Origin of the sequence: Phenylobacterium sp. (assembly GCF_030697925.1) — a bacterium.
Classification (GTDB): Bacteria; Pseudomonadota; Alphaproteobacteria; order Caulobacterales; family Caulobacteraceae; genus Phenylobacterium.
Map to the genome: position 1 here is coordinate 1 of NZ_JAUYOJ010000006.1, position 55,663 is coordinate 55,663.

The 55,663-nt window shown below is 68.3% G+C and carries 53 protein-coding genes and 1 pseudogene (1 of these 54 cut by a window edge); 25 read left to right on the forward strand and 29 right to left on the reverse strand.

Translation table 11 applies throughout. From position 1 onward, the window contains the following. Positions 1-774: 774 nt before the first annotated feature. The 3 genes from Q8Q88_RS24650 to Q8Q88_RS00680 all read right to left on the reverse strand — a co-directional run bounded on the left by Q8Q88_RS24650 (position 775) and on the right by Q8Q88_RS00680 (position 3,967). Positions 775-999: a DUF1330 domain-containing protein gene (locus Q8Q88_RS24650; protein ID WP_371129792.1), complete on the reverse strand. Its 225-nt coding sequence runs from the start codon at positions 997-999 to the stop codon at positions 775-777. Positions 1,000-1,288: 289 nt separating this feature from the next. Then, entirely contained in the window at positions 1,289-3,493 is a 2,205-nt protein-coding gene (gene katG / locus Q8Q88_RS00675; protein ID WP_305673273.1) for a catalase/peroxidase HPI, read from the reverse strand. A gap of 57 nt (positions 3,494-3,550) precedes the next feature. Next, positions 3,551-3,967, reverse strand: coding sequence for a rubrerythrin family protein (locus Q8Q88_RS00680; protein ID WP_305673274.1), 417 nt, complete (start codon positions 3,965-3,967; stop codon positions 3,551-3,553). 665 nt (positions 3,968-4,632) lie between these two features. Between Q8Q88_RS00680 and Q8Q88_RS00685 the strand changes: the two genes are divergently transcribed. Further along, a complete protein-coding gene (locus tag Q8Q88_RS00685; RefSeq protein WP_305673275.1) occupies positions 4,633-5,343 on the forward strand; it encodes a PEPxxWA-CTERM sorting domain-containing protein in 711 nt (236 codons plus the stop codon). Positions 5,344-5,830: 487 nt separating this feature from the next. Further along, positions 5,831-5,938 (forward strand): annotated as a pseudogene (locus Q8Q88_RS24655) (PEPxxWA-CTERM sorting domain-containing protein); the annotation flags it as partial. A 46-nt stretch (positions 5,939-5,984) separates the two neighbouring features. Here Q8Q88_RS24655 and Q8Q88_RS00695 read toward each other — a convergent pair. Continuing rightward, a complete protein-coding gene (locus Q8Q88_RS00695; protein ID WP_305673277.1) occupies positions 5,985-6,842 on the reverse strand; it encodes an FkbM family methyltransferase in 858 nt (285 codons plus the stop codon). A gap of 258 nt (positions 6,843-7,100) precedes the next feature. After that, entirely contained in the window at positions 7,101-7,493 is a 393-nt protein-coding gene (locus Q8Q88_RS00700) for a hypothetical protein (protein ID WP_305673278.1), read from the reverse strand. Positions 7,494-7,878: 385 nt separating this feature from the next. Between Q8Q88_RS00700 and Q8Q88_RS00705 the strand changes: the two genes are divergently transcribed. Together Q8Q88_RS00705 and Q8Q88_RS00710 are read left to right on the forward strand one after the other, a co-directional pair. Next, complete coding sequence (locus Q8Q88_RS00705; RefSeq protein WP_305673279.1) at positions 7,879-8,193, forward strand: helix-turn-helix domain-containing protein; 315 nt, start codon at positions 7,879-7,881, stop codon at positions 8,191-8,193. 159 nt (positions 8,194-8,352) lie between these two features. Then, positions 8,353-8,781, forward strand: a complete 429-nt coding sequence (locus Q8Q88_RS00710) for a helix-turn-helix domain-containing protein (protein WP_305673280.1) — start codon at positions 8,353-8,355, stop codon at positions 8,779-8,781. Positions 8,782-8,884: 103 nt separating this feature from the next. On the opposite strand, the gene Q8Q88_RS00715 is transcribed toward Q8Q88_RS00710, so the two are convergent. The 3 genes from Q8Q88_RS00715 to Q8Q88_RS00725 form a co-directional block, all read right to left on the reverse strand. After that, positions 8,885-10,762: a PAS domain-containing hybrid sensor histidine kinase/response regulator gene (locus tag Q8Q88_RS00715; protein ID WP_305673281.1), complete on the reverse strand. Its 1,878-nt coding sequence runs from the start codon at positions 10,760-10,762 to the stop codon at positions 8,885-8,887. 204 nt (positions 10,763-10,966) lie between these two features. Continuing rightward, on the reverse strand, positions 10,967-11,170 hold the full coding sequence (locus Q8Q88_RS00720; protein ID WP_254836037.1) for a cold-shock protein: 204 nt from the start codon (positions 11,168-11,170) through the stop codon (positions 10,967-10,969). Positions 11,171-11,372: 202 nt separating this feature from the next. Next, entirely contained in the window at positions 11,373-11,999 is a 627-nt protein-coding gene (locus tag Q8Q88_RS00725; RefSeq protein WP_305673282.1) for a TlpA disulfide reductase family protein, read from the reverse strand. On the opposite strand from Q8Q88_RS00725, the gene argH reads away from it, so the two are divergent. The 4 genes from argH to Q8Q88_RS00745 all read left to right on the forward strand — a co-directional run bounded on the left by argH (position 12,000) and on the right by Q8Q88_RS00745 (position 16,307). Beyond that, complete coding sequence (gene argH / locus Q8Q88_RS00730) at positions 12,000-13,418, forward strand: argininosuccinate lyase (RefSeq protein WP_305673283.1); 1,419 nt, start codon at positions 12,000-12,002, stop codon at positions 13,416-13,418. Continuing rightward, the gene (locus Q8Q88_RS00735; RefSeq protein WP_305673284.1) at positions 13,415-13,693 is read left to right on the forward strand and encodes a hypothetical protein; all 279 of its coding nucleotides are present in this window, start codon (positions 13,415-13,417) and stop codon (positions 13,691-13,693) included. Before argH ends, Q8Q88_RS00735 begins: the two co-directional genes overlap by 4 nt. Next, the gene (lysA, locus tag Q8Q88_RS00740; protein WP_305673285.1) at positions 13,690-14,973 is read left to right on the forward strand and encodes a diaminopimelate decarboxylase; all 1,284 of its coding nucleotides are present in this window, start codon (positions 13,690-13,692) and stop codon (positions 14,971-14,973) included. Before Q8Q88_RS00735 ends, lysA begins: the two co-directional genes overlap by 4 nt. Before the next feature lie 92 nt (positions 14,974-15,065). Continuing rightward, a complete protein-coding gene (locus tag Q8Q88_RS00745) occupies positions 15,066-16,307 on the forward strand; it encodes an LLM class flavin-dependent oxidoreductase (RefSeq protein WP_305673286.1) in 1,242 nt (413 codons plus the stop codon). Here the strand turns inward: Q8Q88_RS00745 and Q8Q88_RS00750 are convergent. Further along, positions 16,304-16,936: a TetR/AcrR family transcriptional regulator gene (locus Q8Q88_RS00750; protein WP_305673287.1), complete on the reverse strand. Its 633-nt coding sequence runs from the start codon at positions 16,934-16,936 to the stop codon at positions 16,304-16,306. The genes Q8Q88_RS00745 and Q8Q88_RS00750 overlap by 4 nt on opposite strands. Before the next feature lie 88 nt (positions 16,937-17,024). Between Q8Q88_RS00750 and Q8Q88_RS00755 the strand changes: the two genes are divergently transcribed. From Q8Q88_RS00755 to Q8Q88_RS00765, 3 genes are all read left to right on the forward strand, one after another. Next, positions 17,025-17,867 (forward strand): NAD(P)H-binding protein, encoded by an 843-nt coding sequence (locus Q8Q88_RS00755; protein ID WP_305673288.1) that lies wholly within the window; start codon positions 17,025-17,027, stop codon positions 17,865-17,867. Beyond that, positions 17,860-18,339, forward strand: a complete 480-nt coding sequence (locus tag Q8Q88_RS00760; protein WP_305673289.1) for a DUF1772 domain-containing protein — start codon at positions 17,860-17,862, stop codon at positions 18,337-18,339. The genes Q8Q88_RS00755 and Q8Q88_RS00760 overlap by 8 nt, the downstream gene beginning before the upstream one ends. Positions 18,340-18,419: 80 nt before the next feature. Further along, positions 18,420-20,129: an ATP-binding protein gene (locus tag Q8Q88_RS00765; RefSeq protein ID WP_305673290.1), complete on the forward strand. Its 1,710-nt coding sequence runs from the start codon at positions 18,420-18,422 to the stop codon at positions 20,127-20,129. 10 nt (positions 20,130-20,139) lie between these two features. Here Q8Q88_RS00765 and Q8Q88_RS00770 read toward each other — a convergent pair whose 3' ends face one another. After that, positions 20,140-20,673, reverse strand: coding sequence for a phosphoribosyltransferase (locus Q8Q88_RS00770; RefSeq protein ID WP_305673291.1), 534 nt, complete (start codon positions 20,671-20,673; stop codon positions 20,140-20,142). Next, the gene (locus Q8Q88_RS00775) at positions 20,666-21,559 is read right to left on the reverse strand and encodes a DUF3426 domain-containing protein (protein WP_305673292.1); all 894 of its coding nucleotides are present in this window, start codon (positions 21,557-21,559) and stop codon (positions 20,666-20,668) included. Before Q8Q88_RS00775 ends, Q8Q88_RS00770 begins: the two co-directional genes overlap by 8 nt. A gap of 56 nt (positions 21,560-21,615) precedes the next feature. Between Q8Q88_RS00775 and ftsE the strand changes: the two genes are divergently transcribed. From ftsE to Q8Q88_RS00795, 4 genes are read left to right on the forward strand one after another with little or no spacing between them, the layout of a single operon-like run. Next, positions 21,616-22,338 carry a cell division ATP-binding protein FtsE gene (ftsE, locus tag Q8Q88_RS00780; protein ID WP_305673293.1) on the forward strand — a complete coding sequence of 241 codons (723 nt, stop codon included), beginning with the start codon at positions 21,616-21,618 and terminating at the stop codon, positions 22,336-22,338. Then, positions 22,335-23,225 carry an ABC transporter permease gene (locus Q8Q88_RS00785; RefSeq protein ID WP_305673294.1) on the forward strand — a complete coding sequence of 297 codons (891 nt, stop codon included), beginning with the start codon at positions 22,335-22,337 and terminating at the stop codon, positions 23,223-23,225. The genes ftsE and Q8Q88_RS00785 overlap by 4 nt, the downstream gene beginning before the upstream one ends. Next, entirely contained in the window at positions 23,222-23,836 is a 615-nt protein-coding gene (locus Q8Q88_RS00790) for a YdcF family protein (protein ID WP_305673295.1), read from the forward strand. The genes Q8Q88_RS00785 and Q8Q88_RS00790 overlap by 4 nt, the downstream gene beginning before the upstream one ends. Positions 23,837-23,841: 5 nt before the next feature. Then, positions 23,842-24,549 carry a 1-acyl-sn-glycerol-3-phosphate acyltransferase gene (locus Q8Q88_RS00795; protein ID WP_305673296.1) on the forward strand — a complete coding sequence of 236 codons (708 nt, stop codon included), beginning with the start codon at positions 23,842-23,844 and terminating at the stop codon, positions 24,547-24,549. Here the strand turns inward: Q8Q88_RS00795 and Q8Q88_RS00800 are convergent. Next, entirely contained in the window at positions 24,546-25,082 is a 537-nt protein-coding gene (locus tag Q8Q88_RS00800; RefSeq protein ID WP_305673297.1) for a gamma-glutamylcyclotransferase, read from the reverse strand. The two genes, Q8Q88_RS00795 and Q8Q88_RS00800, sit on opposite strands and share 4 nt — an antisense overlap. 73 nt (positions 25,083-25,155) lie before the next feature. Here Q8Q88_RS00800 and Q8Q88_RS00805 point away from each other — a divergent pair, with 73 nt between their 5' ends. Further along, positions 25,156-26,148, forward strand: coding sequence for a DUF2125 domain-containing protein (locus tag Q8Q88_RS00805; protein ID WP_305673298.1), 993 nt, complete (start codon positions 25,156-25,158; stop codon positions 26,146-26,148). Positions 26,149-26,153: 5 nt separating this feature from the next. Here the strand turns inward: Q8Q88_RS00805 and Q8Q88_RS00810 are convergent, their stop codons facing one another. Next, the gene (locus Q8Q88_RS00810) at positions 26,154-27,395 is read right to left on the reverse strand and encodes a Xaa-Pro peptidase family protein (protein ID WP_305673299.1); all 1,242 of its coding nucleotides are present in this window, start codon (positions 27,393-27,395) and stop codon (positions 26,154-26,156) included. A 192-nt stretch (positions 27,396-27,587) separates the two neighbouring features. On the opposite strand from Q8Q88_RS00810, the gene Q8Q88_RS00815 reads away from it, so the two are divergent. From Q8Q88_RS00815 to Q8Q88_RS00830, 4 genes are all read left to right on the forward strand, one after another. Then, on the forward strand, positions 27,588-28,394 hold the full coding sequence (locus tag Q8Q88_RS00815; protein ID WP_305673300.1) for a chorismate mutase: 807 nt from the start codon (positions 27,588-27,590) through the stop codon (positions 28,392-28,394). A gap of 36 nt (positions 28,395-28,430) precedes the next feature. Continuing rightward, positions 28,431-29,552, forward strand: coding sequence for a histidinol-phosphate transaminase (gene hisC / locus Q8Q88_RS00820; RefSeq protein ID WP_305673301.1), 1,122 nt, complete (start codon positions 28,431-28,433; stop codon positions 29,550-29,552). 5 nt (positions 29,553-29,557) lie between these two features. Further along, on the forward strand, positions 29,558-30,490 hold the full coding sequence (locus Q8Q88_RS00825; RefSeq protein WP_371129791.1) for a prephenate/arogenate dehydrogenase family protein: 933 nt from the start codon (positions 29,558-29,560) through the stop codon (positions 30,488-30,490). Between the two features lie 199 nt (positions 30,491-30,689). Next, positions 30,690-31,817, forward strand: a complete 1,128-nt coding sequence (locus tag Q8Q88_RS00830; RefSeq protein ID WP_305673302.1) for a serine hydrolase — start codon at positions 30,690-30,692, stop codon at positions 31,815-31,817. Here the strand turns inward: Q8Q88_RS00830 and Q8Q88_RS00835 are convergent. The 5 genes from Q8Q88_RS00835 to Q8Q88_RS00855 form a co-directional block, all read right to left on the reverse strand. Further along, positions 31,814-33,838, reverse strand: coding sequence for an elongation factor G (locus Q8Q88_RS00835; protein ID WP_305673303.1), 2,025 nt, complete (start codon positions 33,836-33,838; stop codon positions 31,814-31,816). The two genes, Q8Q88_RS00830 and Q8Q88_RS00835, sit on opposite strands and share 4 nt — an antisense overlap. A gap of 159 nt (positions 33,839-33,997) precedes the next feature. After that, entirely contained in the window at positions 33,998-34,471 is a 474-nt protein-coding gene (locus Q8Q88_RS00840) for a VOC family protein (protein WP_305673304.1), read from the reverse strand. Between the two features lie 84 nt (positions 34,472-34,555). Then, complete coding sequence (locus Q8Q88_RS00845) at positions 34,556-35,374, reverse strand: DUF4886 domain-containing protein (RefSeq protein WP_305673305.1); 819 nt, start codon at positions 35,372-35,374, stop codon at positions 34,556-34,558. 123 nt (positions 35,375-35,497) lie between these two features. Continuing rightward, positions 35,498-36,061, reverse strand: a complete 564-nt coding sequence (locus Q8Q88_RS00850) for a protocatechuate 3,4-dioxygenase (protein ID WP_305673306.1) — start codon at positions 36,059-36,061, stop codon at positions 35,498-35,500. A gap of 308 nt (positions 36,062-36,369) precedes the next feature. Further along, a complete protein-coding gene (locus Q8Q88_RS00855) occupies positions 36,370-38,511 on the reverse strand; it encodes a TonB-dependent siderophore receptor (protein ID WP_305673307.1) in 2,142 nt (713 codons plus the stop codon). 147 nt (positions 38,512-38,658) lie between these two features. Between Q8Q88_RS00855 and Q8Q88_RS00860 the strand changes: the two genes are divergently transcribed. Beyond that, a complete protein-coding gene (locus Q8Q88_RS00860) occupies positions 38,659-39,945 on the forward strand; it encodes a PepSY domain-containing protein (protein ID WP_305673308.1) in 1,287 nt (428 codons plus the stop codon). A gap of 28 nt (positions 39,946-39,973) precedes the next feature. Here the strand turns inward: Q8Q88_RS00860 and Q8Q88_RS00865 are convergent, their stop codons facing one another. Next, a complete protein-coding gene (locus tag Q8Q88_RS00865) occupies positions 39,974-41,572 on the reverse strand; it encodes a pectate lyase (protein WP_305673309.1) in 1,599 nt (532 codons plus the stop codon). A 126-nt stretch (positions 41,573-41,698) separates the two neighbouring features. On the opposite strand from Q8Q88_RS00865, the gene Q8Q88_RS00870 reads away from it, so the two are divergent. Continuing rightward, a complete protein-coding gene (locus tag Q8Q88_RS00870; RefSeq protein ID WP_305673310.1) occupies positions 41,699-42,655 on the forward strand; it encodes a Coq4 family protein in 957 nt (318 codons plus the stop codon). Between the two features lie 72 nt (positions 42,656-42,727). On the opposite strand, the gene Q8Q88_RS00875 is transcribed toward Q8Q88_RS00870, so the two are convergent. The 4 genes from Q8Q88_RS00875 to Q8Q88_RS00890 all read right to left on the reverse strand — a co-directional run bounded on the left by Q8Q88_RS00875 (position 42,728) and on the right by Q8Q88_RS00890 (position 47,998). Next, on the reverse strand, positions 42,728-45,436 hold the full coding sequence (locus Q8Q88_RS00875; protein ID WP_371129793.1) for an ATP-dependent DNA helicase: 2,709 nt from the start codon (positions 45,434-45,436) through the stop codon (positions 42,728-42,730). A 102-nt stretch (positions 45,437-45,538) separates the two neighbouring features. Then, positions 45,539-46,612 (reverse strand): Cj0069 family protein, encoded by a 1,074-nt coding sequence (locus Q8Q88_RS00880; protein ID WP_305673312.1) that lies wholly within the window; start codon positions 46,610-46,612, stop codon positions 45,539-45,541. A gap of 120 nt (positions 46,613-46,732) precedes the next feature. Beyond that, the gene (locus tag Q8Q88_RS00885; protein ID WP_305673313.1) at positions 46,733-47,476 is read right to left on the reverse strand and encodes a DoxX family membrane protein; all 744 of its coding nucleotides are present in this window, start codon (positions 47,474-47,476) and stop codon (positions 46,733-46,735) included. Between the two features lie 93 nt (positions 47,477-47,569). After that, the gene (locus tag Q8Q88_RS00890; RefSeq protein WP_305673314.1) at positions 47,570-47,998 is read right to left on the reverse strand and encodes a CBS domain-containing protein; all 429 of its coding nucleotides are present in this window, start codon (positions 47,996-47,998) and stop codon (positions 47,570-47,572) included. 258 nt (positions 47,999-48,256) lie between these two features. Between Q8Q88_RS00890 and Q8Q88_RS00895 the strand changes: the two genes are divergently transcribed. After that, a complete protein-coding gene (locus Q8Q88_RS00895; RefSeq protein WP_305673315.1) occupies positions 48,257-48,559 on the forward strand; it encodes a DUF1971 domain-containing protein in 303 nt (100 codons plus the stop codon). Here the strand turns inward: Q8Q88_RS00895 and Q8Q88_RS00900 are convergent. Further along, complete coding sequence (locus tag Q8Q88_RS00900) at positions 48,556-48,999, reverse strand: hypothetical protein (RefSeq protein WP_305673316.1); 444 nt, start codon at positions 48,997-48,999, stop codon at positions 48,556-48,558. The two genes, Q8Q88_RS00895 and Q8Q88_RS00900, sit on opposite strands and share 4 nt — an antisense overlap. Before the next feature lie 28 nt (positions 49,000-49,027). Next, positions 49,028-49,450, reverse strand: a complete 423-nt coding sequence (locus Q8Q88_RS00905) for a GFA family protein (RefSeq protein ID WP_305673317.1) — start codon at positions 49,448-49,450, stop codon at positions 49,028-49,030. Between the two features lie 103 nt (positions 49,451-49,553). Here Q8Q88_RS00905 and Q8Q88_RS00910 point away from each other — a divergent pair, with 103 nt between their 5' ends. Further along, positions 49,554-52,160 (forward strand): ligase-associated DNA damage response DEXH box helicase, encoded by a 2,607-nt coding sequence (locus Q8Q88_RS00910; protein WP_305673318.1) that lies wholly within the window; start codon positions 49,554-49,556, stop codon positions 52,158-52,160. Next, positions 52,157-52,888: a ligase-associated DNA damage response endonuclease PdeM gene (gene pdeM / locus Q8Q88_RS00915; protein ID WP_305673319.1), complete on the forward strand. Its 732-nt coding sequence runs from the start codon at positions 52,157-52,159 to the stop codon at positions 52,886-52,888. The genes Q8Q88_RS00910 and pdeM overlap by 4 nt, the downstream gene beginning before the upstream one ends. Here pdeM and Q8Q88_RS00920 read toward each other — a convergent pair. The 4 genes in view from Q8Q88_RS00920 to Q8Q88_RS00935 are tightly spaced (at most 56 nt apart) and all read right to left on the reverse strand, a layout consistent with a single transcriptional unit that may run on beyond the window. Further along, complete coding sequence (locus Q8Q88_RS00920; RefSeq protein ID WP_305673320.1) at positions 52,885-53,355, reverse strand: DUF3429 domain-containing protein; 471 nt, start codon at positions 53,353-53,355, stop codon at positions 52,885-52,887. The two genes, pdeM and Q8Q88_RS00920, sit on opposite strands and share 4 nt — an antisense overlap. 4 nt (positions 53,356-53,359) lie before the next feature. Next, entirely contained in the window at positions 53,360-54,136 is a 777-nt protein-coding gene (locus Q8Q88_RS00925; protein ID WP_305673321.1) for a TIGR02186 family protein, read from the reverse strand. After that, positions 54,136-55,056, reverse strand: a complete 921-nt coding sequence (locus Q8Q88_RS00930; RefSeq protein WP_305673322.1) for a sulfite exporter TauE/SafE family protein — start codon at positions 55,054-55,056, stop codon at positions 54,136-54,138. The genes Q8Q88_RS00925 and Q8Q88_RS00930 overlap by 1 nt, the downstream gene beginning before the upstream one ends. A gap of 56 nt (positions 55,057-55,112) precedes the next feature. Further along, positions 55,113-55,663, reverse strand: partial view of a peptidoglycan-binding protein gene (locus Q8Q88_RS00935; protein WP_305673323.1) — the 3' portion only. The gene runs 2,590 nt beyond the window's last position; only the last 551 of its 3,141 coding nucleotides appear in the window; the start codon falls outside the window, past its right edge; the stop codon is at positions 55,113-55,115.

Below are 55,663 nucleotides of genomic sequence, written 5' to 3' on the forward strand. Positions count from 1 at the left end.
CGAAGTGCACTTGCCCACTGGGGCGAGCATCTTCCCGAAGGAGCTTAGCAGACCCCCGCGACACTGGGCGGAGCGCATCTTCAACAACATCGTCTATTGGAACCAACCTGAGAGAGGCGGGCACTTCGCGGCATTTGAGCAGCCTGTACTCTTCGTGAACGAGCTAAGGAAGTGCTTCCGCCTAATGCGATGACTCCGCTCGTTTGGCGGACGAGTAAGAACCGGGGCGAGGCTCGCCGTCACGATGATTTCGTCGACTTCCGTTGCTGCCGCGCGCGGCACTTCCGGACCTGTCGGAATGGGCTGTGCAGTCGCGTCCTGAGAGGTGGCCAGGATCAAACCCGCCGCACCCCACAACCATGAGGTTGTATTCATCCATGCTGTTGTATTCATCGCCCCCCTAATCTACAGCGTTCTCGTTGTTGTAGCGTCGTCACGAGTCGTTCTTCAGGTTGATTGTGTACCCGACACCAGTGGTTACCGTAGGTGATCGGCACCACGGTGTGTTTCCCGCTTCTCAGGTGCGAGGCGACGCCCTAGCCGACCGAACAAGATATTGGCACATTTAGAATCGATTTCGAAAAATGGCAATCCCGCCGGCGCGGCCGTACCGATCGACTACATGCTCCGGCGTCGGGGCCGCGGGGCGTTCCTCCCATTCGAGCCGGGCCCCTGCCTCGCGCAAGACCATTGCCCGGTTCACGGCGCTCTGTTCAGCCATCGTTCGCCTCCTGGGACAGGTTTCTTCGGCGCAGGCGTCAGCACGTCGCGCACCTAAGGAGAGTCCGGTGTTTCAGTCAGGATGACGCGGTAATCCGCGCCTCGAAAGCGGTGCTCCCGCGCCGCTTGATACTCCGGGCTGTTGTACCAGCGCCGCGCGTCGTCGGCGGTGGGGAACGTCGTGATCAAGACGGTTTCGGCAGGCGGACCCTCGAGGACCTCCGTCGGCCCGTAGCGCCTCGCCCGGTCCTTCTGACGCTTGAGGCGGTCCGCATCGATTCATTCCGCCGCCAACGCGGCGTGATTTTCTAGCGAGAACCGCTTCCCCGTCATAAAGTCCGTCCTTCAAAGAGGTCGAACCTACCTCAGCCGCCTGTCCGATTTTCCGGCGCCACCTCAGTCCGGCGCGGCACAGTTCCTCGCGACAATCGCTCTCCTCCGCAAGTGGCATGCGAGCGTCCTCACCGGCGTCCCGGGTGACCGCAGATGTGCATGGCTGCGATCTGCCCGGGACTTGAAGCCCGAACGCAGCTGGAAGTTAGCTACTTTCGACGTCTCTCAGCTGAAATCAGGCAAGGTCGAAGCGGTCGGCGTTCATCACCTTGGTCCAGGCCGCTGCGAAGGCCTTCACGAACTTCTCTTGCGCGTCGGCGGAGCCATAGACTTCGGCAAGAGAGCGCAGCTCAGAGTTCGAACTGAAGATGAGATCAACGCGCGTGCCGGTCCATTTCGGTTGGCCGCTCTTGCGGTCGCGCCCCTCGAACACGTTTTCGTCCGAGGTCGGTTTCCACTCGGTGCCCATGTCCAAGAGGTTCACGAAGAAGTCGTTGGTGAGCGTCTCCGGACGCTTCGTGAAGACACCGTGCTGGGACTTGCCGTAGTTCGCATCCAAGACGCGCAGGCCGCCAACGAGAACCGTCATCTCGGGCGCCGTCAGCGTCAGGAGTTGCGCCTTGTCTACGAGAAGCTCTTCTCCCGATACGCTGAACTTAGCCTTGAGGTAGTTGCGGAATCCGTCCGCGAATGGCTCGAGATAGGCGAAGGTCTCCACATCGGTCTGCTCTTGCGAGGCGTCGGTGCGGCCCGGCGCGAAGGCGACCGTCACATCGTGCCCGGCCTTTCTCGCGGCCTGCTCCACGGCGGTTGAGCCTCCGAGAACGATCAGATCGGCGAGCGACACTTTCTTGCTGCCACTTGCCGCGCCGTTGAACGATTTCTGAATGCCTTCGAGGGTTGCGAGCACCTTCGCCAACCGGGCAGGCTGGTTGACTTCCCAGTCCTTCTGCGGCGCGAGACGGATGCGCGCGCCGTTCGCCCCGCCGCGCTTGTCGGAGCCGCGGAACGTCGCCGCCGAGGCCCAAGCGGCCCCGACCAGCTCGGAGACGGAAAGTCCCGAGGCCAGGATCTTGGCCTTGAGATTCGCGATGTCATTGGCGTCGATCAGTATGTGATCGAGGGCGGGAACGGGGTCCTGCCAGATCAGCTCCTCCGCCGGGACATCCGGGCCGAGATAGCGCGCGCGCGGACCCATGTCCCGGTGGGTGAGCTTGAACCATGCGCGGGCAAACGCGTCCGCGAACTCATCTGGATGCGCTAGGAAGCGCCGGGAAATCTTCTCGTAGGCCGGATCCATCCGCAGCGAAAGATCCGTGACCAGCATGGTTGGCGCGTGCATCTTCGAAGCGTCGAAGGCGTCCGGAATCGTCGCGACGTCGCCTTTCGCCTTGAACTGGTTCGCGCCGGCCGGGCTCTTGGTCAGCTCCCATTCGTATTTGAACAGGTTCTCAAAAAAGCTGTTGCCCCACTTTGTCGGCGTCGTGCTCCAGGTGACCTCCGGGCCGCCGGTGATCGCGTCCTTGCCTTTGCCCGTGCCGAACTTGCTGTTCCAGCCGAAGCCCATCTCCTCGATGGGCGCGGCTTCAGGGTCTGAACCGACAAGCGCCGCATCGCCGGCGCCGTGGGCCTTGCCGAAGCTATGTCCGCCGGCGATCAGCGCAACGGTCTCCTCATCGTTCATGGCCATGCGCTTGAAGGTCTCGCGGATGTCGATGGCGGCGGCAAGCGGATCCGGATTGCCGTTCGGCCCATTCGGATTCACGTAGATGAGTCCCATCTGCACGGCGGCGAACGGATTCTCGAGCTGGCGGTCGCCGGTATAGCGCTCATCGCTAAGAGGATCAGGGAACCAAACCTTCTCCTTGCCCCAGTAGACGGCTTCGTCAGGCTCCCACACATCGGGGCGCCCGCCGCCGAAGCCGAAGGTTTTGAAGCCCATCGACTCGAGCGCGACGTTGCCGGTGAGGATCATGAGGTCGGCCCAGGAGATTGCCCGGCCATATTTCTGCTTGATCGGCCACAACAGCCGCCGCGCCTTGTCGAGGTTCGCATTGTCCGGCCAAGCGTTGAGGGGCGCGAAGCGTTGTTGGCCGGCGCCCGCGCCGCCGCGGCCGTCGCCGATGCGGTAGGTGCCCGCGGCATGCCACGCCATGCGAATGAAAAGCCCCCCGTAATGGCCGAAATCCGCTGGCCACCAGTCTTGGCTGTCCGTCATGAGCGCGGTGAGATCGTTCTTCAGAGCCTCGAGGTTGAGCTTCTTGAACTCCTCGGCGTAGTTGAAGTCCTTGCCCATGGGATCGGATTGGGGCGAGTTCTGGCGGAGAATCCTGAGGTTCAGCTGGTTCGGCCACCAGTCTCTGCTCGACCTCATTCCAACATTTGTGGCGCCGTGCACGACCGGGCACTTGCCCGCTTGCTCGTCAGTCTTTGCGTCCATCTTTTCCTCCGATTGTGTTCCAGTCTTCTTCGAGTTTTTCGTATGGAACTATTTAGATCAAAGCGCGTCGAGCGCCTTTTGGAGGCGGTCCGCATGTGATTTCCCGGCCTTGGCGAGCGTCTCGAACCAGTCAGCGATCTCGCCGAAGCCTTCCTGGCGGGCGGCGCGGGCCATGCTTGGATACATGTCGATGTATTCGTGGGTCTCGCTGGCGATCGCGGCCTTGAGGTTGTCGCCGGTCGGACCGATCGGCTTGCCGCTCGCGGGGTCGCTCACTTCCTCGAGATATTCGAGATGACCGCGCGCGTGCCCAGTCTCGCCCTCGGCAGTCGAGCGGAACACGGCGGCGACATCGTTGAAGCCCTCGACGTCGGCCTTCTCGGCGAAATAGAGATAGCGGCGGTTCGCCTGGCTCTCGCCGGCAAATGCGTCCTTCAGATTCAGCTCGGTCTTGGTTCCCTTGAGAGGGGGCATGTCCCCTCCGGTGTTATCAAGGCAAAGAAATATGGGCGATTTTGAGCGGCCTTGTGCGCACAAAAAAGTCCAGCGAAGTCCGTAGCAGCCTAGCACCTTCTGAGGGTGCTGTCAGGCAACCGGTAAGAAGAAGCCTCAACAGCGGACTCTCGGAACGGCCGCTATGGGTCCGGACCTTGCCGTTTGCTCCTGGCCGGATTACGGACGTTCCCAACGTCTCAGATGAGCCCAGCCCGGCCTCTTTTGGGGCACGTGTCAGCCAGTAGGTTCCCACTCCAAAAGTAGCGCCCGCTGATAGAGCCCGCCCAAGGCCAGCGGCTATTCGACCATAGTCTGGCGCTCTGCCTCGCTGCAGACGCGATTGACCAAGCCGAATTGGTTGGCGTCCATCGCCGGCCAAGAATTCTGCGCCTCATCACCCACCGGGGTGCTGCAAACGGCGCCCGGCGCCGGGCGACATTAGCCCGGCCAAGATGGCCCCTGGAGCGGCCTAGTCCCGTCTGCCAGTTCGAAGGCGGCCGGGCCTGTAGTCGTCGGTTGCTGGTCCGCCTGGCGTTGGGTTTGAAGGATTGGGAACGGCCAGGGCGGCGAGCTCCCCCGCCGGGCGAGTCCGCCTTGACTCGCTACCATTGGTCGCGAAGAGTTGGCGTCTGGGAGAGTTCCGGATGATCAAGTTTCTTGCATCGAGCCTGGCTGCGGCAACGCTTCTGTGGGCCGGCGCCGCTAACGCCACTGTTATGATCGCCACGATAGCGGGTGACTACAATGACGACCCCGACTGGAACGGCTGGTCCATGGAGCTTCGATACAACACGAGTGGGCTCGAGTTTGAGCAAACTGGCCTCAAGAGAACCTACAGCTGGAACGCTTCATCAGGACTCCCATCTCCAATTCAATACGCGCGGGGTTCATTCACCGGGCAAGAGCCTTGCCCGCTACCAGACAGCTGGGATGGTTGCTTTTATTACGACGAGAACGATGAACTCGTGGAAATCTACCGCCCTCCGGTGGAGGTTGCGTTCGACCTCACGGAGTTTTATTCATTTTCAATAGAACAGGCCACGGACCCATACAGCGAATACTTCTACTACGTATTCAATTTTGAGGGTCCTGACGTTCGGATTAGGGGTCTCGGGGAGATCGATCGGGGACCGCTCCCATCCATCACCAAGCCCGTCGAAATCGTTCGCTATGGCGAGTACGGCGACGCGCTAATCCGGGGCATCAGCCCAGGCGGTCCCCATACGGAGTACCTATCCGTCGCGCCCAGCCCGGGCGGCATCCCGGAGCCGGCAACCTGGGCGATGATGATCGTCGGCCTCGGCATAGCGGGCCTGGAGCTTCGCCGCCAGCAAAGGAGCTTTCAAGGTGCTTAGGGTTCTCTCGCCGCTCATCGCCGCGCTCTCGTTGTCCTGGGTCGGATCAGCGACCGCGGCGACTATCGTGTTTCAGCAATCCGGACACACCGCCACGCTTGACCTGGGGCCGGTCGATCTAGCCGGGCCGGGGACTTACGAGTTTAGCTTCAGCAGCTCGATCCCGCTCTTCTATGACCTCTCCGCGAGCTACGAAAACCACTGGGACATCTTCGTCGCGCCGCCGCCGCGCCCACACGACGAGTTTATCGAAGGCAACGAGTCGACCGTCGAAGACGGGACTGGCGGGTTCGCAACGGGCTTCTCGTGGCAATTCGTCGTGCCCAAGGCGACCTACCTGTTCTTTCCGGCCGGCGGTTATGCGGACCAGGGGATACCGGACGGCACGCCGCTCTATGAGATCACGCGGGCGGAGGGCCCCTATTTCAACTTCTATGCCGATTTCGAAGGTCTTGAGTTCGACTATACCTTGACCGCCGAGCAGCTGTCTGCGGTTCCGGAACCCTCGGCCTGGGCCATGATGATTGCAGGCTTCGGCATGGTCGGAGCGATCATCCGCCGGGGGTCGCGAGGCCGCGCCCAAGCCGTCGCTTAGGCCGCTGCGGTTGTCCTCAATTCCCCGTCGGCCATGGACCAGGTCCTCAGATCAGCCGGTTGTGGACGTTGAACTTCCGCGCGCCCCTTAGTCGCTCCGCGACGAAGTCCAGGTCACGAACGTAGATGTGATTGGCCTTGCGCGTCGCCAGGTCACCGGGTGGGACGAGCGATCGGCTCCACGGATCGTACCAGAACGGCCCCAGCAGCCCGTGCGCCGTCAGCACGCCGTCGATCGCGTCGAGCCGGGCGCCGTAGGCTTCCACCTGGTAGGACATCTCGATGATCAACGCCTGGAAGTCCGGGGACCCGAGAGTGGCGGCGGCGCCCGCCACGACCTCCGCCTCGAAGCCCTCGACATCGACCTTCATTGCGCGCGGGATCCGACCGTCCAAGATCATGTCCAGCGGCAGGACGTCGACCTCGACGACGCCCTCACCGGGCCCGCCCACGACGCGGTTGTAGCTCCAGTTCGTCGCCGTGAAATGCAGCCTTCCGCGCTCCCGGCCGACACCGCACCGGAGGGCGTCCACACGGTCCGAGATCCCGTTGGCGTGGACGTTCTGCATGAGCAGGTCATAGGTCGTCGGCACCGGCTCGGCGCTGACCACCTTCGCGCCGACCACTTTCGCCGCGAGCACGGTGTAGACGCCGGCGTTGGCCCCCACGTCGCAGAACAGGTCTTCGGACCGGAGGAAGTGCAGCACAAACGCCATGTCCTCGAACTCTCCGAGGCCGTAGCGCGCGCAGATCATCACGCTGGTCGCCTCCCGCCGCCAGACCAACACGGCGCCCTCGACATAGGGGATGACCTGGTGGCCAGGCGCCACCCAATCGGCGAACGTCAGCCTGAGCCAGCGCTTCGCGGCCTCGACCCGGCGCCCCTCGTGGATCGGATGGGCCAACACAGCCCGCAGGACGCGAACGCGACTGCGGATGTTGCGCGCGAATTGCCTGGGACCCTTCATCCACTCCTCGCGCCGTGTTGCGGGCCGAATGCGGCCTCAACGCAAAATTGCTTATCGCTCCGACATTGGCGACCCAATTCGATCCAGTTGACGTCGCGCCGATGAACCCAGGGCCAGCGCCTTCCGGCAGATGGACTTCGGTCTATGGGACTTCGAATTGATCGCCGTCATGCAGGAGCGCGGGACAGGCCGAGATCATTTTGGTCCTTGGGGGATAGCCTCCAATCGCGGCGCACCGGGATTTCCAGTGGCGGCGGTCGGATTTTTGGGTTCGGTCGCTGGGCGCTTGCCTGCGTCACCCGCATCGAGGCCGGTCGGCGCGGGATTATCTTGGCCGCCGCTCCGCTTCCCCCGCATGTTGCCCAGATTGTCGAACAGCAAAGGCACATCGGCTGTGGGAAGCGCCAAGGCCCCTGAGTTTGAGCCGAGGACCCCGAAAGCGCTGTTCGGACTGCCAGGTGCAGGGGCGCCGACCACCGCCGCCGCCGAGCTGGCGGCGCAACCCAGTACGCTCAAACATGTCTGCGCCGCCGCCTCGCCGGTCATCGTAACAACGACGGCGACGGTCAGAGTGGCCAATCGGATCATGACGCGCTCTCCTGTACTCAATACGACCCCCCCTATGCCGGACGGGCATGACGACTTTGGGGCGGTTATGAAGAATTAGAACTGACTCAACCTTAACTCGAGTCGAGTACGCCATGCTGACGGTTCAGCCGGCGTTCACCCAAGCTCACGTCATTAAGTGTCGGCTACCCGGCAGACGGCGCGAGGCGAGAACGACATCCAACGGTCCTATGCTTGCGCCACCCCCCTGATCGGTGGGGCGCCGGCAAGGAATGGATGGTCCGGAGGACGCCTTCAACGTCGGTCGGATGGTTCGCAACTTGCCTGTCGTCATGTGGAAGACGGCAGGCGTCCCATTCTGACCTGTCTTGACCGAAACCCTTGAACACAACACCGCAGCAAAACCATGCGCGACAACATAGATCTTCACCTGGCCAAACGCCTTTTCCATCGGCGGCGGGAATTGAACCTTACCCAGCGTCAGCTGGGACAGCTTTGCGGCGTGACCTTCCAGCAGGTCCAGAAGTACGAGTGTGGCGCCAATCGAATCTCGGCCTCGATGATCTGGCGGCTGGCCGATGCGCTCGAGGTGCCGGTTCACTATTTTTACGACGGCCTTGAGAAACCCCACCTAAACGGGGCAGATGTCGCCGAGACGGCGCCAGGCGAGGCGAAGACTTCGTCGCTCTCGCTCGGGGGCAAGACGGCCACGTCCAGCTAGCCCAAGAAACATGTTCGCTGAACGTGCTCGTCTATGGTCAAGCCTGAGACGATGAGCACACTTTTCAAAGTTGAAATATGAGCCTTAACTTCATCGAATCCTAAGCGATCCCCGGCGCGCTTCGTTCAGACCGCGGACGTTTCGGGTGAGGAGACGACGATGAACGCGGAGCTCTCGAACAAGACACCAGACCCGATGGATGTGGCCCTCGGCGCCTCGGTTCGGATACGCCGTCGCACGATCGGGATGTCTCAGGAAGCCTTGGCCGAACAGTGCGGCGTCAGCTTTCAGCAGATCCAGAAGTACGAGAACGGCGCCAACCGCATCTCTTTCTCGCGCCTGGTCCAGATCGCGCGCGCCTTGCGCTGCCGCGTGGTCGACCTGATGGACGTGCTCGACACATCGGGCGCGGAGATCGGCGGCGATATCGACATGCTCAGCCGGATCCGGACGCCCGGCGCGCTGGAGCTGCTGACCGCCTTTGAACGCCTGCCGCAGGAGGCCCGCACCTCGCTGGTCAACCTGTTGCGCACCCTGACCGAGACCGACGCCAGCGGCATGCGCGCCCGCCAGCGCGAACTGGCCTAGAGGGTGCCCAGTGGATGCTGGTTCAGGCGGCCGCCACGCTCTAAGCTTTTGAAGATAGACCATTTTCATCCGACCAAATGCTTCCATCTGGTCGGGAAAGGGCCTAGGCAGCCTGTTCCGGCGCGAGATCCGCCGCCAGCCGGGAGATCTCGGCCAGGAGGGCGGCCGGCGAGATCGGCTTGGCCACGTGACCGTCCATCCCCGCGCGCCGATAGGTCTCGATCTGATCAGGCAGGACGTTGGCGGTCATGGCGACGATCGGGGTCTCCCCGGCCTGGCCGGGAAGCGACCGGATCCGCCGGGCGGCCTCGACCCCATCCATCACCGGCATCTGGATATCCATGAAGATGAGGTCATAGGAACTGGCTGCGGCCTGTTCGACCCCCTCCGCGCCGTCGCGGGCGATCTCCACCTCGGCGCCCAGCTCGGTCAGCATGCGTAAGGCCACCATGCGGTTGGTTGCGTTGTCCTCGACCACCAGGATGCGCAGGCCGGCGAGCCAGCGGTCGGCGGTGATCGGCGCCGGGCGGGCGCAGACCGGCGCGGCGATCTCGATCCAGAAGGTGGAGCCCACGCCCTCGACGCTGCTAAAGCCGATGCCGCCGCCCATGCGCTCGGCCAGGGCCTTGGTCACCGCCAGGCCCAGGCCCGAGCCGCCGAAGCGGCGGGTGCTGGAGCCGTCGGCCTGCTGGAAGCGGTCGAGCAGGCTGGCCTGAGCCTCCAAGGGAATACCGACGCCGGTGTCGGCGACCTCGATCTTCAGGCGCTGAGCCTCGCCCTTGCCGGAGGTGGCCAGCTTGATCCGTACGCCGCCCCGCAGGGTGAACTTCACCGCGTTGCCGGCCAGGTTGAACAGTATCTGGCGCAGACGCACCGGGTCCAGCGACGCCCATCCCAGGGTCTCCGGCGCTTCGATGACGAGCGAGAGGCCGCGGGCGTCGGCGTCGGCGCGCAGCATGCCGATCACCACATCGCCTTCCCGCGACAGATCGAGGGCCTCGGGCGCCAGCTCCAGGGCGCCGCTCTCGAGCTTCGAAAAATCGATGATGTCGCTGAGCATCTGGGCCAGGGTCGACCCGCAGGCCAGGGCCTCGTCCACCAGGACCTGGCCCGCGTCGGACAGGGCTTCGTTCTTCAGGATGTGCAGCACCCCCATCACCCCGTTCATCGGCGTGCGGATCTCGTGGCTGATATTGGCCAGGAACTCGGTCTTGGCCTGGACCGCGCCCAGCGCCGCGTCGCGGGCGTCGGCCAGCTCGGTCACGTCCTGTGTGATGCCGAGCACGTCCCAATCGCCGGACGGCAGCGGCCGCACGCCGCGCCAGGCGGTGCGGAACCGTAGCCAGTCGCCGCTCTCGGCCTGGTGGCGATAGGTGACGATGCCGGTCTCGCCGGTGTGCAAGACCTGGTTCCAGAGATCGTCGACATGGCCGCGGTCCTCGGCGTGGATCCGGTCCTTGAACGCCGCCTCGGCCACCCGCAGCAGGGCGGAGCCATCGGCGCGCGCGGTGTCCAGGGGATTGAGGTCGTATTCGCAGGTGTCGGCGTCGAAGCGCCAGACATAGACCCCCGCCGTCTCGCCCAGCAGTTCGGCCACGCGGCCCAGCCTTTCCTTGTTCTCGGCGATCTGGCGTTCGGCCGAGATGTCCTGGATCACCAGCAGGGCGCGGCCGTCGGCGGCGCGCTTGGCCCGGGTGCGCACCCAAAGCCAGTCGCCATCGGGCGCGGGGACGCGGTGATCGAAGATCGCGGCGCCGTCGCGCTTCAGCCGTGCGACATGGGCGGCGATCATCTCCGCTTCATCGGGGTGGTGCAGTTCTGCATAGGGACGGCCGATGGTCTCGGCCCGGGACCAGCCGGACAGGGCGAGCCAGGCGGGATTGGCCGACGCGACCTTGCCATGACTGACGACGACGAAAGCGTCGAGCGCGTTTTCGAAGAACCAACCGGCGGCTTCGCCGTCCGCGGCTTCAGCTTCCATGGGCGCCCCGTTCCCCTTGCGGGGTCGTTTCTCGATCCCACGTGGCCATGACGCCGGAAAGCCGTAAACAGAGCCTTGCCGTAGAAGGCCTGGACGCTCGAAGGGGCGCGCCACAATGTCGCACTCCCGACATTCAAACGCAGAACGGACGCCGGCCCCTCGCGAGTCCGGCGTCCGCCCGAATGCTCAAATCGTGGAGGCCGCCTAGACCGGCTTCAGGTCGACCGCCGCGGTCTTGCCGCGTTCTTCCTTCTCCTCGTAGCTGACCTTGTCGCCCTCGTTCAGGCTGCGCAGGCCCGCGCGCTCGACCGCGGAGATGTGGACGAAGACGTCCTTGCCGCCGTCGTCAGGTTGAATGAAGCCGAAGCCCTTGGTGGCGTTGAACCACTTGACCGTACCGGTGGCCATGTCCTTCTCGTCTCCCTGACTCAGTGTTCCACACGGACTCGCGACGAGGATCGCCGGTCGCCCGGTCCATCTCAGTCGTCTGGGGAGCGGGCTGTTCGGTTCCGCGCGGAATGCGTGGGGAGAAGAACGTCAGCAGGCCCAAAGCGCCGATTGGGCCGAAGTCTGGCCATGGGCCAGGACGCCGGTCAACCGCAGCGCCTGTTCAACTTTCCGCCAACACCTTGTCGATCAGGGCCTTGGCCTCCTTGCCCGACCAGTCGGCGTCCCCGGCCAGCCGGCCCCGCTCCACCCCGTCGGCGCCATAGATCACCGTGGTCGGCATGCCCACGGCGGCGGGCTTGAAGGCGAACGGCAGGGCCATCTTGGGATCGTGGTAGAACTTGAGCGGCGCGTGCTTGGCGATGAACATCCGGGCCTTGGCTTCGTCGTCCGGGCGGTCGACGCTGATCGCGACCACCTCGACGTTCTTGCCCTCATAGCTCTTGGCCAGCTTGGCCAGGGTCGGCATCTCGATGACGCAGGGCGCGCACCAGGTGGCCCTCAGATTGACCACCACGACCTTGCCCCGGAAATCGGCGATGCGCCGGGTCTCGCCCTTGGCGTCGAGGAAGCCCGCGGCCGGCGGCGGGGCCGCCTCGACCGGCAGGGCGAACTTGGCCATCTCCCCCTTGGCGAAGCCTTTCAGGCTCGTTTCCTGCTGGGGGTTTATGGAAGCCTGACCGATGATGTAGAGAACCGCGGCGGCGCCGAGAACGGCGACGCCCCCCAGCACCCACCGCAGCGGGATCTTGGGGCCGCCGGCCGCACCTTCATCCGAACGCTCGCTCATATGACCGACAACTCCTCGCCTGCTTCGAATAAGACCCAAGATGGCCAAGCCATGTGGGGCGGACGGTTTACGTCCAAACCGGCCGAACTGATGCAGGCGATCAACGTCTCCATCGGCTTCGACAGGCGCCTGGCCGCCCAGGACCTGGCGGGGTCGCGGGCGCACGCGGCGATGTTGCGCAAGCAAGGCGTGATTTCAAGCGAGGACGAGGCGGCGATCCAGGGCGGTCTCCAGGCCATCGAGGCCGAGATGGACGCCGGGACCTTCCCGTTCCGCGACGAGTACGAAGACATCCACATGAACGTGGAGGCGCGGCTGCGCGAGCTGATCGGCCCGGCGGCCGGCCGGCTGCACACCGCTCGCTCACGCAACGACCAGGTGGCGCTTGATTTCCGCCTGTGGGTCCGCGAGGCCTGTGACCGCACGGGCGCCCAGATTCGCGACCTGCAGGCCGCCCTTCTGGCCAAGGCCGAGCCGCACGCGGCGACCCTGATGCCCGGCTTCACCCACCTGCAGCCGGCCCAGCCGGTGACCTTCGGCCACCACCTGATGGCCTACGTCGAGATGTTCGGCCGCGACGCCTCGCGCTTCGCCGACGCCCGGGCGCGGATGAACGAATGCCCGCTGGGCGCCGCGGCCCTGGCGGGCTCGCCGTTCCCCATCGACCGCCACGCGACGGCCCAGGCCCTGGGCTTCGACGGTCCCACGGCCAACTCCCTGGACAGCGTCGCCGACCGCGACTTCGCGCTGGAAGCCCTGGCGGCGGCCACCATCTGCGCGGTCCACCTGTCGCGGCTGGCCGAGGAGATCGTCATCTGGATGACGCCGCAGTTCGGCTTCGTGAAGCTCTCCGACGCCTTCACCACCGGCTCGTCGATCATGCCGCAGAAGAAAAACCCCGACGCCGCCGAACTGGTCCGGGCCAAGGTCGGGCGGCTGCTGGGCTCCTTCACCCAGCTCACCGTGGTGATGAAGGGCCTGCCGATGACCTATTCGAAGGACATGCAGGAGGACAAGGTCCCCACCTTCGAGGCCTTCGACGCACTCGAACTCTCGCTGGCCGCCATGGCCGGCATGGTCGCCGACCTGGAGCCGGTGGCCGAGAAGATGGCCGCCGCGGCCGGCGCCGGCTATTCGACCGCGACGGATCTGGCCGACTGGCTGGTGCGCGAACTGGACATGCCGTTCCGCGACGCCCACCACGTGACGGGCGCGGCGGTGAAAAAGGCCGAGTCGCTCGGCTGCGATCTGTCGTCCCTGCCCCTATCTGAGCTCCAGGCCCTGGAGTCGCGGATTACGGCTGGGGTTTTCGAGGTGCTGACGCCCGCCGCTTCGGTCGCCAGCCGCAAGAGCTACGGCGGCGCCTCGCCGGAACAGGTTCGCGCCCAGATCGCGCGTTGGAAGGAGAATTTGTCATGACCCTTCGAGTCGCGGCGATCGCCGCCCTGACGGGCGCCCTGGCCCTGGCCGGCTGCGGCAAGATGGGCGCCCTGGAGCGTCCCGGACCGCTGATGGGCAAGGGCTCGGGCGCGGACGCCGGGTCCGATCCCGGTCGCGCCATCCGCACGGTCGACCCGCGCAACCGCGACGACGCGCCGGTTCCTCCGCGCACCCAGCCGATCGACTCCGCGCCCAGCGCCACGTCCAGCGCCCCGCAAGGCGCCCTGCCCGACCCCTACGCCCGGCCCAGATGAACCACTTCGAGCTCCACGGGGGCGAGCTCTTCTGTGAGGACGTATCCCTGAGCGCCCTGGCCGAGGCCGTGGGCACGCCAGTCTATGTCTATTCGACGGCCACCCTGGAACGGCACTACACGGTGCTGCGCGACGCCCTGGTCGCCGAGGGGATCCGGGGCGAGCACGGCGCCGATCCGCTGCTGGCCTTCGCGGTGAAGGCCAATTCCAACGTCGCCGTCCTCAAGACCCTGGCGAAGCTGGGCGCGGGCGCCGACACGGTCTCGGAGGGCGAGATCCGCCGGGCGCTGGCCGCCGGGGTCCCGCCCGAGAAGATCGTCTTCTCCGGCGTCGGTAAGACCGGGGGTGAGATCGCCTTCGCGCTCAAGGCCGGCGTATCGGAGATCAATGTCGAGTCCGAGCCGGAGATGGAGTTGGCCAGCCGGGTCGCCCAGTCGCTGGGAACCCGCGCGGTGGTCGCCATCCGGGTCAATCCCGACGTCTCGGCCGGCGGCCACGCCAAGATCTCCACCGGCAAGGCCGACAACAAGTTCGGGGTCTCGTTCTCCGAGGCCGAGCGGCTCTACGCCAAGGCCTCCAACAACGCCGGCCTGAAGCCGGTGGGCGTCACCTGCCACATCGGCAGCCAGATCACCGACCTGGCGCCCATGGCCGAGGCCTTCGCCAAGATGCGCGGCCTGGTCGAGCGCCTGCGCGGCGAGGGGCTGGCGGTCGAGCGCCTCGACCTGGGCGGCGGCCTGGGCGTCCCTTATTTCAACCAACCGACCCCGCCCTCACCCGCCGACTATGCACGGATGATCGCCAAGACCATGGACGGGCTGGACGTGGCCTATTCGTTCGAGCCCGGACGGATGATCGCCGCCAACGCCGGCGTGCTGCTGGCTCGCGTGCTGCACATCCACGAGCGCCCCGAGGGCCGGAAGTTCGCCGTACTGGACGCGGCGATGAACGACCTGATCCGGCCGGCCATGTACGACGCCTATCACGAGATCGTCCCGGTCAAGCCGCGCCCCGGCGCGCCGGTCGTCTATGACGTGGTGGGGCCGATCTGCGAGACCGGCGACACCTTCACCCGCGAGCGCGCCCTGCCCCCGCTTGAGGCCGGAGACCTGGTGGCCTTCCTCAGCGCCGGCGCCTATGGGGCGGTGATGTCCAGCGAATATAACAGCCGTCTGCTGGCCCCCGAGGTGCTGGTGAAGGGATCGGACTACGCGGTGATCCGGCCGCGGCCGACCTATGAGGACATGCTGGCCAAGGAGGCCGCCGCGCCCTGGCTCTAGCCGTCGCCCCTTGCCAAACCGGGCGAGGGCGCAGGAAGTAGGCCTCAACCAAACTGGCGCGGTCGCGCCGAGGGCGGACGGGAGGGTCGGCGATGCGCTTCGGGATCTTTTACGAGCACCAGCTTCCCAAGCCCTGGAACGAGGGCGACGAGGCGCGGCTGTTCCACCAGGCCCTGGAGCAGGTCGTGCTCGCCGACAAGCTGGGCTTCGACTACGCCTGGGAGGTCGAGCACCACTTCCTCGAGGAATATTCCCATTCCTCCGCGCCTGAGGTGTTCTTGGCCGCCTGCGCGGCGCTCACCAAGACCATCCGGGTCGGCCACGGAATCCGCCAGGTGATCCCCAACTACAACCACCCCGCCCGCACGGCGGAGGGCCTGGCGACCCTCGACATCATCTCCCACGGCCGGCTCGATTTCGGGATAGGCGAGGGCGCCACCCGGCTGGAGCTGGGCGGCTTCGGCATCCCAGCCAAGGAGAAGCGCGCGCTCGCCCTGGAGGCCGCCGAGCAGATCGCCAACATGATGGTGATGGACCCCTACCCCGGCTTCGAGGGCAAGGGCTTCTCCTTCCCCTGCCGCAACGTCGTGCCCAAGCCGATGCAGAAGCCGCATCCGCCCATGTGGATGGCCTGCACCAACCGAGACACCATCAAGATCGCCGCCCAGAAGGGCCTGGGCGCCCTGGCCTTCTCCTTCGTCGATCCCGAGGAAGCCCGGAACTGGGCCGACATCTATTACGGGATCATCAAGTCCGATGAATGCGTCCCCATCGGCCACAGCGTGAACGCCAATATCGCCATGGTCTCGAACTTCTCGGTGCATCACGACCGGGCCGAGGCGATCCGGCGCGGCCAGGAGGGCTTCGAGTTCTTCGGCTATGCGGTGAACGCCCTGGTGGCGCATGACGCCCTACCCGGCCGTTCGACCCTGTTCGCCGACTTCCAGAAGTCGCGCGCCAACAGCGACGAGGAGATCATCGCCGCCCGGAGCATGGCCGAGCGCAACGCCAACGGCATCGGCACCCCCGACGACATCCGCGAGCACATCACGGCCTTTCAGGACGCCGGCGTCGACCAGGTGATCTTCCTGCAGCAGGCCGGCCGCAACCGCCACGACCACATCTGCCAGTCCCTGGAGCTGTTCGCCGCCGAGGTGATGGGGGGCTTCAAGGCGCAGGTCGCCGAGCGCGAGGCCCGGAAGGCCCAGGAACTCGCCCCCTATGTGGCCGCGGCCATGGCGCGCAAGGCCTGGATGAAGCCGCTGGCCGACCATGAGATCCCGGTCGTGCCCGCCTCGGTGGTCCGGGCGCAGATCAACGCCACGACCCGTTAGGGTTCGAGGATCTCGCGCAGCGTCATGCGCTTGTGGGCCTCCACCAGGGCGCGGCCCTGCTCGCGGTCGTGGGAGATGGCCAGGCGCATGGCCGCCTCGCCCAGGTGCCAGATCAGGAAGGCCGAGGTGGCGATCTTCTCGGGGTCGGCGTGCGGATGGACGCGCTGCATGGCCTCGGCGAGCATCGCCCCGGCGGCCCGGCTTTCGGCAAGCTCCAGCAGGACCAGGTGCTTGTCGGCCTGCATGCCCGACCAGATGTCGCGCATCGCCGGCTCGGCCAGCATGATCTCGTAATAGAGGTCGATGAGGCCGAGATAGGCCGCCGTGAGCCCCTCAAGGTCCTGCACCCCCGCCAACGCCTCCTGGATGCACCGGCGGTTCTCGGCGTTGTAGCGCTCCGCCAGGGTGCGGATGATCGCGCTCTTGTCGGGGAAGTACTGGTAGAGCGAACCGATCGAAATCCCGGCCCGTTCCGCGACCTCGCTCATCTTCAGCTGGTCGCTGCCCTTGGCGGCGATCAGCTCGGTGGCCGCCGTCAGGATGCGCTCCAGCCGCTCGCGGCTGCGCTGCTGCGCGGGCGCCCGGCGCGCCGAGCGCGTCCCCCCGACCTCGCGATCCTCTTCCGCCATCGCCGCACAACTCCCCTTGACACTAAAATATGAGGGTTTATCACATTCTCAAATATGAGACTCCCTCACATTACTGCGAGAGCGAGATATGACAACGGAAAACAACGACCTGACCCTGGTCACCAGCGGCAATGGCAAGACCGGCCGTCGCCTGGCCGACCGGCTGATCGCCGCCGGTCGTCCCGTGCGCATCGGCTCGCGCGCCGCCAGCCCGGCCTTCGACTGGGAGGACCGCTCCACCTGGGCCGGCGCGCTCGACGGCGTCAGCGCCGTCTATGTGGCCTTCCAGCCCGACCTGGCGGTTCCGGGGGCCCTGGAAACCGTGACGGCCTTCCACGTCCAGGCCGTGGCGGCCGGCGCCCGGAAACTGGTCCTGCTGTCGGGCCGCGGCGAGGCAGAGGCTGAAGAGGCCGAAAAGGCCTTGCGGGCGACCGACGCCGATTGGACGATCCTGCGCGCCAGCTGGTTCAGCCAAAATTTCAGCGAAGCCCACTTCCTCGAACCACTCCAGGAAGGCGAGCTGGCCCTGCCGGTCGGCCCCGTGCCCGAGCCCTTCATCGACGTCGAGGATATCGCCGACGTCGCGTTCGCGGCGCTGACCCGGCCAGGTCATTCGCACCGCCTCTATGAGCTGACCGGCCCGCGCGCGCTCACCTTCGCCCAGGCGGTCGCGGAGATCGCTGCGGCCACCGGGCGCGAGATCGCCTTCGCCGCCCCTCCCGCCGACGACTACCGCGTCGCCCTCCTGGAGGCCCAGGTTCCGGCCGATGTGAGCAGCCTCGTCCTCCACCTGCTCACCACCGTGCTCGACGGCCGCAACGCGAGAGTCGCCCATGGCGTGCGCGAGGCGCTGGGGCGCGAACCGCGCGACTTTTCCGAGTATGTGCGCCAGACTGCGGCCACCGGTGTGTGGGGAGGAACCCATGCTTGAACGTGTCCTGACCGCCGCGGTCGTCACCGCCGCGATCGGCAGCGGCGTGGTCGGCGGGATCTTCCACGCCTTCTCCACCTTCGTCATGCCGGCCCTGGCCCGGATACCAGCAGAGCAAGGGATCGCCGCCATGCGGATGATCAATGTCACGGTGATCAATCCGCTCTTCATGCTGGCCTGGATGGGCACGAGCCTGGTCTGCCTCATCCTGGCAGGCGGGGCGCTGTTCTGGTGGCAGGGGGCCGGCAGCTGGCTGATCCTGGCCGCCAGCCTGCTCTACCTGCTCGGCTGCTTCGCCTCGACCGTGATCTTCAACGTGCCGCTGAACAACCAGCTGGCCACCGCCGACGCCGCCCAGTTGGCGACCCTGTGGCCGCGCTATCTCCGCGTCTGGACGATGTGGAACCACGTTCGCTCGGTCGCCCCGATCCTCTCGGCGATCCTGTTCATCCTCGCCATGGTGCTGAAGTGAGGGCCTCTCGACACCGCCCTAACGCTTCGTGAACCTAAGCTTCACCATGATCGGCGGCGATCGGACGTGGGGGGCAAGGCGTGCGTTGGGACGAGGTGCTCGATGAAGGCCTCGATGGCGCGACGCTCAAGATGAGCAGGCGCGGATCGGCGGTCCGCCTGCTGGTGTCCGGCCTCGCCGGCATCCTGCTGTGGGTCAGTTTCGACTGGCGTGCGGCAGCGGCCTGGTTGGCCGTGAACCTGGCGCTCGAAGCGACCCTGCTGTTCAGCTACGCAAGGTTCGCCCGCCGCGGCGGCGCCCGTCGCGCGCCCCGCCTGGAGCGTTTCGGGCCGCCAGTAATGTTCAGCGCGAGTTGGTCGGCCATGGCGGGCCTGAGCTGGATCTATGGCGACGGACCGATGCGCCTCGCGGCCATCATCCTGCTGTTTGGCATACTGATCGAGGCGCTGAAGTACGCCGTCCATAGCCGCGCGGCCTTTCTCTGCATCGTTCCGTTTCCCCTCGTCGCGCTGACGGTCGCACCGATGATCTTCGGAGGCCTGAAAGGCTGGGACCTGGCCTTCGTCGGCCTCGCCCTGTTCGGCCTCGTCGCCTATGTGGTCGACGCCGCCCAGGCCGTCCGGGCCAACGCCAGCGCCCTGGAGAAAGCCCAGGCCGAAGCCCTGGAGGCCAGTCGCGCCAAGTCGGCCTTCCTGGCGATGATGAGCCACGAGCTGCGCACGCCGATGAACGGCGTCCTCGGCATGGCCCACGCGCTTGCGGCCACGAAGCTCAGCCGCCAGCAGGCGGACTATCTCGAGATGATCGTCCAGTCGGGTGACGGCCTGCTGGCGATTCTCAACGACATCCTCGATCTGTCGAAGATCGAGGCCGGCAAGCTGGAATTGGAATGCGTCGGTTTCGACGTGGGCAAGATTGGCCGTCAGCTCTACATGCTATGGAGCGAGACGGCGCGACAGAAGGGCGTCGAACTCGTGCTCTACGTGGACCCGAGGACGCCCGCCTGGTTGGCCGGGGACCCGGTCCGCGTACGCCAGATCCTGCTCAACCTGATTTCCAACGCCCTGAAGTTCACCGAGAGCGGAACGGTCGATATCCGGATCGCGCCGCACGCCGACGGGGGTGTCGCCCTCACGGTGGCCGACACGGGGATCGGCATGACCCAGGAGCAGCAGGATCGGCTGTTCCTGGCCTTCTCGCAGGGCGAAACCTCGACCACCCGGCGCTTCGGCGGCACTGGCTTGGGCTTGTCGATCTGCCGCCAGCTCGCGGGCATGATGAATGGGGAGATCACCGTGGAGAGCCGGCCGGGCCACGGCTCGACCTTCCGCGTCCGCCTGCCCCTGGCTGCGGCAGAGGCGCCCGCCGTCGGCGAGGCCAGGACCCAGCTCGTCGGCCTGCACGGCCGTCAAATCCTCGTCGTCGACGACAACAAGGTCAATCAGGCCGTGGCGCGCGCAATCCTGGAGGCGACCGGCGCACGGGTCTCGATGGCCGATGACGGCCTGGAGGCGCTCGCGGCCCTGCGCGAGGGCCGATTCGACGTGGTGCTGATGGACGTGCACATGCCGCGCATGGACGGGATCGAGGCGCTACGGCGCATCCGGGCCGGTGAGGCCGGACGCGCCGACACCCCGGTGATCGCCTTGACGGCCGACGCCATGTCCGGCGAGGGCGAGCGGCTGATCGGCCTCGGCTTCGATGACGCCCACCCCAAGCCGATCCAGCCGGCGAGCTTGATGCTGGCCGTCGCCGCCCGATGCGAAGCTCAAGCGCCCGAGCTCGTCTAGGCTCGTCGGATCAATCCAGCGCCCCGATGAACGGCAGGCCGCGATAGGCTCCGGCGGCATCCATGCCATAGCCCACCAGGAAGCGGGCCGGGGCGTGCCAGGCCACGAAGTCCGGGATGATCGCGCGCTGGGTGGGCCACGGCTTGCTGGCGAAGACGGCGGTGAGCGCGCGGCTCGCGCCGGCGTCGGTGACCAGGCGCTGGGCCTCGGAGAGCGACAGGCCGGTGTCAATGACATCGTCGATGATCAGGGCCGTGCGGCCCGCCAGCGGGCGCTGCAGGTCGGCGCGGACCTCGCAACGGCCGAGGCTGGCGCGCTCGTCGCCATAGGAGGCCAGCCACAGGGCGTCGAATCGCACATTTCGCCCGGCCCGCGACAGGGCGCGCGTGAGGTCCGAGGCGAACCAGAGACCGCCGGTCAGGAGGCACACGGCGACGGTGTCGTCGTCGATCCGCGGCGCGATCTCGGCCGCCAGGGCTTCCACCCGCGTCGCGACCTCGGCCTCGCTCATCAGGACCACCGGTTCCGATAGAAGCTCACTCATGGGTTTGCAGGGCGTCCGGCGAACCAGGCGGCAGGGGCTGGGCCTCGACCGGCGCGGGCGTCAGGCTCCGGGTCACCGCCGGCGGGTCGGCCGCATGGCGCAGGGCCGGCGCCGCATGGGGGGCCGCCGCTTTCGGAGGATCGCCCTGGTTGACCTTCACCTTCTTCAGCGGCTCGGGTGGGGCGAAGGCCACTTCCAGGACGCGGGCCGTGACCGGCGGGTCCAGCAGGGCGATGGCGAAATGGCGGGTCTCGCCGGGCGGGATCTTGGCGTCGGCGGGCCGGGCGATCTTGGTCACCACCGCCTTGCCGTGCTCGTCCAGCAGGCTGATGCGCATGGGCGGTGAGACCACCGGCCCGTCCTGGATGTTGCGGATCATGCCCGAGACCGACAGCGCCGCGTGACCCTCCTGCAGCGAGGGTTCGAACCGCACGCCCTCGATCACAAGGCCAAGGCTGTTCACCGGCTGGCCGACGAAGGCGTAGGCGCTGGCCGTGCGCGGCCAGATGCGCACCACGTCGACCCGGAACACGAAGGCGACCGCCAGCAGCACCAGCAGGGCCGCGGCCAGGCCCGCCCAGATGATCCCCGTGGCGGCGGCCTCGCGAATCCGGCGTTCGGTGTCGGCCTTGGCGCGGAACACCTTGGGCAGCACCTCGCCCGGCAGTTCGCTGATCGGCGTCTCGTCCGCCGGGATCGTCGGGGACGCCGGTTCGCGGGCGACCGCGCCCTCGTCGCCGGAGATTTCCAGGTCGAGCGCCGCCGGCTCCGGCTGCGCGGTCCAACGTGCGCCGCAGTTGGCGCATTTCACGGTGCGGCCGGCTTCGGGGATCTTGGAATCATCCACGAAATAGCTGGTGGCGCACTCTGGACAGGTCAGTATCATGACGGCCGAATCGGACGCTCCAGCAACCTCAACCGAGGTCGCCGATTTCGGTCTTCATGTCCAGAAACACGCATGCCGCCGGCGCGTTCGACGCCGATCCCGCCGTGGTCCGCTTCGATGATGTTTCGATGCGATATGGTCGTGCCCCCGAGACGCTGAAGGACCTTACCTTCTCATTGGCGCCCGGGTCTTTCCATTTCGTCACTGGAGCCTCCGGCGCGGGCAAGACATCGCTGCTGAAGCTCATCTTCCTGGCCGCCCGCCCCTCGAAGGGCCTACTGCACCTGTTCGGCCAGGACGTGTCGGCCATCGCGCCCAGGGAGCAGCCGTTCCTGCGCCGCCGGATCGGGGTGGTCTACCAGGAGTTCAAGCTGCTGGAGCACCTGTCGGCCTTCGACAACACCGCCCTGCCGCTACGCATCGCCGGCCGTAAGCCCGAGAGCTACCGCCAGGACGTCGCCGAACTGCTGGCCTGGGTGGGCCTGCGCTCGCGCATGCACGCCATGCCCGCGACCCTGGCCGGCGGCGAGAAGCAGCGCTTGGCCATCGCCCGCGCGGTGGTCAATCGCCCCGACATCTTGCTGGCCGACGAACCCACCGGCAATGTCGACCACGAAATGGGCCTGCGCATCCTGCGGCTGTTCGTCGAGCTGAACCGCCTGGGGACCACAATCCTCATCGCCACCCACGACCAGGACCTGGTGGCGGCGTCCGGCATGCCGGTGCTGCATCTGGACGAGGGCCGCCTGACCCAGCTCGGGGCCGGGGGCGAGGCGTGAGCGAGTTCGACGCCGAACGCTGGCGCCCGGCGCCCTTCCTGCCCGAGGCCGACGCCAAGGACGGCTCGCTGATCTTCGTGGTCGCCACCCTGTGCTTCCTGGCCTGCCTGACCTTGCTGGCGGTGCTGGCCGCCGACCGCGCCGCCCGCGGCTGGACCGGGCATCTGACCAACGAGGCGACGATCATCGTCCGGCCCAAGGCCAACGAGACCCCCGACGGCGCCGCGGCCCGCGCCGCTGAAGCCCTCGCCGGCGTGCCCGGCGTGGTCGAGGCCCGCGCCCTGGAGAAGGAAAAGGCCGAGGCGCTCATCGCCCCCTGGCTGGGCGACGCGGCCGATCTGGAGGACCTGCCGATCCCGCGCCTGGTCTCGGTGCTGCTCGACCCGGAGACGCCGGCTACGGGCGAAGCCCTGGACCGCGCCCTCAAGGCCCAGGGGTTGGACGCCATCGTCGACGACCATTCGGTCTGGATGAAGGATATCGAACGTGCGGCCGGGACGGCGCGGGTCATCGGCGGAGCGGTGTTCGCCCTGATCGCCATAGCCGCCGGGGCCGTCGTGGCCTTCGCGACCCGGGCGGGCCTGGCCGCGCGCCGCGAGGTGGTGGAGGTGCTGCACCTTTCCGGGGCCGAGGACGGGTTCATCGCTGGGCTGTTCCAGATCCGCTTCGCGCGCATGGCCGCGACGGCGGGCTTGTTCGGAGCGGGCGCGGCGGCGATCATGGGAGCGGTGCTGCGTTTCGCGGGGGGAGGCGACGGCTTGACGCCCGTATTGCCCATCGCCTGGATCGATCTGCTGGCCGTCGCGCCGGCGCCCCTGGCCGCGGCCGCCGTGGCGGCGGTCTCCGCGCGCCTGACCGCCCTGGCGCTGATCCGGGACATGATGTGAAACCGCTGGCCGCCCTCTTGGTGCTGGCGCTCATCTGGGCGGTGGGGCTGTTCGCCTTCACCGAGCGGGTAGCGCGTTCGACCCCGGCCCGCGAGCCCGCGCGCGCCGACGGGGTCGTGGCCCTGACCGGCGCCGGCTCCAACGAGCGGATCGGGGCGGCCATGGGGCTGCTACAGGATGGCAAGGCCAAGCGCATGCTGGTTTCCGGCGTCAGCCGCCAGGCCAGCCGCGAGGACATCCGCACCGTCAGCCGCGCCGTGCGGCGGCTGTACGACTGCTGTGTCGACCTGGGCTTCAACGCCGCCGACACGGTGGGCAATGCGCGGGAGACCCAGGAATGGGCCCGGTCGCTGCGCTATGACAGCCTGATTGTGGTCACCGCCGACTACCACATGCCCCGCGCCATGCTGGAACTGCGCGGCGCCATGCCCGATGTCAGCCTGACCGCCTACCCGGTGGCGACCTCGGTGATCGACGCGGACCGTTGGTGGCGCACCTCGGGCGGGGTGCGCTTGATGGTGGGGGAGTATACCAAGTATCTGGCGATCCTGGGCCGCGAGGCGATCCTGGGACTGGGCGACAAGCCCGCCGCCGGGCCGAAGAAAGGCTGATCCAGTTGATCGCTCTGCGCTCCTTCGTCTTCGTGGCCCTGTTCTATCTGTGGTCCGTCTTCGTGGCGGTCGGCCTGTCGCCCGTCCTGTTCGGCCCGCGCCGCTGGACGATGGCGCTGATCGGCATGTGGGGAAAAGGCATCGTCTGGCTGCTTGAGGTCTGCTGCGATGTGAGGGTCGACGTGCGCGGCAAGGAACACATGCCCAAGGGCGCGGCCCTGGTGGCCTCGAAGCACCAGTGCATGTTCGACGTCTTCGCCCAGTTCGCCTGGCTCCCGGACGCCTGCTTCGTGACCAAGAAGGAGCTCATGTGGATCCCCTTCTTCAGCTGGTGGGCGCGGCGGGCTCAGATGATCGTCGTCAACCGCGAGGGCCACGCCACCGCCCTGCGCAAGCTGATGCGCGACTCCAAGGAGCGCTTCGTCGACGACCGGCAGCTGCTGATCTTCCCGGAAGGCACCCGCATGGCGCCGGGCGCGCCGCCCGACTACAAGCCCGGCGTCGCCGCGCTTTATCGCGAACTCGACGTTCCGGTGCATCCGGTCGCCACCAATTCCGGGGTCCACTGGCCCAAGCACGGCTTCATCCGCCGGCCGGGGACCATCGTCTTCGAATATCTCGAACCCATCATGCCGGGCCTGAAACGCGCGGAGTTCATGCGCCTGCTGCAGGACCGGATCGAGACCGCCTCGAACGGGCTGCTGGACCTCTAGGCCGCCAGTTCGCGCGCCTCGACCATGCCCAGCAGGGACTCCATGGCGTGGTCGCGCACGCCCTCCTCCCGCAGGTGTTCGATCAGGTCGCGCAGATATTCGACATTGCGTCCCGACAGCCCCCTCGCCCCGGCGATCAGGTCGGCCTGTCGCTCCAGGCTGAGCACGCCGGCCCATTGCGGGTGATGGACGTCGGAGAAGAACACCAGGGTCTCCACCCGCCGCCCGTCGGCCAGGCGGATGTTGGCGGCGCCCTCCACATAGGTCTCGGTGGGCTGTTCGCGCTCGCGCAGGTAGGCATAGACCTCCGGCCAGTCGGCCTCGGCGATCCGATAGGCCGCGCCGCGCACCGCGCCGCCGGGCGCGAGGCCCAACACCAGGCCCGGCCGATCATAGGTGCCGCGGTGATGCACCGAATAGATGCAGAAGGCGCGCCGTCGCCCGTGTAGGGTCGCAGGCTGGCGCTCCTGGAACGCGAAACCCGGCCGCCACATCAGTGATCCGTAACCGAAGACCCAACGCTCGATCGACATGGCCCGCCGCGCAAAACCCATCCCACCTCCCGCACCTCTGCCCGATCTGGACCCGCCCCGCAAACGCGGACGCATGGGGCTATACCTGCCGTTCATCGTGGCCCTGCTGGCGGCGGTGGTCTGGAGCGGGTTCTGGCTCTACCTGCATCGCGAGACGCGCCTGCGGATGGACGCCGGCGCCGAAAGCCTGCGCAACGCCGGCTACCAGGTCGCCTGGAAGGAACGGCGGATCACCGGCTATCCGTTCCGGCTCAACGTCACCCTGCTTGAGGCCAGCATCCGCGAGCCGTCCGGCTGGGCGCTCGCCGCGCCGCGCCTGGAGACCCAGGCCTATGTGCACGGGCTCGGGACCTGGGTGCTGGCCACGCCCGAGGGTTTCATCTTCGTCCGCCCCATCGGCGGGCCGGTGGCGGTGAAGGGCGAACTGCTGCACGCCAGCCTTTCCCACCTCGACAACACCCCGCCCAACTTCTCCTTCGAGGGTCGCAAGCTGACCTTCGCGCCCGGCGCCGGCGCCCAGCCCTTTGCTTTGACGGCCGCCGACAAGGTCGAGACCCACCTGCGCGCCGGCCCCGATGACCAGGCCGCGGTGCTGTTCCGGGTCGACAACGGCGCCGCCCGGCTCTCGGGCCTGTTCGCGCGGATCGCCGGCGACAAGCCGATCTCCATGGTCTGGGACTCCACCCTCTCCAAGATCAGCGCCTTCAAGGGGTCTGACTGGCCCTCGGCGGTGAAGTCCTGGACCGCGGCCGGCGGCGCCATGACCGTGCGCCAGGCGGGACTGACGGCCGGGCCCGCGGTAGTCGGCTCCCAGTCGGGAACACTCGGGGTCAGCTATGAGGGGCGGTTGTCCGGTTCCCTGCAGGTGAACTTGCGCGAGGCGCCCCAGGCCCTTTCGGCCATGGCCCAGACCGGGGTGATCCGGCCCGAAGCGGCGCTCGCCGCCGCCGCCGTGGCCGCCGCCCGCCAAGGCTCGGGCGAGGTCGCCCAGGCGACGATCACCTTCCAGGCCGGCCAGACGACCCTGGGCCCGGTGGCGATCGGACCGGCTCCCAAGGTCTACTGACCCACTCAGCCGAAGGGCTTGTCTAGCGACGGCGGCGGGACGGAGAACCATTTCGGACCGCTCGCGGTCACGTGCAGGCAGTCCTCCAGCCGCACCCCGAACTCGCCCGGGATATAGAGGCCGGGCTCGTCGGAGAGGCACATGCCCGGGGCCAGCTTCGTCGCCTCGCCATGCACGAAATTCACCGGCTCGTGGCCATCCAGGCCGATGCCGTGGCCGGTGCGGTGCGACAGGCCCGGCAGCCGGTAACGCGGCCCGTAGCCCAAGGGCTCGTAATAGGCCCGCACCGCATCGTCGACGGCGCCGGCGGCCACACCCACCTGAGCGGTCTCGAAGGCGATCTGCTGGCCGCGATGGACCTGGTCCCAGACCAGCCGCTGTTTCTTGGTCGGTTCACCGAACACGAAGGTCCGCGAGATGTCGGACTGGTAGCCCTCCACCGTGCAGCCGCAGTCCATCAGCACCACCTCGCCGTCGCGCACCCCCTGGGGCTTGCCCGAGCCGTGCGGATAGGCGCTGGCCTCGCCCAGTAGGATCAGTTCGAACTCCGGCTTGCCGCCGAGGGAGGCGGTGGCGCGGTTCATGATCGCTCCGATGTCCCCGGGGGTCATGCCTCTCTCGATCTTGGGCCAGGTGTGGCGGTAGGCGGCGATGGTGATGTCGCTGGCCGTCTGCATCAGAGCAATCTCGGCCGGCGACTTGATCATCCGGCAGCCGCGCACGACACGTGCGCCGGAGACGATCGTCGCGTCTGGCGCTAGGCGCGCCAGGCCGTCGCTGACGAAGAACCGCACCGTCTCCTCCACCGCGATCTTGCCGGCGGCAAGCTTGCGTTCCTTCAGCCAGGCGGCGACCACCGCGGCAGGGTTCTCATCCTCCTGCCAGACGCGGACCTCGCCGGGAACGGCGAGGGTCTCTCGCACCGACGGCTCTTCGAAGTGCGGCGTGACGATCAGGGCTTCGCCCTCGACCGGGATGATCGCGGCGGTGACCCGCTCGCTGCGGTTCCAGCGCACGCCGGTGAAATAGGTCAGCGTGGCGCCCGGCTCCACCACCAGGGCCGACAGCCCCTGGGCCTTCATCAGGCCCTGGGCCTTGGCTATCCGCGCCAGGCGCTCGGCTTTGGAGATGGGCACGACCCCGCCGGTCATGGGCGTCAGGCCCTGGGCCAGGCTCGGAAGACCCGTGGCCAGGGTCAGTCCGGCCCCGCCAGCCAGGCTCAGGAACTGTCTGCGATCTGCGCGCACGAAGGGCCTCCCCATTGTCGGACGCGAAGTGCTGGCATGGGCCGCGAACCTCGTCCAGGCGGGCGAACGCGCAGCCCGTCGGAGGCGCCGGACGGCAACCGGTTTCTGCTGCAACTTTTTTGCGGCGTTCGGGCCTATTGCACCCTTCCTCGCAATGACCTAAGCGCCGAAACTTCGTTTTCAGGGGACAAAATGGCCGACGCCGATCCCAAGCCCGCTGCGCCGTCGCTGGACGTTGTCCGCGCGCGCATCGACGCGATCGACGCCGCCCTGCTGGCCCTGGTCGACGAACGCGCCGCCCTGGCCGTCCAGGTGGCCGCCGCCAAGGCCGCCGCGGGCGACGGCGACAAGTTCGGCCTGCGCCCCGGCCGCGAGACCCAATTGCTGCGCAAGCTGCTGGACACCCCGCGCGACGCGGCGCGGCCCAGCCTGGTGGTGCGCATCTGGCGCGAGCTGATCGGCGACAGCCTCTCGCGCCAGGGACCGTTCCACCTCTCGGTCTGGGGCGGGCGCGATCCGTCCCGCATCGTGGAGGCCGCCCGCCTGCGGTTCGGCGCGGCGCCGCTGCTCAAGGTCACGGCCAAGGCCGAGGACGCCCTGGCCGCGGCCCGCTCCCAGGGCGGCGTGGCGATCCTGGCCCTGGCTGGCGACACCCCCTGGTGGGGCCGCCTTCTGGCCGAGCCGAAGCTGAAGGTGTTCGCCGCCCTCCCCTGCCTGATGGCCTGGGGCGCGCAATCGAGCCTGGCGGTCGCCGAGGTCGAGGTCGAGCCCACGGGCGACGACCGCACCTTCTGGGTCACCGACGCGCCCGGAAGCAGCGCCGCCATCGAGGACGCCCTGGGCCGCGACGGCGTGGCCGGCGACCTGATCGCCGAGGCCGGCGGCCTCAAGCTCTTCGCCCTGATGGGCTTCTACCAGGCCGACGACGAACGCCTGGCCCGGGCGCCGGGCCGACTTTCCGGAGTCATCGGGGCTGCGCCTGCGCCCTTCGACGTGTAAGAGCGGGCCAAGCTTCGTCCGCCACCGTTGAGCCCCATGTCCGATATCGTCATCGACCGCGCCGCCGCGCCCCGGCCCACGCCCAAGCCCGGCATCCTCGACATCGCCCCCTATGTGCCGGGCAAGTCGAAGGTCGACGGCGTCGAACATCCCCTCAAGTTATCGGCCAACGAGAACATCCTGGGCTCCAGCCCCAAGGCCCGCGAGGCCTTCGGCTCGGCCATCGACCAGCTGCACATGTATCCGGATGGGCGCGCGCCGGTCCTGCGCGACGCCCTGTGCGAGACCTACGGCCTGGAGCCGGAACGGCTGCTGTTCGGCTGCGGCTCGGACGAGATCTTCCAGCTCCTGAACCAGACATTCCTCGAGCCCGGCGACAACATCGTCCAGGGCGAGTTCGGCTTCGGCGCCTACGCCATCGGCGCGCGCGCCTGCCAGGCGGAGGTCCGCACCGCCCGCGAGCCCGACTACCGCATCGATGTCGACGAACTGCTGAAGCAGGTCGATAATCGCACCCGGCTGGTGTTCATCGCCAACCCGGCCAACCCCACCGGCACCTGGATCCCGGGCTCGGAAGTCCGCCGCCTGCACGCGGGCCTGCCGCCCAGCGTGGTGCTGGTGCTGGACGGCGCCTATGCCGAGTTCGCCACCGACCCGGCCTTCGAGGACGGGATGAGCATGGTGCGCGAATTCGACAATGTCGTGGTCACCCGCACCTTCTCCAAGCTGCACGGCCTGGCCGCCCTGCGGGTGGGCTGGGCCTATATGCCGCCCGAGATGGCGGCCGCCCTCGACCGCATCCGCCTGCCGTTCAACGTCAATATCCCGGCCCAGCTCGCGGCCGTCGCGGCCCTGGGCGATATCGAGTTCCAGGAGCGTTCGCTGGCCCTGGTCGAGCGCTGGCGTCCCTACCTCGTGCAGCAGCTCGGCGGCCTGGGTCTCGAACCCGTGCCCTCGGCGGCGAACTTCGTCCTGGTGGGCTTCCCCAAGACCCCGGGCAGGACCGCCAAGGAGGCCGAGGCCTTCCTGGCCTCCCGCGGCCTGATCGTCCGCGGGGTCGGCGGCTATGGCCTGCCCGACCACCTGCGCGTGACCATCGGCCTGGAGGAGCACAACCGCGCCGTGGTCGAGGCGCTGTCCGACTTCATGAAGGGCTGATCGGCGTGACGGGCGTGGTCTATCCGAGGATTGCGGTGATCGGCTGCGGCCTGATCGGCTCGTCGGTGATCCGCGCCGCCCGGGAGCGCGGGGTGGTCGATCAGGTCGCCGTCGCCGACGCCAGCGCGGCCCACCGCGAGCGCATCGTCGAGCTGGGCTTCGCCGACCTGGTGACGGGGGACATCGCCGAGGCGGTGGCCGACGCCGACCTGGTGATCTTCGCCGTCCCGGTCCTGGCCATGGGCGAGGCCGCCAGGGCCGCCGCCCCCGCCATGAAGCCCTGCGCCACGGCCACCGACGTCGGCTCCGTGAAAGGCTCGGTCGCCGAGGCCCTGGCCGCCGCCCTGCCCGCCAACGTGTTCATCATTCCCGGCCACCCCATCGCCGGCACCGAGCATTCCGGCCCCGACGCCGGCCTGGCCGAGCTGTTCGAGAACCGCTGGGTGATCCTGACCCCGCAGCCGCGCCAGGACGAGGCCTATCTGGAGGCCACCAGTCAGCTCGCCGAGTTCTGGCGGAGCCTGGGCGCCAATGTCGAACAGATGGACGACCGCCATCACGACCTGGTCCTGGCCGTCACCAGCCACCTGCCCCACCTGATCGCCTACAACATCGTCGGCACCGCCGCCGACATGGAGGAGGTCACCCAGGCCGAGGTGATGAAGTACTCCGCCGGCGGCTTCCGCGACTTCACCCGCATCGCCGCCTCGGATCCGACCATGTGGCGCGACGTGTTCGTGGCCAACAAGGACGCGGTCCTGGAGATCCTCGGCCGGTTCACCGAGGACCTGCAGGCCCTGTCGCGGGCCATCCGCTGGGGCGAGGCCGACAAGCTGCACGAGCTGTTCACCCGCACCCGCGAGATCCGCCGCGGCATCATCGCCGCCGGCCAGGAAAGCGCCGAACCCAATTTCGGCCGCGACCGCGGCAAACACTAACCGACCGGCGGTCGGATGCTTGACGGCCTTCCGCGTTTCCAATACTTAAGCAATCGCTTACGTGAACGCGGGCCGAGGCATGTTCGAATTGAAGCCTGACAGGCGGAGAGCAATGGTCGGCGTTGCGGCGCTTGGCGGGCTGTGGGGCGGTAAGACCTTTGCCCAGAGTGGCCGTCAACCAAGGGAAGGACGTCCTCGAATGCGCGAAGACCTGGCCAAACACATTTCCAGCGGCGAGGTCACCGGACTGGTCGCCCTGCTCAACCGTCGCGGCGAGACCCAGGTCGAGGCGCTTGGTGCAATGGCGACCGGCGGCGCCCCACCCATGGCCCGCGACACGCTCTTCCGCATCGCCTCGGTCACCAAGCCGGTGACCGCCGTGGCGGCCATGGCTCTGGTCGACGATGGCAAGCTGGCCCTTGACGAACCGTTGGACAAGTGGTTGCCCGAACTCGCCGGAAGCAGGGTGCTGAGGCGCCTGGACGGTCCGCTGGACGACACGGTTCCCGCCCACAGGCCGATCTCGGTCCGCGACCTGATGACCCTGCGTTTCGGCCTGGGCTTCATCATGGCCCAGGACGCCCCCATCCAGCAGGCCTTCGCCGAACGCGGACTCGCGCCCGGCCCCGATCAGCCGGGCTTCCCCGACGCTGACGCCTATATGGCCGCCTTCGCGGACCTGCCTCTGGCGTATCAGCCGGGCGAGGCCTGGCTCTACCACACCGGCCTGGACGTCCTGGGCGTGCTGGTCGCGCGCGTCTCGGGCCAGTCCCTGGAGGCCCATATGCGCCGGCGCATCTTCGAGCCGCTGGGCATGAAGGACACCGGCTTCAGCGTGCCGGCCGACAAGCTCGACCGCCTGCCGCCCTGCTACACGAACGACGAGAACGGGCGCGCACTCTACGACGCCGGCGGCGCGAGCAGCCGGTTCAGCGAACCGCGAGGGTTCCAGGCTGGCGGCAGCGGCCTGGTCTCGACGGCCGGCGATGTCGCCGCCTTTGGCCAGATGATGCTGGCCGGGGGCGCGGGCGTACTCTCGCCGGCCTCGGTCGAGGCCATGACCACCGACCAGCTCACCACCGCCCAACGTCAAGCCTCGGAAATCTTCCTGGACGGCGCCGGCTGGGGGCTAGGCATGGCCGTAGCCGCCGCCGACAGCCAAGCCGTCCCGGGCGGCTTCGGTTGGGACGGCGGCTACGGGACCTCCTGGCGCTCCGACCCGAAGGCAGGGTTGGTCGGCGTGCTGCTGACCCAACAGCTCTGGACCTCTCCCGAGCCGCCGCGCGTCCTGCGCGACTTCTGGACCGCGGCCTATAGGGGCGCCTAGGCCGCGGCGCTGCGGCTGACCTCCTCGGCCAACCGTCCGGTGAGCTCGGCCATGTGGTCGAACTCGGCGGTGAAGTCGCCCAGGCCCTGGGTGAGGCCGCGCAGTTCGGCGATCAGCTCCTGGCGCTCGTGGCGCGGCAGGCAGACCTCGATCTCGTCCCAGCCGGACCAGCCCTCACGCGGTGCGAAGCCGAGGATCTGGCCGCGCCGGGCGGAGATCGCCTGGGTGATCTTGGACGTGCTGGAGGACGGGGCGTTGATGTGCAGCTTCTCCACCGGCTCCAGCAGATAGGCCCCGCAGACGGCCAGGCCCTCGCTCATGGCCAGGCGGCCGGCCTGGCGGAAGGCCATCTCGGAGGAGTCGACGCTGTGATAGGAGCCGTCGGTCAGCACCACCTCCACATCGGTCACCGGGAAGCCCAGCGGCCCCTTCTGCATGGCGTCGCGGACCCCCTGCTCGACGGCCGGGATCCACTGCTTGGGCACCACCCCGCCGGTGATCTTCTGTGAGAAGGCGAAGCCCGAGCCGCGCGGCAGCGGCTTGATCTCGATGACCACGTCGCCGAACTGGCCGTGGCCGCCGGTCTGCTTCTTGTGCCGGCCGCGCTGGGTGACGCCTTTGCGGATGGATTCCCGGTAGGAGATCTTGGGCGGGCTGACGGCCGCCTCGACATTGAACCGCCGGCGCAGGCGATCCAGGGTCACCTGCACGTGGGCCTCGCCCTGGCCGAAGATCAGGGTCTCCTGCGTCTCGGGATCCAGCACCACGCGCAGGGTCGGGTCCTCCTCGGCGAGCTTGGTGAGCGCCGCCGACATCCGCACATCGTCCTTGCGGTCCTTGGCCGCCACGGCCATGGCGTAGAGGTGCAGCGGTTCACGGAAGTTGAGTTGCGGCGTGCGCGCCTTGCCGTCGAAGGACAGCACCTGGCCCGCCCGGGCGGCCTCGATCTTGGCGATGGCCACCACATCCCCGGCCGCGGCGTGGTCGACCTTCTTGGTCGCGCCGCCGCTGACGATGAACAGGCCCCCTGCCCGGCTACGCTCGCCGTTCGAGGCGGTCAGCTCCTCGCCGTCCTTCAGCGCCCCGCCCAGGATGCGAGCGTAGGAGAGCTTGCCCGCCTGGCCGGCGTAGGAGGTCTTGAAGACATAGGCGCAGGGTCCGTCCAGCCCCAGCCGCGCGGCGGCCTGGGAGACCTCCGGCGTCTCGTGGCGCAAGGCCTTCAGCAGCCGGCGCACCCCGAAGCCGTTGGACGCCGAGCCGAAGAACACCGGCACGATCTGGCCCTGGTTCATCTCGGCCACCAGGTCGGCGAAGACCAGGTCGCGGCTGGGGGTCAGGTCGGAGAGCAGCTGCTCCATGAGGGCGTCGTCGTAGTCGGCCATCTGTTCCAGCATGTGGAACCGGGCCTGCGCCTCCAGCTCGGCCACGTCCTGCGGCAGGTCGACGATCTGCGAGGGCTGGCCGGGCCGGTAGATGTAGGCGCGCTCCAGGGCCAGATCGACGAAGCCGGTCACGTGCTCCTTATCGATCAACGGGATCTGCCGGGCCACCACGGGAGAGGCGCTCGCCGGCGCCAGGGCGGCCATGAATTCGTCCAGGGGGCCTCGGGCCTGGTCGATCTTGTTGACGAACACGGCGCGGGGCACGCCCAGGCGCTCCAGTTCCTTGAAGATCGGCTGCAGCAGCGCCGCGCGGCCCGGATGCGGGTCGGCCACCACCACCACCAGGTCGACGGCGGGAAGGACCAGGTCTTCTGCGGCGGCGAACTCCGTCGAGCCGGGACAGTCGACCACCGCGTAGCGGTCGCCCATGAACTCGAAGCCCGCCAGGTTCAGCTCCACCGACTGGCCGCGCGCTCGCGCCTCGGGGGTCGCGTCGCCGACGCTGGAGGCGCCGACCTCGCCCTGACGGGGAATGGCGCCGCTCGCAAACAGCATGGCTTCGAGAAGAGTCGTCTTGCCGGCTCCGGCCGCTCCCACAAGAGCGATGGTGCGTACCGAGCCAGGATCACGCCTACCCATGATCTGTCCTCCGTGAACGGGGCGTCCGCACGGAAGCCGACGCCTCCAGGCCCGATGCAACGCCCCCTTCGGAGCCGATGCAAGGCGCCTAAACGTGAAGGCGAGTTGGCGGAACCGAACGAAGCGCTCCGCCTGGGAGATTCCATCGCCGACGGCGCGTCAGCCGCGCCGGGCCGCCTCGATGGCCGCGACGTCGATCTTCTTCATGGTCATCATGGCGTCGAACGCGCGCTTGGCCTCGGCGCCGCCCACCGCCATCGCCTCGGTCAAGACGCGCGGCGTGATCTGCCAGGAGATCCCCCACCGGTCCTTGCACCAGCCGCATTCGCTCTCCTGGCCGCCATTGCCGACGATGGCGTTCCAATAGCGGTCGGTCTCGGCCTGATCGTCGGTGGCGATCTGGAACGAGAAGGCTTCGTCGGGCTTGAAAGCCGGCCCGCCGTTCAGGCCAAGGCAGGTGACGCCCGCGACGGTGAACTCCACGACCAGCACATCGCCTTCCTTGCCGGATGGGAAATCGCCGGGCGCCCGGCGCACGGCGATCACCGCGCTGTCGGGAAAGGTCTCGGCGTAGAAGCGGGCGGCCGCCTCGGCGTCCTTATCGTACCAGAGGCAAATCGTGTTCTTCGCCATTGGATGGTCCCTTCGCTTTGAAGTCTTCCTAACGAGGTGGCCAACGACTTTGCTCCACGCGGAGGCATCGTCCGTGGCGCCAGCCTATTGCGACGCGATCTCCGCGAGGCGCCGGGCGTCGGCCTCGGTTAGGCCCGGCGGTCTGTAGGTGGACTGGGCGGCGCTTTGGCCGGTGAAGAAGCGATAGAAGCTGGCGGCGGAGAGGTAGGCCCCCGACACGCTCGGGTGATGTCGATCGGCGGCGAACAGGTCCTGCGAAAGCGCATCCTGGGCACGGGAGAAGCGCTGACCCACGGCCACAACGGACATGGATTGCGCCCGCGCGAGGTCGGCTGTCTCTTCGGTTATCTTCGTCTGGCACATGGCCGGCGTGACATTCTGCAACACGCCGCCAGCGGCATAGACGGAACTGCCGACGCCGTCGGACCAAGTCTCGTACAGGACGGGCTGCGCGCCATTGCGCCGGATCAATTCGGCCCAGTAGGCGACATCCTGGCTTGTTTCGGAGACCCAATCCGGGCGGTAGGCCCAGAAGCTCTGCTGGTTAAGCACCACGTAGTCGAAAGACCGGGCCGCAAGCACCTTCGCGGCCTTCCCGGACGCACGATGATCGGCGAGCGATGCCCCGCCGCGGGTCACGGTCCAAACCCTGAGCCGGACCGGATTGGCGGGATCGGTCGAGGCCAGGTTGACCAGCATGGCGGGCATCGCGTGGCTGGAGGTGAAGCTGTTGCCTATGAAGAGGACGTCGACCGTCCGCTCCGTCGCCGGAACCGGGCGCGAAACCAGCCCCAGCGCACGGTCCCATGGCTCGAGGCGATAGATCCCGGTCAAGCTGGGATAGGCGAGCCACCCGACAAGCGCCGCGAGAACGAGGCTGAGGAAAACAAGTCTCGGGCGCATCAGGCCGCGTGGGCCAGCGTGAAGTTCAGTTTCCCGAAGGCGGTCATCCCCAAGGTCGGACATGGGTGGTGGGCGGTCGTTCAGCTCCCGGCCCGACGGCGGGCAGCCGACGCTTACGGAGGTTCATGTCAGCAAGATGATGTCCCACCGGAACGCGGTTACGCCGGGTTCGCTGGTCGTCGCCGGTTGACAGATGGCGGCGTTGGGATCGCGACGTCGTGACGCCAGGGTCGATAGAAGCAGGTCCTTCGCGTTCAGATCCTCGCCTGGGAAGTACATCTGCGTCACCAGCCGATAGTCTGAGTTTGTCACATCGAAATGGATGTGCGGCGTGCGCAGCGTGCCCGACGGCTCAGGATATGCGCCGGGCTTCACGGTCCGCAGCCGGAAGGCGCCATCACGCGCCACGCCGAACGACGCCACCCCGAGGAAATTCGGGTCCAGCGGCGCAGTGTTCTTGTCGAGCGGGTTCGTGTAGCGCCCAGCCGCATTCGCCTGCCAGATCACCAGTTCGGCCTGCGGAAGCGGCCGGCCTGCGGTGTCCAGCACCCGTCCTGTGATCTCGATGATCTGGCCCTGGGCGTGGCCCTTGCGCCCAGGAAAGTGGGTGAGGTCGGGATCATGCGAAGCCGGCGCCCGAACCGGGTAGTATGGGCCCAGGGTTTCCTGACCCGTGGGCTTCAGCACGCCCTGCGCTCGAGCCGCACCTGCGGCGCTCGGCAGCACCAATGCGGCTGCCGCCGCCAAGCCTCGCCGCGATATTTCCATCGGCCCCGCCCTCTGCTGACAGCCTTGACCATAGCTCCGACGGGTCGTGCGGCAAGCTTGAACTTGCCAAGAAGCCGACCTGTGGCAACGTCTGCAACGGGTCCGAAAGCCGCCTCGGGCGATCCCGAGGCTCGCGGATCTCACGACGCGCTCAGGCGGAGCCTTAGCCGCCCGCGTCCACCTGCCCGATCAACAGGCCCTCTCGATGAAGGCCGAGGCCGAGAACGCTAGAACGAATACCGCAAAGTCACCCGCGCGTTCCGCGGCTCGCCGTAGACGTAACCCGCGAACCAGGCGTTGTTGTTGAAGTAGGTCTTGTCGAATAGGTTGTTGACGTTGACCTGCGCCGACACCTGCTCAGTGATCTGATACTCCGCCATCAGGTTCACGACCGTATAGGCCGGCTGCCCCACGCGCTCGGTGACGCCGGAGCTGGGGTTGACCGCCGTCTGCGGCGGCTGGCTCTCCCAACGCAGCGACCCGCCGACACGCAGGCCCTCGATCCAGTCGTGCAGGTCGTAGACCGTGGCCAGCTTCAGCATCCGCCGCGGGTGGTGCGCCACCACGTCGGCGCCCTGGGCGTCGCGGGCCGAGTAGTCGGTCCAGCCGAGGTTGACGTCCCAGTTCGGCGTGATCTTGCCGGACACCTCGAGCTCGTAGCCCTTGGCGACCGTGCCCTTGGCAGGGCGGGACGCCGGATCCAGCGTGCCGGGGACGAGGAAACCGGGGTCGGGCTCGGCGACATTGTCCTGCTCGACGCGGAACACGGCGAGCGACGCGAACAGCCGCCCGTCCAGGAAATCGGCCTTCAGGCCGGCCTCGTAGGCGTCGCCGGTGACCGGGTCCAGATAGTCGCCGTACCGGTCGCGCGAGGTCTGCGGCTGGAAGATGCTGGTGTAGCTGGCATAGGCCGACAGGTTGGCCGTGATGTCGTAGATCGCGCCCGCATAGGGCGTCAAGATCTTGTCGTGCTTGATGGTGTAGGCCACGGGCGTATAGGTCGCGACCTGCTCGTTGCGTTCCCAATAGCTCAGGCGCCCGCCGAGGATCACCTTCAGATTGTCGGCGAGATTCAGCCGCGCCGCGGCGTAGCCCGCATATTGCTCCGTCACGCCCTGGTCCGACAGGTCGTAGCGCGGACCCCAGGTCGGTTCGGGATAGGAGCCGTCCCAGTCGAAGAAGTCGCCCACGGCCGCCACGGGCGAGATGGGATCCCTGTTGGTCCAGCCCCCTTTCAGGTGGTTGTACATCGCCCCCACGACCAGCTCGTGCTCGCGCCCGAACAGGTTGAACGGTCCCTGCGCCATCAGGCCGGCGTTCCACTGCTGGGGCCGGGAGTCGTACCAGTAGGGATAGGCGGACATGCCCTGGCCGGTGACCGGGTCGGGCAGATCGTAGGTCCAGATCAGCTTCGAGTTCTCGACCTGCCGATGATAGCCGAGGTCGCCCCTGAGTTTCCAACCGCTCTCGAACTCATGATTGAGCATGACGAAGGCGGTCTGGTCGGACGTGTCCCACTGGTTCCACTTGGCCGCGGTGGTGGTCGACCGGCCCCAGTTCGTGCGGCTGCCGTCGCTGAACCAGTAGGGCAGCTGGCCCCAAAGCACGCCGCTGCGCTCGTCCTTCTGGTACGCGCCGCCGACGCTCAGCCGCGTCCGCTCTCCCAGGTCCGCGTCCACGATGCCGTAAAGGACATAGCCTTGCGTCTCTTCCAAGGCGACGAAGGCGTCCTGGCGGTAGGCCTGGGCGACCACACGGCCGCGGACCGAACCGTCCGCGTTGAGCGGGGTCGAGAAATCCAGGGTCCCGGCCAGACGGTTCCAAGTCCCGCCTTCCAGGCTCAACTCACCGCTTCTCACCATGCTGTCCGCATGCTTGCGGATCAGATTGACCGACGCCGACGGTTGGCCCGCGCCGTTGAGCAGGCCCGTCGAGCCGCGCACGATCTCGACCCGCTCATAGATCGCGGTCGAGGTCTCGTCGAAGCCAATGTTCCCAGTCTGAAACGGGGCGCCGTCGATCTGGAAGTTGGTGATCTCGAACCCGCGCGCCGAGAGCGTGTTGCGTCCCCGATCCACCGCCTTGGCCGAAATGCCCGTGGCGAACGCCAGGACGTCGGAGACGTTGGACAGCGCCTGGTCCTCGATCTGCTGCTCGGTGATGGCGGTGATCGACTGCGGCGTCTCGCGGGGGGTCAGGTCAAGGCCGATGGCCGCGTTGGTCGGCTTGTCGGCGTGGCCATAGATGACCAGCTCCTCGACCGCGGCGGCCTGATCATCCGTCTCGGACGGCGGGGCCATTTGCGCGGCGGACGGTGAAGCAAGAGCCACGCAGAAGCCGCTCGCGAGCAACCAAGCCTTGAATGTCATAGCGATATCCCCAACGCCGAACCACCCGGCGAACGGGCGGATAACAACCCCTCCGGTTATTTGCAAATAATTTTCAATCGCACTAGAAAAGCCTCAACCTGGCGAGCTGAAGCCCCGCACTGTCTTGCAAACCTGAGGCCCCGACGCATGAGCCTGCGCCCCTTCTTCGGCTTTCTTCACCGTTGGGTCGGCCTAACCATTGCGGGTTTCATCGTCATGTCGGGCCTGACCGGGGCGGTGATCTCCTGGGACCACGAGCTCGACGACCTGCTCAATCCGCACCTGATGCAAGCGCAGTCGCAGCGGCCCGCCCTGCCGCCTTTGGAGCTGGCGCAGAAGGTGGAGGCGCGGGATCCCAGGGTGCTGGTCACCTTCGTCCCGCTTGTGACGGAGCCCGGCGGATCCGCCGCCCTCGGCGTCACGGGGCGAGTGGATCCGAAGACCGCGCGGCAGATCGAACCGGGCTACAATCAGGTCTTCCTCGATCCCGCGACCGGCGAGGAGCTTGGCCGGCGCGACTGGGGCGCGGTCTGGCCGATCACCACCGAAAACTTCGTCTCATTCCTCTATGTGCTGCACTACAGCCTGCACATCCCGGAGATGTGGGGAATTGACCGGTGGGGGGTCTGGCTGATGGGCGTCATCGCCCTGGCCTGGACCATCGACTGCTTCGTCGGCTTCTACCTCACCCTACCGTCGCGCGGCGCCGACGGCGCCAAGGGCAAGGGACTCGGCGGCTTCTGGAACCGCTGGAAGCCGGCCTGGAAGATCAAGACCAAGGGCAGCCCTTACCGGATCAACCTCGACATCCACCGCGCCTTCAGCCTGTGGCTCTGGGGCGTGCTGTTCACCGTGGCCTTCACGGCCTTCTCGCTGAACCTCTACAGCGAGGTCTTCTTCCCGGCGATGTCGAAGGTCAGCCAGGTCACGCCCACACCCTTCGACCAGCGAACGCCGCGGAGCGACGACGAGCCGGTGATCGCCAAGGTCGGCTACGCCCAGGTCATAGAGACAGCCACGGCAGAGGCGCGGCGGCGCGGCTGGACGGATCCTGCCGGCGGAGTCTTCTACTCCCCCACATTCGGCATCTACGGCGTGGCCTTTCATCAGCCGGGCGGCGACCACGGCGCAGGCGGCGTGGGTGTTCCCGAGCTTTACTATGATGGCCTGGACGGCCGGCTGCTCGGGGATCGTCAGCCCTGGAAGGGCACGGCGGCCGACATCTTCGTCCAGGCCCAGTTCCCGCTGCACTCCGGTCGCATCCTCGGCATTCCAGGGCGCATCCTGATGTCGGTCACGGGCCTGGTGGTCGCGACGCTCAGCGTCACCGGCGTCGTCATCTGGCTGAAGAAGCGCAAGGCGCGGGTTCACCGCCGGCGTCGCGCCGTCGGCTCGCCTGCTCCCGGCTCCCGAGCGCCCCTGCCCGCCGAATAGCCTTCACGCGCAGTCTCTAACGCCGGCCTCAGCCGCCCGCGTCCAGCTGGCCGATCAGCAGGCCCATGTTCTTGATGAAGGCCGAGGTCGAGATGCCCATGACCGGCGCAGCGGTGGGATAGGGCGAGGTGTCGTAGGCGTCGCCCACATGGGTGGTCGCATAGTCGCCCGGCGTCGGGCTGGCGGGTCCCGGGCCCTTGTAGGGATGGCTGGTGGCTGTCAGCGGCGTTGGCCACCAGCCCTCGGGGTTGAGTTCGGCCACCAGCCGCGCGGCCTGCTCCGGCGAGGCCTTCAGCGGGGCCAGGGACTGGCCGCCGTTAAGGTCGGAGGTCGCCAGGTCCCGGTTGGCGAAATAGCGCGGCAGGGGGCCCTTGTGGACCAGAGGCGAGTTCGCCGCGACCTTGTCCGGCGGCGTGGCCTTGAGCGTCTCGTAGCGCTTGCGCAGGGCCTCGACCTTCACTGCCCGGAAGGCGCCGTAGTGGCCCAGCGTCTTCTCGGGACTGCCGTCCACATAGTAGGCGCCGTTGACGACGTTGGCGCCGCGGCGGTGGACATAGAGCGGCCGGTCGGTCCCGATCTCGATGAAGGTCGGATGGGTGCGGCCGTTCCTCGGCTCCGGCAAGGCGACCCTGGCCAGCCAGTCCAGGGCCTCGGGCACGCGGGCCAGGTATTTCGGATCGCCAGTCAGCTCATAGAAGTTCATCAGCTGCTCGACATTGGTCGCCGTGGTGTGGGTGGCGAGCGCCCTGGGCTCGTAGCTGCGCGCCGCGACAGGCTTGAGGTCGGCCAGGCTGTGCTGCAGGCCCCATCCGGCCTGGGGGGCGGGCTGCTGGGTGATCAGGAAGACATCCATGGCCCGGCGGATGGCGTCGGCCGCCCGCGGATCGCCCAGGGTCTGGTTCAGCATGACCAGGAACTTGATGTTCTCCCCGGCCACGTCGTCATTGAAGGTGATGTGCCCCGTATAGTCCGCGCTATGGGCGGTGAACGGCCGCCCGGCCGGCCAGCGCTGGGGCCAACCGCCGTTGGGATACTGGCTGTTGAGGACGAAGCCGGCGGCCCGGTCCAGGGCCGGCTTGAAGCGGGGGTCGCGCTTCTCGAGATAGAGCCGCAGCAGGAACTGCATGGCCTCCGAGGTCCCGGCGTCGTCGAATGTGGCGTTGCCCCAGTCGTGCTGGAATTCCTCCATCCGCCAGGCGTTGGCGCCGACGGTGGCGTACCAGTCGGCCTTGGACGCCTCGCCGCCGAAATCGATCAGGTAGTTCCAGCCGCCGGAGGGAAGCTGGCCGTCCATCAGGGCCTGGGCCGCCTGGGTCGCGGCGGCGTAGTAAAGCTCGTCGCCGGTGGCGTGGTAGGCGTCGAGGAACAGGTGTCCCATGGTCCCGGTGCCCGGCGGCTGGACCCAGACCATGGTCGGCTTGGCCTCCAGCTCCCCCCAGCGGCGCGAGAAGTCCGGCAGGTAGGACCACACATAGCCGCCATGGACGGCGGCCTTCTCAGTCATGAATGCGGTCGCCCGCCTCATGGTCGCCACCACCTGCGCGCGGGAGGGGCCGTCGGCGGCTCGCGCCGGAACCGCCAGGCTGGCGGCCATGGACGCGAGGATGAGCCGTCTGGTCGCGAGCATGGAGCCTCCCTGGCCTCTTGATTGACCACATAATGACACCGGTGTCAGGTCTGGCAAGCGCGGCAACTTGATTTACCCCTGGGAATTATAGGCTCTTCCTCGAGAGAGTTCGTCAGGGAGGCGGCCATGATCGACCCGCAGGCGCGAGAGCGCTTCGAGGACCAGGCCGTCCGGGGCGGCGACGCCGCCGAGGCCCAACGCCTGGCGGCCTGCCTGAAGGGCGGCGAGGGCCCGGCCGGCCTGCAGCTCGCCGCCCTGTTCGTGCATGTCGCCGCCGTGGCGCCGGAGCACCTGGCCGCGGTCTATGACGGGGCGGCCGAGGGCTGGCTGGGCTGGCAGCCCCGCGGCCTGATCGTCGAGGGGGCGACCGGGACCGAGGCGCCGCCTGCTGGGTTCTGGACCGAGTTCTGGGCCCTGGCGCTCGAGCCCGTTTCCGGCCAGAGCGCGCTCGAGGTCACCGCCCGCACCGCCGCCCTGGCGGGCCAGCTGGCGCCGGAATTCAAGCTGCGCGTCGCCGCCATGGCCGGCGCCTATCCGGGCGTCGCCCAGGCCGCGGCGGCGGGCTATCCCAGCAAGTTCAGCCTGGAGCGCCTGGCGCTCTGTCCGCCCGAGTCGCTCGGCGGCGCGTTCCATGCGCTGATCGTCGACAACGGCTTCGACCTGGAGGTGTTGGACCGCGACGCCCTGGGCCTGGCCGACCTGCCCGCCCCGCTCGACTATCTCAACGCCCGCATCCTGCAGTGCCACGACCTCTGGCACCTGCTGGCCGGCTACCGCACCACCGCCCTGCACGAGGTGGCGATCTCCGCATTCCAGATGGCCCAGTTCGGGCACCATTATTCCTCGATGTTCCTGGGCATGGTCCTGACCAAGACCGCCGTGACCCAGGCTGAGGCCCTGCCCCTGTTCCTCGACACCATCCTCACCGCCTGGACCCACGGCCGCGAGACCCCGCCGCTGATCGGCCTGGACTGGGAAGCCATCTGGGACCGGCCGTTGGAGGTGCTGCGCGCGGAGTTGGGCGTCACGGCCTATAGCTCGCCCTACCCCGCCGACCTGTTCGAGCAACTGCGGGCGGCTTGAGCGCGGACATAGGTTGTGCGCAGCCCGATCAAGCCGCTCCTTCTCCCGCGAGGGGAGAAGGAACAGGAGTCCTCAGCTTTCGGGCGTCCCCAGGAACTCGGTGATCGCCTCGATTGTCTCGACCAGGCCCAGCCGGTCCACCCGAACGCCATCCGGCAGGCCGGTGAACAGCCGGCTGGGCGAGGAGGCGTCCAGCATCACGAAGACGCCCTTGTCGTCGGCGCGGCGGATCAGGCGGCCGAAGGCCTGGCTGATGCGGTTGCGGGCGACGCTGTCATCATAGGTCTTGCCGCCGAACCGCACGCGGCGGGCCTTGTGCAGGATGTCGGGCCGGGGCCATGGCACGCGGTCGAAGACCAGCAGGCGCAGGGAGCGGCCGGGCACATCGACGCCGTCGCGCACCGCATCGGTGCCCAGCAGGCAGGAGTCCTGCTCGGCCCGGAAGATGTCGACCAGGGCGCCGACCTCCAGCGGGTCCACATGCTGGGCGTAGAGGGCCAGGCCCTTGTCGGCGAGGGGCGCTGCGATCCGTTCATGCACCGCGCGCAGCCGGCGGATGGCGGTGAACAGGCCCACGCCCCCGCCGCCTGCCGCCAGGAACAGCTCGCGCATGGCCGCGGCCACCTGGCGCGGGTCGTCGCGGCCGACGTCGGTGACCACATAGGCCCGGCTGTTGGCGGCATAGTCGAAGGGCGAGGCGAGCTTCAGGGTCTTGGGCCGGTCGGGAAGCCGCGCGGCGCCGGTGCGCATCTCCGCCAGCGCGAAGGGGTCGTCCAGGGCCGAGTCCGACAGGGTGGCGCTGGTCACCAGCACCCCGTGGGCCGGGGCGATGACGGCGTTGGTCAGGGGCTCGGTGGGGTCGACCCAGTGGCGGCGGCAAGCGGCGTCCACCACCCGGCCATAGAGGAAGGTGGCGTCGAACCAGTCGACGAAATCGGGATCGTCGTCGCTGTTCTCGTCGATGGCCTGCAGCATGGAACGCCAGGCCGGCAGGGTCATGCGACAGCGGCGGTCCAGGCCCCGCAGGGCGCCTTCGATCCGGCCGCGGTCGCTGGTGACGATCTGGGCGGCCTCCTCGTCCAGCAGGTCCTCCAGGTGACGGGCGAGCGCCAGCAGGGGCGCCTCGAGCTTGGCCAGAGCCACGGCGGCGTCGCGGGCGGTGACCCGCACCAGGTCCAGGGCCGGGCGCGCGGCGCACTCCATGCCGATCTCCGAGGCCGCCGAACGCGCGCGCAGCTGCTCGATCATCGCCACCAGGAAAGACTCGATCGGCCCGATGGGATTGACCTCGCCATTCGGCGGGGCGATGCGGCCCGACCAGCCCTCGCCCGGCAGGGCGGCGGCGGCGTTCAAGGCGTCGGTCAGGGCCCGGCGGGCGTCCTCGCGATCGCCCAGCATGTCCATCAGCCGCGCCTCCAGCCCCCGGCCGCGGCGGCCGCGCCCCTCCGGCCCGCGGATCCAGCGGCGCATCTCGGCCGACTCCGCGCCGGAGAGCGCGGCGGAGAAGGCCGCGTCGGCGGCGTCGAACAGGTGGTGGCCCTCGTCGAAGACGATACGCTTGAGCTGGGTGGTCTCGCCGTCGGCCTTGGAGCCACGCGCCGCGCGGGCGCCGTCGAAGGCGGCCTGGGTCAGGACCAAGGCGTGGTTGGCGATCACCAGGTCGGCCTTGCGCGAGCCGCGGATCGCCTTTTCCACGAAGCAGGTGCGGTAGTGCGAGCAGCCGGCATGGATGCACTCGCCGCGCCGGTCCACGAGGTTGGCGGCGCTGGCCTGGGCGGCGGGCGGCACGGCGAACAGGGTCGGCAGCCAGGCCGGGAAGTCGCCGCCGGTCATATCGCCGTCGCGGGTGGCGCGCGCCCAGCGGGCGGCCAGGCCCATGCCGATCAGGTCGGCCCCGCCCATCTGGGCGGTGTTGGCCACGTCCTGGAAGTTCAGCAGGCAGAGATAGTTCTCCCGCCCCTTGCGGACCACCGCCTTCTTGGCGCGGATCTTGGGGTCCGGATAGATGGCGTGGCTCTCGCGCTCGATCTGCCGCTGCAGGGCGCGGGTATAGGTCGAGACCCAGACCGCCGGCCCGTTGGCCTCGGCCCAGAGCGAGGCCGGCGCCAGGTAGCCCAGGGTCTTGCCGATGCCGGTGCCGGCCTCGGCCAGCATCATCCGCGGCTCCCCCTCCCGCTCGCGGGGCTGGAAGGCGAAGGCGGCCTCGGCGGCGAATTCGGACTGGGCGGGTCGGGCCTCGTCCAGGCCCGCGCGCTGCAGCAGCTCGGCCAGGCGGGCGGAGGACTGCTCAGGCGTGAAGGGTTTGGAGGTCGCCTCGCCGGGCGGGGCGGAGTCCTCCCACTCGGCGATCCGGCTCCAGACGTCGAGGCCGGAGGTGCGGAACTGGTTGCCCACCGGCGCCGAGCGCAGCGCCGCGACCACCGCCGGGCCCCAGGCCCAGCCGGCGCGCGCCAGGGTCTCGGCCACGGCCAGGGCCTCCTCGCGGCTGGGCTCGGGCGAAACGGCAAGCTCGGCCAGCAACAGGCGGCAGGTCTCCAGCAACGCCCCGGCTTGGGCCGCCGCGCCCTTGGGTTCGGGCAAGCCCAGCGCCAGGGCCAGCCCGGCCGCCGAGGGCGCGCAGAACCTGGCCGGCCGGGTGAAGGCGAACAGCTCCAGGGCGTCGAACAGGCCGGGCGATCGTCCCGGCGCATGCAGCCCCAGCCGCTTGGCGGTCATCGAGGCGTGGGCCACCAGCACCGGCCCGTGCTCGAACAGGTCGCGGGCCTCCGGCGCCCGGATCATCTCCGCCCGCGTGGCGTCGGCCGCCGCGGCGCGGGGGCCGGGCAGGACCACGAGAGCGGGGGCCAGGTCGAGACTCGGGGAGAGAGCGTTCACCCGGCAGGATTAGCCGGTTTGGACGGGGGAGTCAGCGGCCCGTTCTGGTTTTGATCCCACATGTCGCGCCAGCCGCCGCGCCATGGTCCTGGCCAGTTCCTCAGGCGCCTCGTCAGGGATGGGGAACACCGAGCTGACATTGATCTCGCACAGCACATAGGTGTCCTCACCGTTCGGGTCCTTCGGCCCATAAAGGAAATCCGCGTCCCAGATCACCGGCAGGGCGTCGATCTCCAGCAGCCGGGCCATGGCAGGGGTCCAGTCGCCCTCCATCTTGGCGCGCAGGGCCTGGAACGGCGGATGGTCGGGGCCCGACATGATGCGCGGTCCGGGAGGGCCGGCCTCGGCGGGCATCAGGCCGCGAATGATCTGGCGTCCGAAGCCGACCACGCGCCCTTCGGACATGTAGCAGCGGATCATCCCCTCCGGCAGGCGGGGCTGGAAGGCCTGGTCGATCAGCTTCCCGCCGCCGTCGAAATAGGCCCGGCATTCGTAGAGGAAGGCTCGGAGCGGCAGGACGCGAGGCTCGGCCTCGCCCCTAGCCTCCCGCACGCGGACCATCCCGGCGTCGAGGGCTTCGACCTTCCACACCCCGATACCGCCATTGCCTCGGTTCTGCTTCAGCACCCGCGGGCCGCAGGCCTCCAATCGCCCAGCGAACTTGGCCTCGAAGGCGGCACGGGTCGCGTAGAGGTGGGTGTCGGCGCCCCAGCCCAGGTCGCGGGTCGCGTAGAGCACCTCCTTGACCCCCATCTTGAGGATGACATCGGGATGGGTGCTGACCACAACGCCGGCCGCCGCGACGGCGCGAAGGATCTCGTCCAGCGTATCGCGCCGCTGGCCGGCCGAAATCGGATCGACCCAGACCAGGACTCCGTCCACCAGTAGCAGTTGTTCGCGAACCTCCTTGGCTAGGTCCTCGGAAAAGACGCAGGGTTCTGCGGCCACGCCTTGGCGGGCCAGGGCCTCGAACACCGCCTTCTGGCGACTGGCCTCGGCCGTGGCGTCGCGCCGGGCCTGGGCGTCGCCGCGCCAGACGATCGCCACCTTGGGGGCCATCTTGGGGGATCTGGCATTCGCCATCTCACGCGCTCCCGCCCGGCGCGGAGCCGGGCCTTCAGGAGCGGGTCTTGGACGGCGAGCCGTCTGCCCGGGCGCCCGCGTCGGCCCGGAGCCCCCAGGATAGTCCCTCGGCCGCCCGGTTCAAGCCTTGCGACGATTGGCGAGGGAGTCCGCCACGGTCCAGGCCGCTCCAGTCAGGCTAAGGGCGATGGCGAGCATGGTCCATTCCAGCCGGCTGTCGGGATCGGCGAAGACCCGGGGCGCGTGCAGCAGGATCACGAAGCCGGCGAACATCACGCTGAGCAGCCGCGCGGCGAGCCTGGCCTGGACGCCGGAGAGGATGCCGAGCCCCGCCGCCACATGGCAGGCGCCGGTGGCGTAGGCCCAGAACAGCTGGTTCGGCGGGATCCAGGCGGGCGCCATCGAAGCCGTGAAGTCGGCATAGGTGAAGTGGGCCAGGCCGAACACCAGCGGGCAGAGGCCGAAGATCAGCTGTCCGGCGCGGGAAAGCCCGGCTGCGCGCGAGTGGCTCGAGAGCGAGGCGAAGCCGACCAGTCCCGCCGCGGCGAGCGCAGAGATCTCGGCCACCCCGTTCCAGGCGCCGATATTGGTGGGATGGCCCGCCACGCGCGGGGCATGCAGCAGGACCACCCAGGTGAGGTACATGATCGTCAGGGCCGCGGCGCCGAACACCGCCGAGCGGCGCGCCTGGACCGCCGCCCCTGCCACGAGCAGGGCGGCGGCGCTGAGATGGGCCAGCGGCAGTCGCAGGGGGATGTCCTTGGGGACCGGCTGCCATTGCATGAGGAAGTCGGCCCAGACGAGTCCGACCACCCCCAGGAGAATGGCTCCCAGACCGTAGATGCGAACGCCGAACTTTCCCATGGCCTGCCCCCCAGACGCCGCGCACGACGCGCCGGAGCAAGCTTCAGGACGATTGCGGTGCGATCGTGGCCGTTACTCAATCATTACTTGGGCTTAGTGGGTGGCTTCCGAGGTCGGCTCGCTGATCTCCTCGAGGGTCTTGCCGACCTGCTTGGCGCCGTAGTCCAGGGCGATGTCGCCCAGGGACAGGATGCCGACCAGCTTGCCCTTGTCGCCGGTGACCACCAGGCGGCGGATCTGATGGCTGGCCATCTGGGCCGCGGCGTCGGCGACATTGTCCTCTTCGCTGCACGACTGGACGTCCGGGGTCATCACCTCGGATATCGGAGTGTCGAGGTCGCCCCCGGCGGCGATCACCCGCAGCACGATGTCTCGGTCGGTGACCAGGCCGATCACCCGGTCTTCCTCGACCACCGGCACGGCGCCGGAATCGACATTGGCCATCACGCCGGCGACCTTGCGCACCGTGTCGGTGGGGTGGGCGGTTGCGACCTGAGCAGTCATGACATCGGCGACTTTCATGGGGCGTCCTCACGGTTGGAGAGCCCCTTTAACCCCCCGCCGCAGGTCTCGTTCCGGCCATCGCCCCCGGCGCAACCCGATGTCGCTGGGAACAGGCGCATTCGCCGCGAATTGCTCTATGAGTCGCTATCCGCCGATGCCGCCGTCCGGAGACAGCCCGCATCGCCGAGACCTTCAAGCTCGATTGGCATCTCCACCGTGCGGCGGCCTACGGGGTTCCCCGGACCGACGGACGGCGTCCTGAAAGGACTGAACAAGATGAAACCCAGCGCCGCCCCCGAGCCCTATCGCTCCACCCCGGTCTTCGATGAGGCCACCCTACCGGCCGCCCTGCGCCGCGCCCATCGCACCAAGGCCGGCGTCTGGGGGGTCATCCGCGTATTGCAGGGTGAGTTGAAGCTCTGCTTCACCGAACCGCCGGAGACCAAGCTGCTATCACCGGGCGCGGACGGCGTGCTGGAGCCGGACCAGTCCCACTTCGTGGAGACCGAAGGACCGATGCGGATGCAGATCGACTTCTACACCCAGGCCCCGCAGCTGGCCGCGTCGGAAGAGGCCTAGTACCGCGGGATCGGCTTGCAGATGGTGACGTCGCGGTCGTCGACGCAGGCCATGCCACGGTCCCGGCGGCCGCGGCCGTCGCGGAACAGCAGCACCCGCGGCGGACTGGCCTTGGCCACAGGAACCGCCGGACGCTCCGGCGCCGCATAGGGCGCCCTGGGCGCGGCGGCGAGGACGGCAGCCTCTGAGCGGCAGCGCGCGCCATCGTACAACTTGCCCGCCGGGCACTCGCCGGCCGGTGTCGGTCGCGAGCTCTGCTGCAGGGTGCGGCCGGTGGCCCGCGCCCGGCCGTCGTCGCCCCGGCACCAGAGCTCCAGGGTCGCCGGCGCCTCGGGCATGGCGACCCAGTGGCAGTTGGGCGGGGTCTCGACCTGCGCCATCGCGCCGCCTCCGCCGCAGACCGCCAAGGTCAGGACCGCCAATCCCAGGGCATGTCGCATCGCCGCCTCCATCGATCAGACTGAGTTCCTACTCCGGAATCGCCTCGCCGGAACCTCCGAACTCCGCGGGGAAGTCCTTCAGCTTGGGTAGGCCGTCCTTCATCGGCAGGACGGTCTCGGCATAGTTCACGTGCACGCCCGGCTTGAAGTCCAGGCCCGGCAGGGTGGCGACGAACACGTCGATCAGGCTGAGCGGCGGATGGTTGGTCATCAGGTGCCCGCCGCACTTGGAACAGTACTGCCGCTGGCTAAGGTCGGTCTTCGAATAGGTCGCCACATATTCCGCGCCTGAGGTCACCTTGACCGCCTCGGGCTTCCACAGGCTGAAGGCGTTGACCGGTCCGCCGGACCAGGAACGGCACGATCGGCAATGGCAGTAGCCCATGGCTTCGGGCTCCCCCGTCGCCTCGATCTTCACCGCGCCGCAAAAGCACTCGCCCATCTGGGTCATGGCCAGCCTCCCTATGTGTCTCCGCACTCTACCCCTGGGCGGGCTGGTGGCCATTAGGTAGTGTTCGAGTGAAACGTAACGGGAACATGTTATAGGCGACGGGATGGCTGACGCAGCGGCGACCGCGCCGGATCTCCTGCCCGAACGTTTCGCCGGCTGGTTCGAGGACCGGGGCTGGAGCCCGCGCGCCCATCAGCTCGACATGGTGGCCAAGGCTCGCGAGGGCCGCGACGCCCTGCTGATCGCCCCCACCGGCGGCGGCAAGACCCTGGCCGGCTTTCTGCCAAGCCTGATCGAGCTGTCCGAGCGGCCGCCGCCCAACACGCCCCAGGGCATCCACACCCTCTACATCTCGCCGCTGAAGGCGCTGGCCGTCGATGTCGAGCGCAACCTCATGGCGCCGATCCTCCAGATGGGCCTGCCCATCGTCGCCGAGAGCCGCACCGGCGACACCGGCCAGGCGCGCAAGCAGCGCCAGCGGGTCAAGCCCCCCGACATCCTGCTGACCACCCCCGAACAGCTCGCCCTGTTCTGCGCCTGGGAGGGGGCCCGGCTCTATTTCGAGAACCTGAAGTGCGTGATCGTCGACGAGATCCACGCCATCCACGCTTCCAAGCGCGGCGACCTGCTAGCGCTGGACCTGGCGCGCCTGCAGCGCTTCGCGCCCGGCCTGCGCCGGGTGGGGCTGTCGGCCACGGTGGACGATCCCGACGTGATCCGCCGCTGGCTGGCCTGCGCGTCGCCCGCCGGACAGCAAGATCCTCCCCCTCCGGGGGAGGGGGACCGCGAAGCGGTGGAGGGGGTTGAAGCGCGCAAGAAGACGTCAAAGTCCCCCTCGGTCGGCTTCGCCCACAGCTCCCCCAGAGGGGGAGCATCTGGGCGTCCCGAAGACACCATCGACCTGGTTCGCGGTCCGCCCGGGGCCGCGCCCATCGTCGACATGCTGCTGTCGGAGGGCCGGGTGCCCTGGGCGGGCCACACCGCCCAGCACGCCATGGAAGAAGTCTATGAGACCATCAAGACGGCCAAGACCGCCCTGGTCTTCGTCAACACCCGCTTCCAGGCCGAGTTCGCGTTCCAAGAGCTCTGGGGGCTCAACGACGACAATTTGCCCATCGCCCTCCACCACGGCTCGCTCGCCGCCGAGCAACGCCGCAAGGTCGAGGCGGCCATGGCGCGCGGCGAGCTGAAGGCGGTGGTCTGCACCTCCACCCTCGACCTGGGCATCGACTGGGGCGACGTGGACCTGGTGATCCAACTCGCCTCGCCCAAGGGCGCCAGCCGCATGGTCCAGCGGATCGGCCGGGCCAACCACCGGCTGGACGAGCCCTCACGGGCTCTCTTCGTGCCAGCCAACCGCTTCGAGATGCTGGAATGCCAAGCCGCCCGGGAGGCCATCGCCGAGAACCGCTTCGACGGCGACCCTGCCCGGGTCGGCGCCCTGGACGTCCTGGCCCAGCACGTCATGGGCTGCGCCTGCTCCGAGCCCTTCGACCTGCTCGCCCTCTATGACGAGGTCCGCCGCTCCGGGCCCTATCGCGACCTGCCTTGGGAGGATTTCGAGCAGGTCGTCGATTTCGTCTCCACCGGCGGCTATGCGCTGAAGACCTACGACCGGTTCCGGCGGATCGTGAAGGGGTTGGACGGCCTGTGGCGGGTGCGCAATCCCCAGACCGCCCAGCGCCATCGACTGAACGTCGGCGCCATCCTCTCGCCCGCCATGCTCACGGTGAGGATCGCCATGGGTAAGTCCCTGCGCGGCGGACGCAAGGTCGGCGAAGTCGAGGAGGGCATGCTGGAGATGCTGGATCCCGGCGACACCTTCGTCTTCGCCGGCCAGGTCTGGTCGCTGGTGGCTGTGACCGGCATGGAGGTCCTGGTCCGGCCGGCCACGCACAAGGATCCCAAGATGCCTTCCTGGGGCGGCTCGAAGTTCGCCCTCTCCACCTTCCTGGCCAAGCGGGTGCGCGAGTTGATGTTCGACCAGGAGCACTGGAAGGTCCTGCCCGCCGACGTGCGCGAATGGCTGGAGATCCAGCGCGACCGCTCCCTGATCCCAAAGGACGAGGAGATGCTGCTGGAGACCTTCCCGCGCGGAAAGCGTCACTTCCTGGTGGTCTATCCGTTCGAGGGGCGTCTGGCGCACACCACCCTGGCCATGCTGCTGACCCGGCGGCTGGAGCGGCTGGGCGCCGAGCCGCTGGGCTTCGTCTGCAACGACTATGCGATGGCGGTCTGGGCGCAGCAGCCGCTGGACGGACTCGATTTCGACGAACTCTTCGACCAGGACATGCTGGGCGACGATCTGGAATCCTGGCTCGCCGAGAGCTTCATGATGAAGCGCGCCTTCAAGGGCTGTGCGATCATCTCCGGGCTTATCGAGCGGCGATTCCCGGGCGAGGAGAAAACCGGGCGCCAGATAACCTTCTCAACGGACCTGATCTACGACGTGCTCCGCCGCCACCAGCCCGACCACCTGCTGCTCCGCTGCGCGCGGGATGACGCCGCCACCGGCCTGATCGACGTGGCGCGCCTGGGCCTGATGCTGGCGCGGATCAAGGGCCGCATCCGTCACGCCGCCCTCGACCACCTGTCCCCCTTCTCGGTGCCGATCCTGCTGGAGATCGGCAAGGAGCGCTCTCCCGGCCAGACCGGCGAGCGGATCCTGGCCGAGGCCGAGGGCGACCTGATCGCCGAGGCCCTGGCATGAGCGCGCTCGCCCAGCCCCGTCAGCCTTACGCCTTCGGGGCCAGCCCCTGCGGCGGCCTGCGCACCACCCTGCTCGGCGCCGATGTGATCCTGCGCACCAGCGGGGCCCTATGGATCGAGCAGGCCCGCATGCTGGTGGTGGCCGACCTGCACCTGGAAAAGGGTTCGTCCTTCGCCATGCGCGGCCAGATGCTGCCGCCCTACGACACCCGCGACACCCTCGCGCGCCTGGCCGCCGAGGTCGCCGCGGCCGCGCCTCAGGCCGTGGTCCTGCTTGGCGACACCTTCCATGACCGCACCTCCGAGGCGCGGCTGGCGGAGGACGACGCCCAGCGCCTGCGCGACCTGGCGGGGCTGACCCGGCTGATCTGGGTGATCGGCAATCATGACGCCGACGGTCCCCAGACCCTGCCCGGCGAGGTGGCCGACGAACTCACGGTCGCCGGGCTGACCTTGCGCCACGAACCACAGGCCGGCCTGCAGCCCGGCGAGGTCGCAGGTCACCTCCACCCCTGCGCCCGGGTGACAGCCTCCCGCGGCAGCGTGCGGCGGCGGTGCTTCGTCACGGATGGCGAGCGGATGGTGGTCCCGGCCTTCGGCGCCTATGCCGGCGGTCTCAGCGTCCGCGACCAGGCCTTCGCGGGCTTCTTCTCGCGCGACCCGCTCTGCGGCGCGCTCGGCGCTGACCGGGTCCACGCGGTCGGCTGGCGATCAGTCGCCGGCGACTAGAGCGTCAGGGCCTTTTCCAGGGCCACGGCCAGGGAGAGGCCCGCCCCCAGGGTCAGGACCGTCATGAGCTTCGGATAGCGGGCCGGCACGTCGGGGGCGGTGTGGTCGAACAGCCATTGCAGAATGAAGGCGACCAGGAAGCCGCACAGCAGCCAGGGCGTGTCGATGGTCCCGCGGGTGAACAGCAACGCCCAACCGGCTATGGGCGAGATCAGCGAATGGACCAGCCGCGTCCAGCGCGGCTCAGTCCGCGCACTCTCCAGGCCCCAGCGGATGCCGCCCAGGAACCCCATCACCACCGCCGACCAGGTCAGGATCACCGTCAGGGCCGGCCCCGCGACGTCCGCCGGCCCATAGGCGTAGGCCAGGGCAGAGGCCGGAAACGGGACCATGCAGAGCAGGGCGATGATCCAGAGCGGAAGCGGCGCGGCGGCCGCTTCGAGCTCGACTTCGGCGCGAATGTCCAAGCGGTCAGTTCCTCCGGAAGGCGACCGAGGCGGCCCAGCCAGCCGCCAAGGCGATGACGACCGACGCCAAGCCGTATGACCATGGCCTCTGGTGGGCGAAAAGGTAAAGAGCCCGCTCGACACCGACCTTTTCCACCGTCAGGCCGCGCAGGCGCCGCGAGACGGGGTGGCCGTCCTGGAAGAGGATGATCTCGGCGGTGTAGACCCCGATCGGGGCGGCGGTCGGCAGATCGATCTCAGCCTTGAACAGGCCCCGATCGACGAAGGTCACGCCGCGGTCGTCGGCGGCGTAGAGGCCGGCGTTCTGCTTCAGCCGCACGACGGCGCGACGCCAGTCGAGATAGTCGGCGCCCAGGCGGCTGACCACCACGTCGCGGACCCCATAGCGGGTCTCCACCCGCTGCTCGAAGGGGGCGTTGATGGCCAGGTGGTCGATGCCCGCCCCCAGCCGCCGCAGCGGGCCGAAGCCCGCGATCTGGTCCAGCGGCCGGGTCGAGGCGGTCATGTAGAATCCGGGCGCGCCCTCGAACACCACCGGCCGGGAATTGACCCAGATGCCGGCCACCTTGGTCTTGCGCGCGATGCGCAGCGGGGCGTCGGGACCGCGCACGATCACCACCACGTCGCTAGGTCGGGCGGCCGGATCGAACACCGCGCCATAGAGCACGATGCGCGCGCCGCGGAAGCTGGAGGTGACCTTGACGCTGGTCGTGGTCAGGGCGGCCGAGACAGCGGCGGCCGGAGCCTGGGATGGAGTTGGCGGTGGAAGGGCGTCGACCATCAGCCGTTCCCCGCCATCAGGACGAAGGGCTCATCGGGGGTGAAGAATAGGCCGAGTCCCATGCGCAGACCCACCGCCAGGACGATGATCGCCAGCAGGGCGCGCAGCTCCTCGGCCCGGAAGCGTGAGGAGGCCCGCGCCCCGACCTGGGCTCCCAGAACGCCGCCGATCAGCAGCAGGGTGGCCAGCACCACGTCGACGGTCTGGTTGCGGCCGGCCTGCAGGACGCTGGTGAGCGAGGTGGTGATGATGATCTGGAACAGGCTGGTGCCGACCACCACCCCGGCCGGCATGCGCAGCACATAGACCATGGCCGGCACCAGGATGAAGCCGCCGCCCACCCCCATGATCGCCGACAGCACGCCCACGAAGACCCCCAGCAGGACCGGGGGGATGACGCTGATATAGAGCCGCGAGCGCGGGAATCGCATCTTCAGCGGCAGGCCGTAGAGCCAGGGCGGGCGGCGGTCGCGACGGGGACCGGCGCCGCCGCCACGCCGGCGTCGCAGGATCGACCCCAGCGACTCCCACAGCATCAGGGCGCCGATGACGCCCAGGAAGACCAGATAGGACAGCGACACCACCAGGTCGGCCTGGCCCAGCAGCCGCAGCCAGCGGAACACCTCGACGCCCAGGAAGGACCCCACGGCCCCGCCCGCGGCCAGCACCCCGCCCATCCGGAAATCCACCGCCTTGCGCCGGGTGTAGGAGATGACGCTGGAGGTCGAGGAGGCGGCGACGTGGTTGGCCTCGCTGGCCACCGCCACGACGGGCGGAATGCCGAGGAAGACCAGGATCGGGGTCATCAGGAAGCCGCCGCCGATGCCGAACAGGCCCGAGATGAACCCCACCGCGGCGCCGAGCGCCACTAGCAGGGGGGCGTTTACCGAGACCTCGGCTATCGGTAGGTAAAGGTCCAAACAGTCACGCCTTCGGGCGGAGTTGGTTGCGGCCCGACCGCCTTACGCGGCCAGGGTCACCGCGTGAAGACCTGCAGGCGCGAGACAGTCGTCTGGTCGAGCGTTCCGGTCGGCGGCAGGGTCTCGTTCCGCTGATAGGCCACGATCGCCATCTTCAACGCCGGGGAAGGCACGCCATCGACGGGGCCTTCGTAATAGCCGAGCTTCGACAACGCCCGCTGTGCGGTGGCCACCGTCGGCGCCGGCGACATGACCGTCGAGGCCAGGGACGGGTTCGGCGTCGCGGCGCGATAGCTGCGGGCGGCGTTCTCGGCGATGCTGCGCGCCTCACCCGACAGGTCGGAGCGGACCCGGGCGGCGCTCTTCAGCGCGCCCTCGTCGCCGGCCTTCGCAGCGATCAGGTACCACTTGTAGGCCTCGGCGGCGTTCTGGCTGACGCCCAGGCCCTGTTCGTAGAGGGCGCCCAGATTGAACTGGCTGTCGACCAGGCCGAGGTCGGCCGCGCGGCGGAACCACTGGGCCGCGGTGGTCGAGTTCTTCGGCCCGCCGTCGCCGTTTATGAAGGCGATGCCCAGATTGTGCATGGCGTGACGGTTGCCGCCCTGGG

Coding starts and splice junctions, on each gene's coding strand:
- Q8Q88_RS00890 (WP_305673314.1), bottom strand. CDS start 47,998: ATGAAAGTCGCCGATGTCATGACTGCTCAGGTCGCAACCGCCCACCCC.
- Q8Q88_RS00715 (WP_305673281.1), bottom strand. CDS start 10,762: ATGGAAGCTGAAGCCGCGGACGGCGAAGCCGCCGGTTGGTTCTTCGAA.
- Q8Q88_RS00725 (WP_305673282.1), bottom strand. CDS start 11,999: ATGAGCGAGCGTTCGGATGAAGGTGCGGCCGGCGGCCCCAAGATCCCG.
- Q8Q88_RS00775 (WP_305673292.1), bottom strand. CDS start 21,559: ATGATACTGACCTGTCCAGAGTGCGCCACCAGCTATTTCGTGGATGAT.
- Q8Q88_RS00880 (WP_305673312.1), bottom strand. CDS start 46,612: ATGGCGAATGCCAGATCCCCCAAGATGGCCCCCAAGGTGGCGATCGTC.
- Q8Q88_RS00900 (WP_305673316.1), bottom strand. CDS start 48,999: ATGCGACATGCCCTGGGATTGGCGGTCCTGACCTTGGCGGTCTGCGGC.
- Q8Q88_RS00755 (WP_305673288.1), top strand. CDS start 17,025: ATGACAACGGAAAACAACGACCTGACCCTGGTCACCAGCGGCAATGGC.
- Q8Q88_RS00680 (WP_305673274.1), bottom strand. CDS start 3,967: ATGCCCCCTCTCAAGGGAACCAAGACCGAGCTGAATCTGAAGGACGCA.
- Q8Q88_RS00815 (WP_305673300.1), top strand. CDS start 27,588: ATGGCCGACGCCGATCCCAAGCCCGCTGCGCCGTCGCTGGACGTTGTC.
- Q8Q88_RS00855 (WP_305673307.1), bottom strand. CDS start 38,511: ATGACATTCAAGGCTTGGTTGCTCGCGAGCGGCTTCTGCGTGGCTCTT.
- Q8Q88_RS00895 (WP_305673315.1), top strand. CDS start 48,257: ATGAAACCCAGCGCCGCCCCCGAGCCCTATCGCTCCACCCCGGTCTTC.
- Q8Q88_RS00685 (WP_305673275.1), top strand. CDS start 4,633: ATGATCAAGTTTCTTGCATCGAGCCTGGCTGCGGCAACGCTTCTGTGG.
- Q8Q88_RS00840 (WP_305673304.1), bottom strand. CDS start 34,471: ATGGCGAAGAACACGATTTGCCTCTGGTACGATAAGGACGCCGAGGCG.
- Q8Q88_RS00830 (WP_305673302.1), top strand. CDS start 30,690: ATGCGCGAAGACCTGGCCAAACACATTTCCAGCGGCGAGGTCACCGGA.
- Q8Q88_RS00905 (WP_305673317.1), bottom strand. CDS start 49,450: ATGACCCAGATGGGCGAGTGCTTTTGCGGCGCGGTGAAGATCGAGGCG.
- Q8Q88_RS00925 (WP_305673321.1), bottom strand. CDS start 54,136: ATGGTCGACGCCCTTCCACCGCCAACTCCATCCCAGGCTCCGGCCGCC.
- Q8Q88_RS00745 (WP_305673286.1), top strand. CDS start 15,066: ATGCGCTTCGGGATCTTTTACGAGCACCAGCTTCCCAAGCCCTGGAAC.
- Q8Q88_RS00835 (WP_305673303.1), bottom strand. CDS start 33,838: ATGGGTAGGCGTGATCCTGGCTCGGTACGCACCATCGCTCTTGTGGGA.
- Q8Q88_RS00710 (WP_305673280.1), top strand. CDS start 8,353: ATGAACGCGGAGCTCTCGAACAAGACACCAGACCCGATGGATGTGGCC.
- Q8Q88_RS00865 (WP_305673309.1), bottom strand. CDS start 41,572: ATGCTCGCGACCAGACGGCTCATCCTCGCGTCCATGGCCGCCAGCCTG.
- Q8Q88_RS00760 (WP_305673289.1), top strand. CDS start 17,860: ATGCTTGAACGTGTCCTGACCGCCGCGGTCGTCACCGCCGCGATCGGC.
- ftsE (WP_305673293.1), top strand. CDS start 21,616: ATGTCCAGAAACACGCATGCCGCCGGCGCGTTCGACGCCGATCCCGCC.
- Q8Q88_RS00705 (WP_305673279.1), top strand. CDS start 7,879: ATGCGCGACAACATAGATCTTCACCTGGCCAAACGCCTTTTCCATCGG.
- argH (WP_305673283.1), top strand. CDS start 12,000: ATGACCGACAACTCCTCGCCTGCTTCGAATAAGACCCAAGATGGCCAA.
- Q8Q88_RS00875 (WP_371129793.1), bottom strand. CDS start 45,436: ATGATCCGGGCGCCGGAGGCCCGCGACCTGTTCGAGCACGGGCCGGTG.
- hisC (WP_305673301.1), top strand. CDS start 28,431: ATGTCCGATATCGTCATCGACCGCGCCGCCGCGCCCCGGCCCACGCCC.
- Q8Q88_RS00720 (WP_254836037.1), bottom strand. CDS start 11,170: ATGGCCACCGGTACGGTCAAGTGGTTCAACGCCACCAAGGGCTTCGGC.
- lysA (WP_305673285.1), top strand. CDS start 13,690: ATGAACCACTTCGAGCTCCACGGGGGCGAGCTCTTCTGTGAGGACGTA.
- Q8Q88_RS00770 (WP_305673291.1), bottom strand. CDS start 20,673: ATGAGTGAGCTTCTATCGGAACCGGTGGTCCTGATGAGCGAGGCCGAG.
- Q8Q88_RS00860 (WP_305673308.1), top strand. CDS start 38,659: ATGAGCCTGCGCCCCTTCTTCGGCTTTCTTCACCGTTGGGTCGGCCTA.
- Q8Q88_RS00870 (WP_305673310.1), top strand. CDS start 41,699: ATGATCGACCCGCAGGCGCGAGAGCGCTTCGAGGACCAGGCCGTCCGG.
- Q8Q88_RS00885 (WP_305673313.1), bottom strand. CDS start 47,476: ATGGGAAAGTTCGGCGTTCGCATCTACGGTCTGGGAGCCATTCTCCTG.
- Q8Q88_RS00735 (WP_305673284.1), top strand. CDS start 13,415: ATGACCCTTCGAGTCGCGGCGATCGCCGCCCTGACGGGCGCCCTGGCC.
- Q8Q88_RS00910 (WP_305673318.1), top strand. CDS start 49,554: ATGGCTGACGCAGCGGCGACCGCGCCGGATCTCCTGCCCGAACGTTTC.
- Q8Q88_RS00800 (WP_305673297.1), bottom strand. CDS start 25,082: ATGTCGATCGAGCGTTGGGTCTTCGGTTACGGATCACTGATGTGGCGG.
- Q8Q88_RS00805 (WP_305673298.1), top strand. CDS start 25,156: ATGGGGCTATACCTGCCGTTCATCGTGGCCCTGCTGGCGGCGGTGGTC.
- Q8Q88_RS00845 (WP_305673305.1), bottom strand. CDS start 35,374: ATGCGCCCGAGACTTGTTTTCCTCAGCCTCGTTCTCGCGGCGCTTGTC.
- pdeM (WP_305673319.1), top strand. CDS start 52,157: ATGAGCGCGCTCGCCCAGCCCCGTCAGCCTTACGCCTTCGGGGCCAGC.
- Q8Q88_RS00700 (WP_305673278.1), bottom strand. CDS start 7,493: ATGATCCGATTGGCCACTCTGACCGTCGCCGTCGTTGTTACGATGACC.
- katG (WP_305673273.1), bottom strand. CDS start 3,493: ATGGACGCAAAGACTGACGAGCAAGCGGGCAAGTGCCCGGTCGTGCAC.
- Q8Q88_RS00750 (WP_305673287.1), bottom strand. CDS start 16,936: ATGGCGGAAGAGGATCGCGAGGTCGGGGGGACGCGCTCGGCGCGCCGG.